At 67.9% G+C, this 56,733-nt stretch carries 52 protein-coding genes (2 of these 52 only partly in view); 31 read left to right on the forward strand and 21 right to left on the reverse strand.

The genetic code is table 11. The features are described from left to right. From ABL843_RS12695 to ABL843_RS12710, 4 genes are all read left to right on the forward strand, one after another. A protein-coding gene (locus ABL843_RS12695) for an acyclic terpene utilization AtuA family protein (protein WP_184641975.1) crosses the window boundary here: on the forward strand, positions 1-413 show its final stretch. It extends 979 nt beyond the left edge of the window; only the last 413 of its 1,392 coding nucleotides appear in the window; the start codon falls outside the window, past its left edge; the stop codon is at positions 411-413. Further along, entirely contained in the window at positions 410-775 is a 366-nt protein-coding gene (locus tag ABL843_RS12700) for a hypothetical protein (RefSeq protein WP_184641976.1), read from the forward strand. The genes ABL843_RS12695 and ABL843_RS12700 overlap by 4 nt, the downstream gene beginning before the upstream one ends. A gap of 50 nt (positions 776-825) precedes the next feature. Further along, a complete protein-coding gene (locus ABL843_RS12705) occupies positions 826-1,791 on the forward strand; it encodes a Bug family tripartite tricarboxylate transporter substrate binding protein (protein WP_126018648.1) in 966 nt (321 codons plus the stop codon). Positions 1,792-1,864: 73 nt separating this feature from the next. Then, the gene (locus ABL843_RS12710) at positions 1,865-3,958 is read left to right on the forward strand and encodes an alpha/beta hydrolase domain-containing protein (RefSeq protein ID WP_418120105.1); all 2,094 of its coding nucleotides are present in this window, start codon (positions 1,865-1,867) and stop codon (positions 3,956-3,958) included. A 7-nt stretch (positions 3,959-3,965) separates the two neighbouring features. Here ABL843_RS12710 and ABL843_RS12715 read toward each other — a convergent pair whose 3' ends face one another. Continuing rightward, complete coding sequence (locus ABL843_RS12715) at positions 3,966-4,745, reverse strand: NAD(P)H-dependent oxidoreductase (RefSeq protein ID WP_418120106.1); 780 nt, start codon at positions 4,743-4,745, stop codon at positions 3,966-3,968. A gap of 89 nt (positions 4,746-4,834) precedes the next feature. On the opposite strand from ABL843_RS12715, the gene ABL843_RS12720 reads away from it, so the two are divergent. Next, positions 4,835-5,728, forward strand: a complete 894-nt coding sequence (locus ABL843_RS12720; protein WP_369658512.1) for a LysR family transcriptional regulator — start codon at positions 4,835-4,837, stop codon at positions 5,726-5,728. Positions 5,729-5,732: 4 nt separating this feature from the next. Here ABL843_RS12720 and ABL843_RS12725 read toward each other — a convergent pair whose 3' ends face one another. Next, positions 5,733-7,646 (reverse strand): ATP-binding protein, encoded by a 1,914-nt coding sequence (locus tag ABL843_RS12725; RefSeq protein ID WP_418120107.1) that lies wholly within the window; start codon positions 7,644-7,646, stop codon positions 5,733-5,735. 393 nt (positions 7,647-8,039) lie between these two features. On the opposite strand from ABL843_RS12725, the gene ABL843_RS12730 reads away from it, so the two are divergent. Beyond that, positions 8,040-9,056, forward strand: a complete 1,017-nt coding sequence (locus tag ABL843_RS12730) for an OmpA family protein (protein ID WP_418120108.1) — start codon at positions 8,040-8,042, stop codon at positions 9,054-9,056. Between the two features lie 21 nt (positions 9,057-9,077). Here the strand turns inward: ABL843_RS12730 and ABL843_RS12735 are convergent, their stop codons facing one another. After that, positions 9,078-9,572 (reverse strand): Lrp/AsnC family transcriptional regulator, encoded by a 495-nt coding sequence (locus ABL843_RS12735; RefSeq protein ID WP_184641982.1) that lies wholly within the window; start codon positions 9,570-9,572, stop codon positions 9,078-9,080. A 65-nt stretch (positions 9,573-9,637) separates the two neighbouring features. Between ABL843_RS12735 and ilvB the strand changes: the two genes are divergently transcribed. Further along, entirely contained in the window at positions 9,638-11,431 is a 1,794-nt protein-coding gene (gene ilvB / locus ABL843_RS12740) for a biosynthetic-type acetolactate synthase large subunit (protein ID WP_418120109.1), read from the forward strand. 131 nt (positions 11,432-11,562) lie between these two features. On the opposite strand, the gene ABL843_RS12745 is transcribed toward ilvB, so the two are convergent. From ABL843_RS12745 to ABL843_RS12760, 4 genes are all read right to left on the reverse strand, one after another. Next, positions 11,563-13,122: a cation:proton antiporter gene (locus tag ABL843_RS12745; protein ID WP_418120110.1), complete on the reverse strand. Its 1,560-nt coding sequence runs from the start codon at positions 13,120-13,122 to the stop codon at positions 11,563-11,565. A 113-nt stretch (positions 13,123-13,235) separates the two neighbouring features. After that, the gene (locus tag ABL843_RS12750) at positions 13,236-14,258 is read right to left on the reverse strand and encodes an alpha/beta fold hydrolase (RefSeq protein ID WP_418120111.1); all 1,023 of its coding nucleotides are present in this window, start codon (positions 14,256-14,258) and stop codon (positions 13,236-13,238) included. A gap of 123 nt (positions 14,259-14,381) precedes the next feature. Then, on the reverse strand, positions 14,382-14,858 hold the full coding sequence (locus tag ABL843_RS12755; RefSeq protein ID WP_418120112.1) for a MarR family winged helix-turn-helix transcriptional regulator: 477 nt from the start codon (positions 14,856-14,858) through the stop codon (positions 14,382-14,384). A 62-nt stretch (positions 14,859-14,920) separates the two neighbouring features. Continuing rightward, a complete protein-coding gene (locus ABL843_RS12760) occupies positions 14,921-15,901 on the reverse strand; it encodes a helix-turn-helix domain-containing protein (protein ID WP_418120113.1) in 981 nt (326 codons plus the stop codon). Between the two features lie 205 nt (positions 15,902-16,106). On the opposite strand from ABL843_RS12760, the gene ABL843_RS12765 reads away from it, so the two are divergent. Both ABL843_RS12765 and ABL843_RS12770 read left to right on the forward strand, forming a co-directional pair. Further along, positions 16,107-16,865: an aldolase gene (locus ABL843_RS12765; protein ID WP_418120114.1), complete on the forward strand. Its 759-nt coding sequence runs from the start codon at positions 16,107-16,109 to the stop codon at positions 16,863-16,865. Between the two features lie 77 nt (positions 16,866-16,942). Further along, positions 16,943-18,166, forward strand: a complete 1,224-nt coding sequence (locus ABL843_RS12770; RefSeq protein ID WP_418120463.1) for an MFS transporter — start codon at positions 16,943-16,945, stop codon at positions 18,164-18,166. 10 nt (positions 18,167-18,176) lie between these two features. On the opposite strand, the gene ABL843_RS12775 is transcribed toward ABL843_RS12770, so the two are convergent. From ABL843_RS12775 to ABL843_RS12805, 7 genes are read right to left on the reverse strand one after another with little or no spacing between them, the layout of a single operon-like run. Next, positions 18,177-19,910, reverse strand: coding sequence for a hypothetical protein (locus ABL843_RS12775; protein ID WP_418120115.1), 1,734 nt, complete (start codon positions 19,908-19,910; stop codon positions 18,177-18,179). Between the two features lie 31 nt (positions 19,911-19,941). Further along, complete coding sequence (locus tag ABL843_RS12780; protein WP_418120116.1) at positions 19,942-21,609, reverse strand: ABC transporter ATP-binding protein; 1,668 nt, start codon at positions 21,607-21,609, stop codon at positions 19,942-19,944. Beyond that, on the reverse strand, positions 21,606-22,424 hold the full coding sequence (locus ABL843_RS12785; RefSeq protein WP_184641990.1) for an ABC transporter permease: 819 nt from the start codon (positions 22,422-22,424) through the stop codon (positions 21,606-21,608). Before ABL843_RS12785 ends, ABL843_RS12780 begins: the two co-directional genes overlap by 4 nt. Beyond that, complete coding sequence (locus ABL843_RS12790) at positions 22,421-23,365, reverse strand: ABC transporter permease (RefSeq protein WP_184641991.1); 945 nt, start codon at positions 23,363-23,365, stop codon at positions 22,421-22,423. The genes ABL843_RS12785 and ABL843_RS12790 overlap by 4 nt, the downstream gene beginning before the upstream one ends. A gap of 17 nt (positions 23,366-23,382) precedes the next feature. Next, a complete protein-coding gene (locus tag ABL843_RS12795) occupies positions 23,383-24,993 on the reverse strand; it encodes an ABC transporter substrate-binding protein (protein ID WP_418120117.1) in 1,611 nt (536 codons plus the stop codon). 46 nt (positions 24,994-25,039) lie between these two features. Continuing rightward, on the reverse strand, positions 25,040-26,137 hold the full coding sequence (locus ABL843_RS12800) for a C45 family autoproteolytic acyltransferase/hydolase (RefSeq protein WP_369658501.1): 1,098 nt from the start codon (positions 26,135-26,137) through the stop codon (positions 25,040-25,042). 45 nt (positions 26,138-26,182) lie between these two features. Next, positions 26,183-27,538, reverse strand: a complete 1,356-nt coding sequence (locus ABL843_RS12805) for an aspartate aminotransferase family protein (protein ID WP_418120118.1) — start codon at positions 27,536-27,538, stop codon at positions 26,183-26,185. Between the two features lie 168 nt (positions 27,539-27,706). Here ABL843_RS12805 and ABL843_RS12810 point away from each other — a divergent pair, with 168 nt between their 5' ends. Then, positions 27,707-28,651, forward strand: a complete 945-nt coding sequence (locus tag ABL843_RS12810) for a GntR family transcriptional regulator (protein WP_418120119.1) — start codon at positions 27,707-27,709, stop codon at positions 28,649-28,651. Between the two features lies 1 nt (position 28,652). Here the strand turns inward: ABL843_RS12810 and ABL843_RS12815 are convergent, their stop codons facing one another. After that, positions 28,653-29,054, reverse strand: a complete 402-nt coding sequence (locus tag ABL843_RS12815; protein ID WP_126018691.1) for a response regulator — start codon at positions 29,052-29,054, stop codon at positions 28,653-28,655. A gap of 221 nt (positions 29,055-29,275) precedes the next feature. Between ABL843_RS12815 and ABL843_RS12820 the strand changes: the two genes are divergently transcribed. The 4 genes from ABL843_RS12820 (at position 29,276) to ABL843_RS12835 (ending at position 32,934) form a co-directional block, all read left to right on the forward strand. Then, the gene (locus ABL843_RS12820; RefSeq protein WP_418120120.1) at positions 29,276-30,073 is read left to right on the forward strand and encodes an acetoacetate decarboxylase family protein; all 798 of its coding nucleotides are present in this window, start codon (positions 29,276-29,278) and stop codon (positions 30,071-30,073) included. A gap of 28 nt (positions 30,074-30,101) precedes the next feature. After that, positions 30,102-30,929 (forward strand): AraC family transcriptional regulator, encoded by an 828-nt coding sequence (locus ABL843_RS12825; protein ID WP_418120121.1) that lies wholly within the window; start codon positions 30,102-30,104, stop codon positions 30,927-30,929. 102 nt (positions 30,930-31,031) lie between these two features. Continuing rightward, positions 31,032-31,979, forward strand: coding sequence for a tRNA dihydrouridine(20/20a) synthase DusA (dusA, locus tag ABL843_RS12830; protein ID WP_418120464.1), 948 nt, complete (start codon positions 31,032-31,034; stop codon positions 31,977-31,979). Positions 31,980-32,148: 169 nt separating this feature from the next. Beyond that, complete coding sequence (locus ABL843_RS12835) at positions 32,149-32,934, forward strand: IclR family transcriptional regulator (RefSeq protein ID WP_418120122.1); 786 nt, start codon at positions 32,149-32,151, stop codon at positions 32,932-32,934. A gap of 162 nt (positions 32,935-33,096) precedes the next feature. On the opposite strand, the gene ABL843_RS12840 is transcribed toward ABL843_RS12835, so the two are convergent. Beyond that, positions 33,097-33,738, reverse strand: a complete 642-nt coding sequence (locus ABL843_RS12840; RefSeq protein ID WP_418120123.1) for a GntR family transcriptional regulator — start codon at positions 33,736-33,738, stop codon at positions 33,097-33,099. Between the two features lie 128 nt (positions 33,739-33,866). Between ABL843_RS12840 and scpA the strand changes: the two genes are divergently transcribed. The 7 genes from scpA to ABL843_RS12875 are packed head-to-tail and all read left to right on the forward strand — an operon-like array spanning position 33,867 to position 42,733. Then, positions 33,867-36,029, forward strand: a complete 2,163-nt coding sequence (scpA, locus tag ABL843_RS12845; RefSeq protein ID WP_418120124.1) for a methylmalonyl-CoA mutase — start codon at positions 33,867-33,869, stop codon at positions 36,027-36,029. An 11-nt stretch (positions 36,030-36,040) separates the two neighbouring features. After that, complete coding sequence (locus ABL843_RS12850) at positions 36,041-36,514, forward strand: GNAT family N-acetyltransferase (RefSeq protein ID WP_019653178.1); 474 nt, start codon at positions 36,041-36,043, stop codon at positions 36,512-36,514. Between the two features lie 47 nt (positions 36,515-36,561). Continuing rightward, complete coding sequence (meaB, locus tag ABL843_RS12855; RefSeq protein WP_418120465.1) at positions 36,562-37,560, forward strand: methylmalonyl Co-A mutase-associated GTPase MeaB; 999 nt, start codon at positions 36,562-36,564, stop codon at positions 37,558-37,560. A gap of 43 nt (positions 37,561-37,603) precedes the next feature. Then, a complete protein-coding gene (locus ABL843_RS12860; protein WP_019653176.1) occupies positions 37,604-39,148 on the forward strand; it encodes an acyl-CoA carboxylase subunit beta in 1,545 nt (514 codons plus the stop codon). Between the two features lie 20 nt (positions 39,149-39,168). Beyond that, a complete protein-coding gene (accC, locus tag ABL843_RS12865) occupies positions 39,169-41,217 on the forward strand; it encodes an acetyl-CoA carboxylase biotin carboxylase subunit (protein WP_418120125.1) in 2,049 nt (682 codons plus the stop codon). After that, a complete protein-coding gene (gene bioB, locus ABL843_RS12870) occupies positions 41,217-42,245 on the forward strand; it encodes a biotin synthase BioB (RefSeq protein ID WP_126018707.1) in 1,029 nt (342 codons plus the stop codon). The genes accC and bioB overlap by 1 nt, the downstream gene beginning before the upstream one ends. Next, complete coding sequence (locus tag ABL843_RS12875; protein WP_418120126.1) at positions 42,242-42,733, forward strand: VOC family protein; 492 nt, start codon at positions 42,242-42,244, stop codon at positions 42,731-42,733. Before bioB ends, ABL843_RS12875 begins: the two co-directional genes overlap by 4 nt. Here ABL843_RS12875 and ABL843_RS12880 read toward each other — a convergent pair. Continuing rightward, complete coding sequence (locus tag ABL843_RS12880; RefSeq protein WP_418120127.1) at positions 42,723-43,220, reverse strand: Lrp/AsnC family transcriptional regulator; 498 nt, start codon at positions 43,218-43,220, stop codon at positions 42,723-42,725. The genes ABL843_RS12875 and ABL843_RS12880 overlap by 11 nt on opposite strands. 116 nt (positions 43,221-43,336) lie before the next feature. Between ABL843_RS12880 and yedA the strand changes: the two genes are divergently transcribed. Continuing rightward, positions 43,337-44,248, forward strand: coding sequence for a drug/metabolite exporter YedA (gene yedA / locus ABL843_RS12885; RefSeq protein WP_184638643.1), 912 nt, complete (start codon positions 43,337-43,339; stop codon positions 44,246-44,248). Positions 44,249-44,357: 109 nt separating this feature from the next. Here yedA and ABL843_RS12890 read toward each other — a convergent pair whose 3' ends face one another. The 4 genes from ABL843_RS12890 to ABL843_RS12905 all read right to left on the reverse strand — a co-directional run bounded on the left by ABL843_RS12890 (position 44,358) and on the right by ABL843_RS12905 (position 48,417). Next, positions 44,358-44,996 (reverse strand): LysE family translocator, encoded by a 639-nt coding sequence (locus ABL843_RS12890; protein ID WP_369658488.1) that lies wholly within the window; start codon positions 44,994-44,996, stop codon positions 44,358-44,360. Next, positions 44,993-45,631, reverse strand: a complete 639-nt coding sequence (locus tag ABL843_RS12895) for an RnfABCDGE type electron transport complex subunit B (RefSeq protein WP_418120128.1) — start codon at positions 45,629-45,631, stop codon at positions 44,993-44,995. Before ABL843_RS12895 ends, ABL843_RS12890 begins: the two co-directional genes overlap by 4 nt. 25 nt (positions 45,632-45,656) lie before the next feature. Further along, positions 45,657-47,063 carry a polyhydroxyalkanoate depolymerase gene (locus tag ABL843_RS12900; RefSeq protein WP_184638637.1) on the reverse strand — a complete coding sequence of 469 codons (1,407 nt, stop codon included), beginning with the start codon at positions 47,061-47,063 and terminating at the stop codon, positions 45,657-45,659. A gap of 157 nt (positions 47,064-47,220) precedes the next feature. Then, positions 47,221-48,417, reverse strand: a complete 1,197-nt coding sequence (locus tag ABL843_RS12905) for an amino acid aminotransferase (RefSeq protein WP_126018722.1) — start codon at positions 48,415-48,417, stop codon at positions 47,221-47,223. 105 nt (positions 48,418-48,522) lie between these two features. Here ABL843_RS12905 and uvrB point away from each other — a divergent pair, with 105 nt between their 5' ends. The 9 genes from uvrB to dnaQ all read left to right on the forward strand — a co-directional run. Then, entirely contained in the window at positions 48,523-50,640 is a 2,118-nt protein-coding gene (uvrB, locus tag ABL843_RS12910; protein WP_369658486.1) for an excinuclease ABC subunit UvrB, read from the forward strand. 234 nt (positions 50,641-50,874) lie between these two features. Further along, positions 50,875-51,411: a Fe-S cluster assembly transcriptional regulator IscR gene (gene iscR / locus ABL843_RS12915; RefSeq protein ID WP_007828186.1), complete on the forward strand. Its 537-nt coding sequence runs from the start codon at positions 50,875-50,877 to the stop codon at positions 51,409-51,411. Between the two features lie 91 nt (positions 51,412-51,502). Next, a complete protein-coding gene (locus ABL843_RS12920; RefSeq protein WP_184638635.1) occupies positions 51,503-52,723 on the forward strand; it encodes an IscS subfamily cysteine desulfurase in 1,221 nt (406 codons plus the stop codon). Between the two features lie 55 nt (positions 52,724-52,778). After that, entirely contained in the window at positions 52,779-53,201 is a 423-nt protein-coding gene (gene iscU, locus ABL843_RS12925) for a Fe-S cluster assembly scaffold IscU (protein WP_126018730.1), read from the forward strand. 1 nt (position 53,202) lies between these two features. After that, complete coding sequence (gene iscA, locus ABL843_RS12930) at positions 53,203-53,526, forward strand: iron-sulfur cluster assembly protein IscA (RefSeq protein WP_026346233.1); 324 nt, start codon at positions 53,203-53,205, stop codon at positions 53,524-53,526. A 68-nt stretch (positions 53,527-53,594) separates the two neighbouring features. Further along, positions 53,595-54,113 (forward strand): Fe-S protein assembly co-chaperone HscB, encoded by a 519-nt coding sequence (hscB, locus tag ABL843_RS12935; protein ID WP_418120129.1) that lies wholly within the window; start codon positions 53,595-53,597, stop codon positions 54,111-54,113. Positions 54,114-54,117: 4 nt separating this feature from the next. Further along, positions 54,118-55,980: a Fe-S protein assembly chaperone HscA gene (gene hscA, locus ABL843_RS12940; protein WP_418120130.1), complete on the forward strand. Its 1,863-nt coding sequence runs from the start codon at positions 54,118-54,120 to the stop codon at positions 55,978-55,980. A 9-nt stretch (positions 55,981-55,989) separates the two neighbouring features. After that, a complete protein-coding gene (gene fdx, locus ABL843_RS12945; protein ID WP_019653159.1) occupies positions 55,990-56,328 on the forward strand; it encodes an ISC system 2Fe-2S type ferredoxin in 339 nt (112 codons plus the stop codon). Positions 56,329-56,344: 16 nt separating this feature from the next. Beyond that, positions 56,345-56,733 carry the 5' portion of a DNA polymerase III subunit epsilon gene (dnaQ, locus tag ABL843_RS12950; protein WP_418120131.1) on the forward strand. It continues 319 nt past the right edge of the window, so the window shows 389 of its 708 coding nt (coding positions 1-389); it begins with the start codon at positions 56,345-56,347; its stop codon lies beyond the right edge, outside the window.

The raw sequence follows: 56,733 nt of genomic DNA on the forward strand, positions 1-56,733 counted from the left end.
GCCATGAAGGCGGCTGGCTGGCCGAGGGCGAGATCTCCTATGCCGGCCCGCGTGCCGAGGCCCGTGCGCGGCTCGCGGCGGAGGTGCTGAGAAAGCGCCTCGACGGCCTCTCGCTGCGCGTGGACCTCATCGGCGCGCTGAGCATCTTCGGCGACGACGCCGGCCGCGCGCTGGCGGACACGCCCGATGCCGGCCTGCGCGACGTGCGCCTGCGCGTCGCGGCCTCGCACACCGAGCGCGCGCAAGCCGAGCGGCTGGCGCGCGAGGTGATGGCGCTCTACACCTGCGGCCCGGCGGGCGGCGGCGGCGTGCGCACCGCGCTCACGCCGCGGCTCAATACGCTGTCGTGCCTGCTGCCGCGCGAGGCGATACCGGTGCGCTTCGAGCTGCTCTCGCAGGAGGAACTGGCATGACGAACACGGCAGACACCATCGAAGTGCCGCTGTACCGCGCCGCCCACGGCCGCACTGGCGACAAGGGCGACCGCTCCAACATCAGCGTCATCGCCTGGCATGCGCAGCTGTATCCCATGCTGGTCGAGCAACTCACGCCCGAGCGCGTGGCGGCGCAGTTCCACCACCGTTCGCCCTCACAGGTGCAGCGCTTCCTGCTGCCGAAGCTCGGTGCGATGAATTTCGTGCTCGACGCGGTGCTCGATGGCGGCGTCAACGACGCGTTGAACCTCGATGCGCACGGCAAGGCGCTTTCCTTCCTGCTGCTCGACATGCCGGTGCGCGTGCCGCGCGAATTCGAGCCGCTGCTGGCGGGGCCGTAGCAAAGACCTTCCCCTTTCTTTTTTCATCTGACCCATACGGAGACAAAACAATGAAGCTGTTCCCCCTCGCCGCGCTGACGGCCGCCATGGTGGTGGCATCGCTGCCTGGCCACGCACAGACTTTCCCCGAGAAGCCCATCACTTTCGTCGTGCCCTTCGCGGCGGGCACCGCCACCGACCAGATCGCGCGCGCGCTCGGCACGCAGATCACCGCCGAAACGAAGCAGGCCGTGGTCATCGACAACAAGGCGGGCGCCAGCGGCTTCATCGCCTCGCAGAGCGTGGCGAAGGCGCCGGCCGACGGCTACACGGTGCTCATCACCACCAACACCACGCACGCCGCCAACGAGCACCTGTTCAAGAAGCTGCCCTATGACCCGGTGAAGGATTTCGCGCCTGTCGCCGCGCTCGGCAAGGGCGGCCAGATCATGGTGGTGAACCCCAGCTTCCCCGCGAAGAGCGTGGCCGAGTTCATCGCGCTCGCCAAGAAGGAGCCGGGCAAGTACAGCTTCGGCAGCGGCAGTTCATCGAGCCGCATGGCGGGCGAGCTGCTGCAGCAGATGGCCGACATCAGGCTGCTGCATGTGCCTTACAAGAGCAACACGCTCGCCGTGACCGACCTGCTGGGCGGGCAGATCAACATGATGATCACCGACACCGCCACCGGCCTGCCGCAGGTCAAGGCCGGCAAGCTGCGCGCGCTGGGCTTCTCCAGCTCCACGCGCTCGGCGCTCGCGCCCGACGTGCCCACCATCGCCGAGGCGGGAGTGAAGGGCTACGAGATGGGCTACTGGTTCGCCGCCTACGCGCCCGCGAAGACGCCGCCGGCCGTGGTCAAGCGGCTCAACGAGCTGCTGGTGAAGGCCGCGAAGAGCGAAGCCGCGAAGACCGCGTTCTACGAGCCGACCGGCACGGAGGTGTTCACCAGCTCGCCCGAGGAACTGGCGAAGTTCCAGGCCGGCGAGTCGCAGAAATGGGGCCGCATCGTGAAGGCGGCCGGCATCGAGGCCGAGTGATCTGACGGCCCGCACGCCGTAGCGGGGATCGGCGCCGCACGCAGACAAAGACCCACAACGAAGGAGACAAACCATGAAACGCTGGAGCCTCGGGGCTGCCACGGTGGCTTCGGCCGCCCTTTTTCTTCTGAGCGCCTGCGGCGGAAGCGGAGGAGGAGGGGGCGGCCTGCTGCTGCCGCCGTCCACCGGCACGCCGCCTGCCACCACGCCGCCCGCGGCCGCCACGGCGCCGAAATACAAGCTCGCCATCACCGCGACGGAAGACGTGGCGGGCACCTTCGGCAGCGTCGGTGCCTACGAGAAGATCACCGGCACCTTCACCGGCGAGGTCGACCCCAAGGACGCGCGCAACGCGATCATCCAGGACCTGCAGCTCGCGCCGCTCAATGCCAACGGCAAGGTCGAGTACACCTCCGACTTCGTGCTCTTCAAGCCCAAGGACATGAGCAAGGCCAGCGGCGTGCTGCGCTACGACGCGCCGAATCGCGGCAACATCGTGAACCTCGATCCGTACTTCGCCTCGCGCGGCTACGTGTTCCTCACGGCCGCATGGCAGGGCGACGTGCCGGCGGCAGCCGGCAAGCTCACGCTGAAGGTGCCCGTCGCGAAGAATGCCGACGGCAGCAGCATCACCGGCACCTACCGCGCCGAACTGCTGCCCACCGCGGCCACCAACGATTCGCTGCCGCTTCCGGGCGGTCCGTTCAACGCGGCGATGCAGGCCTACCCGACCGCCAGCCTGGACAACACGAAGCCCGGCTACGTGCTCACGCGCCGCATCAACGAAGGCGATGCGCGCCAGCTCATTCCCGCGAGCGACTGGAAGTTCGCCAAGTGCAGCGCCGCCACGCCATTCCCGGGCACGCCCGACGAGACGAACGTGTGCCTGAAGGACAAGTGGGACCCGGCCTACCTGTACGAGCTGGTCTACGTCGCGAAGGACCCGAAGGTCATGGGCCTGGGCCTCGCGGCGCTGCGCGACATGATCAGCTTCTTCCACCGCGACGCGAGCGACTCATCCGGCACGGCGAACCCGGTGGCCGCGGCGATCAAGAACACGATCGCCTCCGGCGTCTCGCAGTGCGGCAACTTCATGAAGACCTTCGTGCACCTGGGCTTCAACGAGGACCGCGCGGGCCGGAAGGTGTTCGACGGCGTGTTCGCGCAGATCGCGGCGCGGCAGACCAACATCAACATGCGCTTCTCGATCCCGGGCGGCGGCGGCGGCGTGCGTGCCGACCACACGGCCTTCGGGCAGGCCGGCACGCGCGGGCTCTCGAAGGACTACGTGGACGACGTGGCCCAGCGCCGTGGCGGCATCCTGTCGCGCTGCGAGGCCAGCGGCACCTGCCCGAAGCTCTTCATCGGCTTCAGCGGCACCGAGTTCTACGTGCTGCAGGGCTCGCCGCTGCTGACCGACGCCTGGGGCACCACCGACCTCGTGCAGCCCGCGAACGCCCGCGTCTACTACTACGCGAGCACGCACCATCTGCTGGGCCTGGCCTCGCTGCCGGGCTCGAGCGCCGGCGCGCTCTACGCGACCAACGGCAATGCCGGCGTGATCCCGGTGGTGCGCGCGCTGTACCAGAACCTGGAAGACTGGGTCGTCAAGGGCACGACGCCGCCCGACAGCCAGGTGCCGAAGATCGCCGACGCCACACTCGTGCGGCCGCAGCAGGTCAAGTTCCCGGCCATTCCTGGCGTGAGCTACACGGGCCTGGTCAACAACTACTCGCTGCTCGACTGGGGCCCCAGCTACCGCCCGCAGGACGAGAGCGGCATCGCAACCCAGGTGCCGCCGGCCTACCTGGGCCGCGACTACGCGATCCTGGTGCCGCAGGTGGACACCGACGGCAACGACCTCGCCGGCATCCGCAGCCTCGACGTGGCCGTGCCGCTGGGCACGAACACCGGCTGGAACTACACGGGCGTGCCGGGCCGCATCGACCAGGCGGGCCTGTTCGGCTCGTACTTCCCGTTCGCCAAGACGGCCGCCCTGCGCGGCGCCGATCCGCGCCCCTCGCTGCAGGAGCGCTACACCGACCAGGCCGGCTACGTGGCCGCGGTGACGGCGGCCGCCAACGACCTGGTGGCGAAGCGCTTCATGCTGCGCGTGGATGCCGATGCGGCCATCGCGAACGCGGTGGCGAATCCGGTGCTGCCCTGAGGCTGGCTCAGCCGGCGGTGTGCGCCGCGAAGCCCGTCTTGCCCGGCGCGATGTGCTCGCGCAGGGTGAGCGCGGGGATCTCGTAGTCGCCGGCATTCTGGCGACGGAACGGAATCGGCTCGGCGGTGAAGAGCGTGTCGAGCCGCTCGCCCAGTTCCTGCGTGATGCGCGCATACGCGGCCTGGTCGACCTTGTGGGTACGGTGCACCACGTAGGGCGGCAGCACGTCGAAGCCGGGGTAGTAGAGGATGCCGTGGTGGATCGGGAAGAGCAGGTCGTCCATCGGCCCGTTGATGCCGCGCGGCGCGTAGTGCGAGGCCCAGCCGCCGGTGGTTACGACCAGCATGGCGCGCTTGCCGGCCATGACGCCTTCGCCGAAGCGGTCGCCCCAGTGGGTGTCGGAGTGCTCGCCGACGCCGTATGCGAAGCCGTAGGCGTAGATGCGCTCGATCCAGCCCTTGAGGATGGCGGGCATCGAGTACCACCAAAGCGGGAACTGCAGCACCACCGCGTCGGCCCAGAGCAGCTTTTCCTGCTCGGCGGTGATGTCGGCGGTCTGCGTGCCGGCCTGGAAGGCCTGCTGCGAATCGAGGGCGGGGTCGAAGCGCGCGGCGGTGTCGCGCGCGGGAAAGTCGTCGGCGTCGAGCGCGGGTTTCCAGCGCATGGCATAGAGGTCGGACACGCGCACCGTGTGGCCGGCGGCCGTGAGGCGGTCGACCATGAAGCGGTGCAGTGCGCCGTTGAGCGAGGCGCTTTCCGGATGGGCGAGTACGAGCAGGACGTTCATGATTTCTGGAAGGTTCGAGTGGAGATGCCCTCAGGTTAGGTGTCGTGGCGATATATTGGAAATGAATAGTCTGAATTCCAGGAATTGCCATGAACAATTTCAGCCGCCTCGACCTGAACCTGCTGGTCACGCTCGACACCCTGCTGGCCGAACGCAACGTCACCCGCGCGGCCGAGCGGCTGAACCTGTCGCAGCCCTCGGTGAGCGTGCAGCTCGCCAAGCTGCGGGAGGTATTCGGCGATCCGCTGCTGCTGCCCGCGCAGCGCGGCATGCGGCCCACCGCGCGGGCCGACGAACTGCGCGAGCCGCTGCGCGAAGCGCTGGAGGCGTTGGGCCGCGCGGTGGCGCCGACGCGGCCCTTCGAGCCGGCCGAGGCCAGCACCACCTGGCGCGTCGCCGCGGCCGACTATGCCGAGTCGGCCATCCTGCTGCCGTCGCTGGCCGGGCTGCGCGCCGCGGCGCCGAACACGCGGCTGGCGGTGGTGGAGGCCGTGCCTTCGCGCATGGCGCGGCAGCTGGAGAGCGGCGAGATCGACCTGTTCTTCCACACCAGCGTGGGCGCGCCGCCGGGCCTGCACGCGCGGGTGCTCTTCAACGAGCGCTATGTGCTCGTCGGTCGAGCCGGCCATCCGCGCCTGAAGCGCCGGCCGACGCTGGCCCAGTTCTGCGCGCTGGAGCACGTGGTGGTGTCGCTGGCCGGCGGAGGCTTCGCGGGGCCCACCGACGAGGCGCTGGCCGAGAGGGGCCTGGCGCGCCGCGTGGTGCTGTCGGTGCCGCACTTTCTCTTCATGATGTCGGCGGTGGCCGGCACCGACATGGTCGCGATGCTGCCCGAGCGGCTGGCGCGCAGCGCACCCGGGCTGAGCGTGGTCGAGGCGCCGCTGGAGGTGCCGGGCTACGAAATGGCGATGCTCTGGCACGAGCGCCGGCATCGCGATCCTGCGCACCGGTGGCTGCGCGAGCAGATCGCGTCGAGTCTCTGAGCCGTCAGGCCACGCCCAGGACCCTGCCGGCCCCGGCCGTGCGCTCCAGCGGGAGCCAGAGCACGAAGCGAGTTCCTGCGGCGCCGGCCTCCCAGCTCACGGTGCCCCCGATTTCCTGCGCGCGACGCTGCTGGTTGCGCAGGCCGCGGCCGCCGCGCCGCAGGGCTTCGCTCACGTCGAAGCCGCCGCCGTTGTCTTCGACGATCACGCACACGCCTTCGTCCACAACGGTGGTGCTCACGCAGATGGTGGTCGCGCGCGTGTGGCGCAGCACGTTGGCCACGCACTCCTGCACGATGCGCAGGATGTGCAGCGCGCCATCCGGGTCCAGCCAGTCGAGGGCGGGCACGGGCTGCACTTCCCACTGGAGCGTGATGCCGGCGCTCTCGATGCGCGGCGCGAGGCGGAAACGCATGGTCGCCAGCAGCAGCAGCAGGTCGGCGTCGACGCTTTCCATGGAGTCGATCACCAGCCGCAGGTCTTCCATGCAGCCCTTGAGCACGTGGGAGATCTCGGCCTCCGTCATGGCGCCGCGCTCCACCGAGCGGATCGCGCTGATCAGCGATGAGCCCAGCCCGTCGTGCATGTCCTGCATCAGGCGGCGGCGCTCGGCGCTGAGCATGTGCTGGTTCTCGCTCGCGCGAAGGCGCTGGTAGCTCTGCTCCAGTTCGGCCTCGCGCTCCTTCAGCCGCAGCGCCAGCCCCCGGTTGAGCCGGCCCACCTCGGCGAAGGCGCCGGTGTAGCGCTGGAACATGATGTACGAGAAGACGAAGAACAGGCTGATGATGGCGTAGGGCGACATGTACACGCTCTCCGGGCTCACCAGGTTGTTCTGCAGCAGCCCGTCGTAGGAAGTGAGCGCGAGCGCGAACACCGTCCAGACCGCCACCAGCCGCCCCTCGGTCTGCTGTGTGCCCAGCGACTTGCGCAGGTTGACGGTGAAGATCAGCACCGCCACGGGCAGTACCGCCAGGTTGAGCAGCGGCGTGAACAGGTACAGGCTGACGATCTTCGACGACAGGTGCGGCACCGTCGAGACGCTGCAGGCCACGGCCAGCGTGACCGCGATGCGGGTGAGCCACACCGAGGGCTGCTGGTGCAGGCGCTGCAGGAAGAGGTGGATGAGGATCACCAGCCAGAGCAGGCTGGAGACGGTCATCCATTCGAACCATTCGTCCGAGATCGGTATGTAGCTGCCGCCCGCGTAGTAGTGCAGCGTCCTGAAGAAGGCGAGCGCCGAGATGGCGAAGAACAGCAGGTAGAGCAGCTCGCGCCGACGGCCTACCCAGACCGCGAAAGCGAAGGCGCCGACCGCGAGGAAGGCGGCGCTGCCCATGAAAGGCAACTGCACCTGCAGCAGCTGGCGGATCTGGTAGCGCCAGCTCAGCGACTCTTCGCTGCCCACCCAGACGGTGGAGAAGCCGCTGCCGCTGTTGCGCAGGCGGTCGATGCGGATCAGCACGGTCTTCGGCGGCGGCGTGTCGGCGGTCGGGTTCAGCGGCAGCAGCAGCGGATGGTTGTAGCCGTTGTGGATGGGGCTGCCATGCGACTGGTAGAGCAGGGTGCCGTCGCCGTACACCGCGATGTGGCCCAGTGTCTTCCAGCGCGGGAGATAGAGCAGCTGAGGCTCGCGCACCGAAGCCCTTCCGGACAGGTCGATGCGGTACCAGTCGGTCACGGTGCGTGCGCCGCTGCCTTCGTCGGGCACCAGCTCGCGTCCCACCGTGTGCGGGAGGCTGACCTTCCTCCAGCCCTTTTCGGGCAGCGCCGCTTCCTGCGCGTCGCGCGGAGGCGCGGTGTAGCCGCGGCCCGGCACGGAAAGCAACTCGGCCCGGGTGATGTGGAGGGCCTCGCCGTCCTGGGGCGACTGCCGTGCTGCCGTCTCGGCGGCTTGTGCGCTAGACAGGAGTACCGGCACGGCGGCCAGCAAAAGCTTTGCGATCCGCCTGCCGATTCGCCAACAGCTCTTGCTGCCAAGCCTCATAGATCGCTCTGCCTTGGAAGTCGCTTCTTTGTGATTTGCACCGGCCCGAAATCGCTGCGTTGCGGCTTCGGGCCGTGGAGCCCGGATCCCGCCCTCGCGAGACGGGCGCGATTATGTTCCCCGTCGAATACGCGCGCGATTACGACCTCTAACACGGCCGCGACCCGGGGCGGGCCGCGAGCCGGGGCCGTGCACAACGGGTGCCCGGCGGGGTGTCCGACGGGTGGTGCGCGGCATAGGCCGTCCGTCGAATGCACAGCGACGGCGGCATTGCCTAGCATGGAAAGGACGCCGCTTTCCGCCTCCATTCATCTTCCAGGCCCGCCGATGAAACAGTCCGCCTTCATGGTTCTCGTTGCCCGCCTGGCCGCACGCGCGCTGCTGATCTCGGCTTCCGCAGGCTCCTTCGCCGCCGAGCCGGCCAAGGACAACCCCCTCGTCGGCCGCTACGAAGGCTCGGTGCTCGACGGGTACAAGGCCGCCGCCTACGACGAGGTCGGCCTGATCAAGGAGCCGTTCCAGAACTGGGGCGGCGGCAAGCCCGACCTGCTCAAGGTGGAGGGCAAGGTCACGCTCTATCTATACAGGCTGCCCAAGGAGCGCTCGCTGCTGGAAGTGCAGCGCAACTACGAGTCCAGCCTCAAGGCCAAGGGCTTCGAGATCGTGTTCAGCTGCGGCACCGCCAATGGCTCGTGCTACAAGCCGCGCGACGGCAGCGTGGACACCACCACGCCCTACGACTTCGCGCTGGCCTTCGACCAGCCCGAATGGCCGCGCCTGGGCAGCCGGGGCGACTATGCGCGCAACTATTTCGCAGTGAGCGGGCGCTATCTGCTCGCGCGGAAGACCGGCCCCTCGGGCACCGTCTACGCCAGCATCGCGCTGGCCGAGCACAACGCCGAGGTCGGCAACCATGCCTTCGTGCGCGTGGTGGAGAGCAAGCCGATGGAGGAGAACAAGATCGTGTTCCTCGACGCCACGGCCATGCAGAAGAGCCTGGCGGAGACGGGGCGTGTCAATCTCTACGGCATCCTGTTCGACCTCGACAAGGACGTGATCCGCCCCGAGTCGCAGCCCACCCTCGACGAGATGACCAAGCTGATGCGCAACAACCCGCCGCTGAAGCTCTCGGTGGTCGGCCACACCGACGCGCAGGGCGAGGCGAAGCACAACGACGATCTTTCGAAGCGCCGCGCGCTGGCGGTGATCTCGGTACTCGTGAAGGCCGGCGTCGATCCGCGCCGCTTCACCACCCGCGGCGCGGGCGCCTCGGAGCCGGTGGCGCCCAACGACAGCGAGGCGGGGCGGGCGAAGAACCGCCGGGTGGAACTGATCCGGCTCTGAGCCCGGCCACGGCGGCGTGCCTCAGATGATGGGCACGCTCGCTTCCTTCAGCACCCGCAGCACGAAGTGCGACTTGCTGTGGCGGATGCCCGGGATCTTGTAGAGCTTCTCTCGCAGCAGCCGCTCGTAGTCGCGCGTGTCGCGCACCGCGATGCGGATGTAGTAGTCGTAGTCGCCCGAGACCAGGTAGGCCTCCTGGATCTCCGGAATGGTGGCGAGCGTACGGCCGAAGTCGTAGAGCGTCTCGTCGGTGTGGCTCTCGAGCGTCACCTGCACGATCACCGAGTCGTGATAGCCCAGCTTGGCCGGGTCGACGTCCACCGTGTAGCGCTTGATGACGCCCGTGGCCTCCAGTTTCTTGATGCGTGTCCAGCAGCTGGTGGGCGAGAGGCCGACCTCGTTGCCGATCTCCTGCAGGGTCTTGCGCGAGTCGAGCAGGAGCACCCGCAGGATCGCCAGGTCGGTCTTGTCGAAAGATCCTTCGCTGTCGCTCGGTGTTTGCCGATTGGTTTTCATGAATCGAGCTTAAAGGGCCAAAAGAAAGATGCATATTCTGCGCCCGAAACGGAAGAATTGACGGCATGCGACTGCTCGACCTACCCCCCACGTCCTCCCCGTCCCTTCACCCCGACACGACGCCGGTTCGCATCCGCAACGGCGCCGAAGCACTGCTCGACACCCTGGTCGAGTGCGGCGTGGACACCATCTTCGGCTACCCCGGCGGGGCGGCGCTGCCGCTGTACGACGCGCTGCACGGCGAGCCCCGGCTGCGCCACGTGCTGGTGCGCCACGAGCAGGCGGCCGTGCACGCGGCCGAGGGCTATGCGCGCAGCACCGGCCGCGTGGGCGTGGTGCTGGTCACCTCGGGGCCGGGCGTGGGCAACACCATCACCGGGCTGCTGGACGCGATGAGCGATTCGGTGCCGGTGCTGTGCATCAGCGGGCAGGTCGCCACCGCCGTCATCGGTACGCAGGCGTTCCAGGAAAGCGATGCGCTGGGCATGTCGCGCCCGGTGACGAAGTGGAACCGCCAGGTCCGTGCCGCCGACGACGTGCCCGCGCTGGTGCGCCGCGCGCTGGAGATCGCTTCCACCGGCCGCCCCGGACCCGTGCTGCTGGACGTGCCGAAGGACATCCAGCTCCAACGCCTGGGCCGTGCCCCCGAGCCCGCCCCGCTGCGCGCCCTGCGCACCAGCCGTACCGCCTTGCCGCCGAAGGCCATGGTGCAGCGCGCGGCCGACCTGCTTTCCACCGCGCGCCGACCCGTCATCTATGGCGGCGGCGGGCTGGTCAATTCGGGGCCGGCGGCCTGCGAGGCCTTCACGAAGCTGGTGAACCTGATGCATGCGCCGTGCACGCTCACGCTGATGGGGCTGGGCGCGTTCCCGGCGTCGGACCCGAAGTTCATCGGCATGCTGGGCATGCACGGCATGCTCGAAGCCAACCTCGCGATGCACGAGGCCGACCTGGTGGTGTGCGTCGGCGCGCGCTTCGACGACCGCGTGACCGGCAAGCTCGACGAGTTCTGCCCGCACGCCCGCAAGATCCACATCGACATCGACCCCGGCAGCATCAACAAGGTGGTGCGCGTGGACGTGCCGATGGTGGGCGACTGCGCCGCGATCCTGGAAAGCCTGCTCGCGCTGCTGCCCGCCGAGGGCTTTGCGCCCGAGCGCCTGGCGCCGTGGTGGGAGCGCATCGAACGCTGGCGCGCCGTCGACTGCCTGGCCTTCGAGCCGAAGGCCGGCTCGATCCTGCCGCAGCAGCTGATGTCTTCGCTGCAGCGCGCCATCGCCGGGCTCGCCGGGCGCGACGCCATCGTGTCGACCGACGTGGGCCAGCACCAGATGTGGGCCGCGCAATACCTGCGCTTCGACAGCCCGCGCCGCTGGCTCACCTCGGGCGGTGTCGGCACCATGGGCTACGGGCTGCCCGCCGCCATCGGCGCGCAGATCGGCCACCCCGGCGCGCTGACCGTGTGCGTGAGCGGCGACGCCTCGGTGCTGATGAACATCCAGGAGCTTTCGACGGCGGTGCAGCACCGCGTGCCGGTGAAGCTGGTGCTGAGCAACAACGGCTACATGGGCATGGTGCGCCAGTGGCAGGAGCTGAACCACGGCAACCGCCTGAGCCACAGCTGGAACGAGGCGCTGCCCGACTTCGTGGCGCTGGCCAAGGCCTTCGGCTGGGGTGCGCGGCGGGTGAGCGACCCGGCGGAGCTGGAGGATGCTTTGGCCAAATGCCTCGCGAGCGAGGGCCCGTTCTTCCTCGACGTGCAGGTCGAAGCGCAGGAAAACTGCTTTCCGATGATGCCCTCGGGGCATGGGCACCACCGGGTGATGCTGGCGAAGGACCGGTGGTACGAGGAGGTCTGAAAGTCTTGTCCCCTCTCCCTCTGGGAGAGGGCCAGGGTGAGGGCGCTGTGCCATCGATGAGGCGCGGCCTTGGCGTCGAGGCCGATGCCTCACCCCAACCCCCTCCCCGAGGGGAGAGGGAGCAGTGCGCGTCAGACGCTCTGCAGCCGCACGTCGTTCGCCGGAATGGCGCTGAGTTCGGCCCAGTCCATCTCCTCCTCGAGCTGGTGGTAGGCGTCGTCCTCGATCTCGCCGGCGCGGCGCAGCGAGTCGAGCGCCTCCCGCTGCGCGCGGATGGCCACGGCGCGCAGCCGGTCGTGCGCGGTCTTGGCCTGCGGCTGGCGCTGGTCCTGCGCGAGGGCGCGCGCGGCGCGGTATTCGTCGCGCACGGCGTCGGCCTCGCGCCCGTCCTCGGCTTCGATGGCGGCGAGCGCCGCATCCATCATCGCGGTGCGGGCGAGCGAGAGTTCCCTGTCCAGCGAGTCGTCGGGCTCGATCTTCAGCGCGCGGATCAGCGGCCCGATGGTGAAGCCCTGGATCACCAGCGTGCCCAGCACCACCAAGAACGCGCTGAGCACGATGAGATCGCGCCCCGGAAAGTTCGCCGGCAGCGCGAAGGCGGTGGCCAGCGTGACCAGCCCGCGCATGCCCGACCAGCCGACCAGCAGGCTGATGCGCTTGGAGGGCAGCGCAACCTTGCGTCCGCGCGCGATCAGCCGCAGCTTGTACCGGCGCATCGCCGCGCCATAGATCAGCACCCACGCCACCCGCACCGCGATGACCAGCACCAGCACGAGGACCGCGAACTCCAGCGCATGCGCCAGCTGCGGCCCCGACAGGCGCGTGATGATGCCGCGCGCCTGCAGTCCCATGAGGAAGAAGGCCAGCACGTTGAGCGTGAACACCACCGCGCCCCACACCGCGTAGGAATGCACGCGGTCGCGGGGTGCATGGCGCTTCGGCGCGAACTGGCCCAGCGTCATGCCGAAGGCCACCACCGAGATGATGGGCGACAGGTGCAGCCGCTCGGCCACGATCCACGCGCCGAAAGTCATCACGAACTGGAAGATGATGGCCGAGCGCGTGCCCGCGAAGAGCGGCGCGCCGAAATGGAGATTGAGCTTGGCGAAGGCGAAACCCACGAGCGCGCCGCCCGGCACCGCCACCAGCAGCATCGGCAGCGAGCTCGTCATCGGCACGTGAGCGGCGCCGGCTGCCGACACCGCCACGCCGAACACCAGCAGCGCCACCGCGTCGTTGAGCAGGCTCTCGCCGTTGATGAGCGACAGCGTGCGCCGCGGAATGCGGAACTGCTGCATCACCGCTGCCGCGGCCACCGCGTCGGGCGGCGCGACGATGGCGCCGAGCGTGATCGCCGCAGCCAGCGGCAGCCCCGCGAAAGCCCAACCGGCCCACGCGACCACGGCGGTGGTCAGCAGCACCGCCACCAGCACCAGCGAGACCAGCGACATCCAGTTGCGCCGCAGCTCGCGCGGCGAGGTGTCGAAGGCCGAGTCGAGCAGGGCGGGCGCGATGAAGAGCGCGAGCGCCAGGTGCGGATCGAGGTTCACGTGCGGCACCCAGGGCATGGCGCCCAGGCACACGCCGGCCAGCGCCAGCATCGACGGGTAGGGCAGTGCAAGACGCCGAGAGAGCTGCAGCAGCAGGCAGGCGGCGATCAGCATGACGAGCACGTTCTCGAAGACGTCCATCGGGGCCTCGGTCTTGGTGTTGTTTGCCCCGAATACTAAGAGGTCGGGTTGTCGCGCCCGGCAAAAGAGAAAGGGGCCCGCGCGGGCCCCTTCCTCGTCAACGTATCAGCGCATCAGGACTTGACGAACGCCAGCAGGTCGGCGTTGAACTTGTCCTTGTGCGTGTCGGTCAGGCCGTGCGGCGCGCCGGGGTAGACGATCAGCTTGTTGTTCTTCACCAGCTTGGCCGAGGCCAGGCCGGCGGCGCCGATCGGCACGATCTGGTCGTCGTCGCCGTGCACGATGAGCGTGGGCACGTCGAACTTCTTCAGGTCTTCGGTGAAGTCGGTTTCCGAGAAGGCCTTGATCGAGTCGTAGGTGTTCTTGTGGCCGCCCATCATGCCCTGTGCCCACCACGAGTCGATGAGGCCCTGCGACACCTTCGCGCCGGGGCGGTTGAAGCCGAAGAAGGGGCCCGAGGGCACGTCCTTGTAGAACTGCGAGCGGTTCGCCAGCTGCGCGGCGCGCAGGCCGTCGAACACTTCGATCGGCAGGCCGCCGGGGTTGGCGGCGGTCTTCAGCATCTGCGGCGGCACGGCGGAGATCAGGGCCGCCTTGGCCACGCGCTTCGTGCCGTGGCGGCCGATGTAGCGAGCCACCTCGCCGCCGCCGGTCGAGAAGCCGACCAGGATCGCGTTCTTCAGGTCCAGCGTCTCGATGACGGTGGCGAGGTCGTCGGCGTAGGTGTCCATGTCGTTGCCGTTCCACGGCTGGCTGGAGCGGCCGTGGCCGCGGCGGTCGTGCGCCACGGTGCGGAAGCCCTGCGATGCGAGGAAGAGCATCTGCGATTCCCAGCTGTCGGAGTTCAGCGGCCAGCCGTGGCTGAACACGACGGGCTGGCCGGTGCTGGGGCCCCAGTCCTTGTAATAGAGCTCGGTGCCGTCCTTGGTGACGATGATGTTCTTGCTCATGGTTTGCTTTCCTTTCGAAGAGGCGTTGGCCGCGCCCGATGCGGGCGCGGCGGCGGATGCGGCGGATGCCGCGCTGGAGAAGCCGGTGCCCACGAGGGCGCCGGCTGCGACGGAGGCTCCGCCCAGCAGCAGGCTGCGGCGGGTGGGAGCGGTGGAGTCGATGGTGTGGGTGCATTGTTCGGTCATGGTGCTTTCCTTTTGCTGGCAGGTCGAGTGGTGAAGTGGTGCGGCGCGGTAAATATCGTATGAATTAATATCGCATGCGATGTATTTGTCTTGAAAAAGCAGGAACGGCGAAGCTGCTGTGCATCACGCGTTCCTGTCGAGGCTTGTGCGCAGGCCCAGCAACTGGGTGCGCAGTTCGCCGATCTGTTCGGGGGAGAGCTCCATGGCCTGCGCCACGCAGCCCGGCAGCCCCTGTGCCTTGGCGCGCAATGCGCGCCCATCGGCCGTGAGCGACACGATGACCTGCCGCTCGTCCTTGGGCGAACGCACGCGCTGGATGAGTCCACGCGCTTCGAGCCGCTTGAGCAGGGGGGTGAGGGTGGTGGTTTCGAGCGCCAGGCGCGTGCAGATCTCGGAGACGTTGATCTCGTCCTTCTCCCACAGCACGAGCATGACGAGGTACTGCAGGTAAGTGAGATCGAGATCGCGCAGCAGGCCGCGGTACACCTTGTTGAGGCTCAGCATCGTCGAGTAGACGGCGAAGCAGAGCTGCTCGTCCAGCGCCAGCGCATTGCTCGCCGGGGCTTCGGTGGATGGGGCGGTGATGCGCTTGGCAGGCATGGCGCGAATATTAGATCGCATGCGATCTAATGGCAAGCAATATTTATCGGCCGGACGATTTCTCAGGCTGGCGACTTGCGCAGGCCTCCAGGAGGCACGCCGAACCGGTCCCTGAAGCTTCGGCTGAAATGGCTCGCGTCGCCGAAGCCGTTGCGATAGGCGATCTGGGCCACGCTCAAATGGTCGAGCCGCCTGTTCCGCAGATCGTCTTTCGCGCGCTCCAGGCGGCGCATGCGCAGGTACGCGCCATATTGCGTGCGCTGCGTCTCGAAGAGCCGATGCGTGAGCCGCCTCGAGATGCCGAGCTCCCTCGATACCGCATCGACCGAGAGTTCCGGATCGCCCAGGTGCGCCTCGATGAAGGCCACCAGCCGCTGCCAGCGGTCGCGCTCGCGGTGCTTGCCGTCGGCCGCGTCTTCGTCCACCGATTCGCAATAGGCCGCAGCCAGCAGCGAGACGAAGGACTGCTCGGAGAAGTACGCCAGTGCCGGCAACGCCTGCGCATTGCCCGGAAACACATGCCCCATGTGCACACGGGCCGCCTCGGCCAGGCGCGAATCCGCCCGCGAGATCGAAGGCACGAAGCGGTCGTGCAGATCGGCGTAGATGCCGAAGAACCGGTCCGATGGCACCCGCAGCACCACCAGCCTGCCGGGCGTGGTCAGTGTGCAGGCCGAAGGAAGCCGCGTGGTGCGGAAGGTGATGTCGCCCTTGCGGAAAGGCATGCAGCGCCCGCCCTGCTCGATGTTGCCTTCGCCCTCGACCGCGATCATCGCGAGCACATCGCCCGCGCCGCCGATGGAAGCCAGCGCCGTGTCATGGCGAACCGCCAGCGGCGTGGAGGCGAAGCTGATCGCCAGCCCGCCGCCCACGAGCCGGCAGGCCTCCAGGCTCATGCGCGGGTTGCTGTCCCGCACGCTGAGCTCGCCGGGGTACACCAGCGAGTCGAGCGCATTCGAGTAGCCCTGCACGTCGCCCATGTAGAACGGACGGAAGCATGGCGCGAAGCTCAGGTCGGAGGCTGCTGCTGTGTCGTGGTGCATGGCTGTGTTTCCTGCCGCCGATGCGCATGCTTCGTGCCAGGCAGCATCGGCAGGGGCAGTCTAGGCGGCCGACATCCGATCCGGGGCTGAGGCTTTCCACTAGTTGGCACGCCGGATCAATGCGCGTGCACCCACGCGCAAGAGCAAAGCGGGGGCTGCTTCATACATTGGCCGCACCCCCACGAATGCACACAGGAGCCAACGCGTGAGCGACGACACCCGCACCACAACCCATGAAAGCCCCGCGCCGTCCCTCGACGGCCTCAGCTACGGCAATTGGACCGAGGCCGAGAAGCTCGCGCTGAGCTGCCGCATCCTCGCGAAGGAAGGTCATTGCGAAACCCTGGCCGGCCAGATCACCGTGCGGCAGCCCGACGGCAGCTTCCTGACCACGCCGCTCGCACATGCCTTCAGCGAGATCCGCGCCGACTCGGTCATGCGCATCGACGACTCGCTGCGCGTTCTCGAAGGCCGCGGCGTGCCCAACCCGGCCGTGCGCTTCCACCTGTGGGTCTACAGGCGCAGGCCGGACGTGAACTGCGTGATCCACACGCATCCGCCATACGTCTCCGCACTGTCGATGACCGGCGAGCCGCTGCAGGTCGCGCACATGGACGCCACCCCGTTCTTCGACGACTGCGCCTTCCTGCCCGAATGGCCCGGCCTGCCGATTGCCGACGTAGAGGGCGAGATCATCTCCGCCGCGCTGGGCGGCAAGCGCTGCGTGCTGCTGGCCAACCACGGCTTCCTGGCCGCCACGCCGACCATCGAGGAGTCGCTGTACATGTCGGTGCTCATCGAGCGCGCGGCGCGCAACCAGCTGATCGCGCAGTCTGCCTACGGTCGCCTCAAGCTGGTGGACCCGGCGCTGGCCAGGGAGTCGCACGACTTCCTGCTGCAGCGGAGCATCGTCAACGCCAGCTTCGCGATGTTCGCGCGGCAGATCACCGGGGAGCGGCCATGAACAGCATCGCCACCCCGCTGCAAGGCACCGTGGAGAAGAAAAAGCACCAGAGCGTGTGGAAGATCGGCGCCGCCACCATGGTCGGCACGGCCATCGAGGCCTTCGACTTCCTCGCCTACGGCACCGCCGCGGCGCTGGTGTTCAACAAGCTCTTCTTTCCAAACTTCGACCCCACCGTCGGCACGTTGGCGGCCTTCGGCACCTTCGCGAGCGGCATGCTCGCCCGGCCGTTGGGCGGCATCATCTTCGGGCACTACGGCGACCGGCTGGGCCGCAAGTCGATGCTCACGCTGAGCCTGCTGATGATGGGCATCTGCACGGTGCTGATCGGCCTGCTGCCCACCTACGAGTCGATCGGGCTGTGGGCGGCGGTGCTGCTGGTGCTGCTGCGCATCGGGCAGGGCCTGTCGTTCGGCGGCGAGCTCGGCGGGGCGATGCTCATGGCCGTGGAGCACGCGCCGCCGCGCTGGCGCTCGCTGGTCGGCAGCATGCCGCAGATGGGCGCTCCCATCGGCGTGCTGCTGTCCTCGGGCGCCTTCGCGCTGGTGACGCAGCTGCCCGAGTCCAGCTTCCTGAGCTGGGGCTGGCGGCTGCCCTTCCTCGCGAGCGCGGTGCTGATCGTGCTGGGCGTCTTCATCCGCATGAAGGTGGACGAGTCGCCCGAGTTCATGCAGGTCAAGGTCCATCAGAAGACGGCGACGCTGCCGGCGCGCGAGGTGGTGGTGGCGCACCTCAGGCCCTTGCTGCTGACCATCGGCGGCAAGCTGGCCGAGGTCACGCTGATCTACACCGTGCTGGTGTTCTCGATCTCCTACGCGACCAGCCGGCTCGGCTTCTCGCGCTCCGATGCGCTGCACGCGCTGATCGCCGGTTCGGCGGCGATGGTCCTCACCATCCCGGCCAGCGGCTGGCTCGCGGACAAGGTGGGCGCGCGGCGGCTCTACGCGTTCGGCGGGCTGCTGCTGGCGCTCATGGCGGTGCCGCTCTTTCAGGCCATCGGCAGCGGCTCGCTCACGGCCTACACCGTGGCCATGGTGTTGGCGCTCTCGCTCAACTACCCGCTGATGTTCGCGCCGCAGTCCAGCCTCTATGCGGCGCAGTTCCCGGCCGAGCTGCGCTACTCGGGCATCTCCATCGGCATCCAGTTCGCGGCGGCCATCGGCGGCGGGCTGGCGCCGATCATCGCGGCGACGCTGGTGGCGAACTATTCGAGCATCGTGCCGGTGGGCGTCTACGTCGCGGTGCTGGGCGTGGTGGCTGCGGGGTCGGCCTGGCTGATGCGCCCTGTCGCGAACGAATGACCGGCCGCCCTCAGGAGTGCCCGTCCACCCGCATCTGGAACAGGAAGTAGGGCGGAATGCAGGCGCCTTGCCCCTCGGGCTTGCCGTCGGCCTGCGCGCAGATGTAGTCGTCTCGGCAGGCCTGCTGCGCCGAGCAGCTGCGCAGGTTGCCGGGGCGCGTGTGCTTCGCCAGGCATTCGCCGAAAGGCTTCTTCGCGGCGAGGCAGCTGTTGAAGTCGCTGAGGATCGCGATGCCGCCGCAGGTGCCGTTCGGGTCCCTGGGGTCGCAGGGGCCGGAGCACATGCCGCCCGGAAAGCCGACTGATGTCTTCTCGCACACCGAGGCCGCGCCTTCGCAGGCAACGGGCGGCAGCTTCTCGGCGCGATCGGTCCACGCGTTGGCCGACTGCGTGATGCGCGTGGGCTCGCAGCGCGCGCCGACCGTCGCGCGTCCGGCGGCGGCATCCGCTTCCATCGGCTCGGCCAGGGGCCGGAACGGATCGGGCCGCGGCGTGGAGAGCGCGGCCCGCACGTAGCTTTCGCGCCGCGCGAGCTCGTCCTGCACGTGCGGCGAGTGCGGCACCGCCAGCGCGTTGCCGGTGGTGAAGGTCCGCGAGGCGCCGCGCCGGTCGACACCCAGCAGGTGGAAGCCCGCGACCGCGCGGCTCTGGTGGCAGCCCATGCAGCTCAGGTCGTCGAGGCGGCGCAGCACCGCCTGCGGCGATTGAAGCGTGCGGCTGCCGGGTACGGCCTGCCATTCGCCGGGCGTGAAGATCTGCGCGAAGGGACGGTTGGCCTGCCGTTCGAGTCCGCGCGGCGCGACCGAAATGGCTTCGGTCGCGAGGAACCTGTCGGGAATCTGCAGCGTGGCCTCGTCCAGCGCGCGCAGATTGGCGGGTTGCCGAAGCCACTGCTGCAGTTCCTTGCGCAGCGGGGCATTGGCCTTGAGCCTGGCGACGTCGGGCGTGTTCTCCAGCGGCGCGACCTCGAAGCGCCTGGCGCCCGCGTTCCAGCGGAAGGCGCGCAGCATGTATTCGGCATGGCCGCCCAGGTCGGGCCGCACCGCCGAGGGCCAGCGCACGCTCTGCAGGTTGGTGGTGAGCTGCGCGATGCGCGCGTGCTCCAGCTGTTTCGGCGCGAGCGGGCCATCGGCCGAGGTCAACCAGCGGCCCAGCGCCTCGTCGGCCATCGTGGCCTGCGGCGGCTGCCATCGCTTCGCGACGGCGGCGCAGCTTCCGTCTGCATCGGGCGCGTCGCCGCGCAGTTCGACGTTGATCGTCATCGGCAGGCGCGACTGCATCGCCGCCGTTCGATAGGCCAGCCGGTACACCAGCCGCGTTTCGCCGCAGGCGCCGCTCTGGAAGGGCCGGCGGTCCATGCGGTTGGCGACGCCGACCAGCTCGAAGAAGGCATCGGGGCTCGCGAGCCAGCGCGCGTCGAACAGCCGGTGCGGATAGCGCGAGATGCCCACGCCCGCCTGCCTGTCGCGCCGCTGGATGCCGGAAAGGCTGGCGCCCAGCGGTTCGGTGATGGAGCGCCAGGCCGGAGTGCGCATCAGCGCCTCGTTGGCGGTGACGCCATCGGTGGACGGCGCCGATTCGCCGTTCATCCAGCGCGCGAAGCCGGCGCCGGATTTCTCGGCCGCCTGCAGCGCGGCGGGCGAGGTGACGAGCAGCACCGGCTCCGCCGCTTGCGCCATGGGCACAGCGGAAGCGAGCGTCAGTGCGAGGAGGGCGGCGGGCAGGTGATGTCGGATGAGCGGCACGCGGCCGATTGTGCCGCTGTGCCGCCCGTCATCACGCGAAGGCTCGACCCGCTTCGGGCATTGCCTGTGCCGTGTCCAGCGCATCCAGCGCCGCCAGCGGCCGCGGCGTGGCTGCGAGCAGCGCCTGCGTGTACGCATGGCGCGGATCGTCGAACACCGCGTCGCGTGGGCCTTGCTCCACGATGCGCCCGCGCTCCATCACGATCACGCGGTCGGCGATCTGCTCCACGGCCGCGAGGTCGTGGCTGATGAACAGGCATGCGAAGCCGTGGTGCTGCTGCAGGCTCTGGAACAGCTTGAGCACCTGCGCCTGGATCGTCATGTCGAGCGCCGACACCGGCTCGTCGGCCACCACGAAAGCGGGGCGCCGTACCAGCGCGCGGGCGATCGCCACGCGCTGGCGCTGGCCGCCCGAAAGCTCGTGCGGGTAGCGCGCGCCGAGGCCGTCGAGGCCGACCTCGTCCAGCGTTTCCTTCACGCGCCGCGTGCGGGCCGTCGCGTCGAGCTCGGGCAGGTGGCGCAGCGGCTCGGCCACGATCTCCTGCACGCGCATGCGCGGGTCCAGCGAGGAGAACGGGTCCTGGAACACGAGCTGGCAGGCCAGCCTGAAGCGATGCAGCGCGGCACGGCCGGCGCTGCGAACGTCCTCGCCGCGAAACAGGATCTGCCCGGCCTGCGAGGGCGCGAGCCGCAGGATGGCGCGGCCCAGCGTGGTCTTGCCCGAGCCGCTGCCGCCCACCAGCGCGACCATCTCGCCCGGATGGATGTCGAGGTCGAGCGAGTCGATCACGCGAACCGGCGCGTGGCGTTTGAAGAAGCCGGCGCGTGCGCCGGCGTAGCTCACGCACAGGCCGCGCACCTGTACCAGCGGCTGCCGCTGCTCGGCGGGTTCGGCCTTGGCCGCCTGCCGGCGCGGCAGCGCGTCGACCAGCTTGCGGGTGTAGGGCTGCCTCGGTGCCAGCAGGATGCCCGGCACCTCGCCGGTCTCGACCAGCCGGCCCTTCTCCAGCACGATGGCGCGCTGCGCATAGCGCCCCACCAGCCCGAGGTTGTGCGTGATCAGCAACACGGCCGTGCCGTTGTCGCGCGCCAGGCCCACCATCAGGTCGAGCACCTCGCGCTGGCTCAGCGTGTCCAGCGCGGTGGTCGGCTCGTCGGCGATCAGCAGGCGCGGCTTCAGCAGCATCACGCTGGCCAGCATGATGCGCTGGCGCATGCCGCCGGAGAACTCGTGCGGATAGGCGTGCATGCAGCGCTCTGGGTCGGCGATCTGCACGCGGCGCAGCATGTCGATGATGCGCGCGCGGATCTCTGCGGCCGGCAGCTGCGTGTGCATGCGCAGGCCCTCGGCCATCTGCTCGCCGATGCGGTGCACTGGGTTGAGCGAGACCATCGGCTCCTGGAACACCATGCCGATGCCCGGCCCGCGGATGGGGCGCATGGCCTTCGCGTCGCGCGCGGCGAGGTCTTCGCCGTCGAACACGATGCGCCCGCCGGTCTGCGAGATGCCCGGCGGCAGCAGCTGCAGGATGGCGCGCGCGGCCATGGTCTTGCCGCTGCCCGATTCACCCACCACAGCGAGGAATTCGCCGGCCTTCACGTCGAACGACAGGTCGTGCACCAGCGGCTGGGCGCCGTTGCGCAGCTCGATCCTCAGGTGCTCGACGGAAAGCACGGTCTGACTCGATTGAACGCTCATGACTTCTCCGTCCGCGGATCGAGCCGGTCGCGCAGCGATTCGCCCAGCAGGTTGATCCCCAGCAGCGTGAGCGCGATGCACAGCCCCGGCACCACGCACAGCCACACGGCCGAGGCCATGTAGGGCCGCGCACTCGCGAGCATGTTGCCCCAGGTCGGCGCGGGCGGCGGCACGCCCAGGCCCAGGAAGCTCAGCGCGCTTTCCGACAGCAGCACCCAGCCGAACATGCTGGTGGCCAGCACCGCCACCGGCGCCATGCAGTTGGGCAGCACGTGGCGCCACATGGTGTAGAGCTCGCCGTTGCCGATCATGCGCGAGGCCTCCACGTACTCGCGCTCGCGCAGCGACAGCACCGTGCCGCGCACCACGCGCACCACCGAAGGGGCATAGGCCATGCTCAGCGCCAGCACGATGCCCCACTTGTTGGCGCCGACGATCACCATCACGCCCAGCGCCAGCAGCAGGCCGGGAAAGGCCAGCAGCGTGTCGTTGAAGGCCATCAGCACGCGGTCTGTCCAGCCGCGCACGAAACCCGCGACCACGCCGACCACCAGCCCCATGGCGGTGGCCAGCGTCACGGTGAGCAGCGCCACCAGGCAGCTGGTGGCCGCGCCCTGCATCGCGCGGCTGGCCACGTCGCGGCCGAATTCGTCGGTGCCCAGCCAGTGCGCCATCGAGGGCGGCTGCAGCTTGGAGCGCAGGTCGATGCCCAGCGGGTTGTAGGGCGTCCACAGCGCGGCGACCACGGCGACGGCCAGCAGCACCGCGACCAGCGCGCCGCCGATGAGGGTATGGGTCTTGAACTTCGTCTTCACTGCACAGTGACCCGCGGGTCGAATAGGGGGTAGCACATGTCGACGATCAGGTTGATCACGACGTAGATGCAGGCGGTGAACAGCAGGCAGCCCTGCAGCACCGGGTAGTCGCGCGCGAAGATCGAGTCGATCATCAGGCGCCCCAGGCCCGGCAGGGTGAACACCGTCTCCAGCACCGCGATGCCGCTGAGCAGGTGCCCGAGGATCAGCCCGATCATGGTGAGGGTCGGGTTGAAGGCGTTGGGCAGCACATGGCGGCGCAGCACCTGCGACTCGGGCACGCCCTTGGCGCGCGCATGCGTCACGTATTCGAGCCGCAGGATCTCGATGGTGCTGGCGCGCGACATGCGCGTGAGCACGCCGGTCTCCACCAGCAGCAGCGTGGCGATCGGAAGAATCACGTAGAGCACGCCCTGCGAGAAGTTCTCCGACATCGGCACGTAGCCCACCACCGGCAGCCAGCCCAGGTACTGACCGAAGAACATCAGCAGCAGCAGGCCCAGCCAGAAGCTCGGCACCGAGAGCATCAGCGTCGCGGCGCCGATGATGGCGAGGTCGGTGGGCTTGTCCTTGCGCCAGGCGGCGACCAGGCCGGCGGGCACGGCGATCAGCGAGGCCAGCGCCACCGCGACGAGCACGATGACCGCGCTGACGTGAAAGCGCTCCCAGATCAACGGCAGCACCGGCAGGCCGTTGGTGGTCGATACGCCCAGGTCGCCGGCCAGCGCGTGCCTCAGCCACACGAGGTACTGCACGGGCAGGGGCTGGTCCAGCCCCATCTGGTGGCGCATGAGCGCCAGCTGCGCGGGGTCGGCGCCTTCGCCCAGCATGAGCAGCACCGGGTCGCCCGGAATCAGCCGCATCAGGGTGAACACCGCGATGGAGACCAGCAGCAGCGTCGGGATCGTCATCGCGATCCGGCGCAGGAGATAGGCGGGCATTGCTCGCGCTGCTCCGTTCAGCCGGCGGCGGCCAGCCGCACGTTCCAGAACCTGGGCTTGGCCGGCGCCCAGCCCTTGAAGCCGGTCACGCTCTTGCGCATGGCGGTGGCGTCGCTGGCGTTGAAGAGCACGATCATCGGCACGTCCTGCAGCATCTGCTTGTGCATCTCGTCGAACAGCACCTGGCGGCGCGCCTTGTCGCGCGTGACCATCGACTCCGCCAGCCGCGTCTGGCCGTAGGCGCTGTCCCAGACCTTGCGCGGCTGGGTGGCCTTGTCGCCCGACACCATCTCGAAGTTGAGCGAGGGATCGATGCGCGCCGAGTAGATGAAGGCCATGCTCTGGTACTGGCCCTTGGTGTAGCGGTCGAGCTGGGTGGCCCAGTCGAGCACTTCCAGCTCGATGTTGATGCCCGCCTCGGAGGCCATGGCCTGCACCAGCACGGCGGCCGAGTACAGGGCCTCGTAGCGCTTGTTGGCGATCATGCGGATCGGCTGGTTGCGGTAGCCCGCTTCGGCCAGCAGCTTCTTCGCGGCGGCGATGTCGCGCCTGAAGCCGCCGGCCTGCACTGCGTCGTAGTAGGGGCTGGAAGATGGCACCACCGAGTTGTTGACGGGAGAGAGGCCCTCGGTGACGGAGCGCGCGATCTCGGGCGTGTCGAGCGACAGCGCCAGCGCGCGGCGGATGCGCACGTCCTTCAGCACCGGGTCGTTGGTCTGCAGCAGCAGCGCGACCATCGACATCACCGGCGTGGTGTCGACCAGCACGTCGGTGCGCTTGCGCATCTCGACCACGTCGGCCGGGCTGGGGTTGACGAAGGCGTCGATGCCGCCGCTGTAGAGCGCGGCCTTGGCCGCGGCCGAGTCGGGGATGACGACGAAGCGCAGGTTCTCGATCTCGGCCTTCTTGCCGCCCGCGAGGCCGTCGCGCGGCTCGGCGCGCGAGGTGTAGCCGTCGAAGCGCGTGAGCTCCACGTACTGGCCGCGCTTCCATTCCTTGAGCTTGTAGGGGCCCGTGCCCACGGGCTCCTTCCACTGGCCGTCGGGGCCGACCGAACTGCGGTGCAGGATGGCTGCGCCGCCGCAGTCGGGCCGGGCCATCATCGTGAGGAAGAGGGCGCTCGCGCGCTCCAGCTTGAACACCACCGTCTTCGGGTTCGGCGCCTCCACCGACAGCACCTTGGTCATGCCCTTGCCGTCGAATTCGGGCAGGCAGCGCCAGCCGCTCGTGGGCTTGAGGTAGCGCTGCCAGTTCCAGACCACGTCGTCGGCCGTGAGCGTGGCGCCGTTCTGGAACTTCACGCCGTCGCGCAGCGTGAAGGTGTAGGTCAGGCCGTCGGCCGAGGTGTCGACCTTGCTCGCGAGCATCGGGCCCACCGAGGTGTCCTCGCGCAGCGCGACCAGCCCTTCGGCCACGTGCAGCAGCACGTTGTCGGTGTTGTCGTCGCGGTTGCCGCCGGGGTCGGTGCTGCGGATGTCGGAGTTGATCTGGATGCGCAGCGTCTGGCTCGCGCCCACCGTCGGCTGGGCGACGGCGGGAGCCGCGGCTGCCAGGCCGAGCGCCAGGGCGGCAATCAGCGATGCAGGCGATGCGGAGGGCGGGCGGGAAGGGGGAACTGGGGCTTTCATGGCAACACTCCTGGCGTGGGCTGGGCGGTCGATAGAGCGGTCGGACTCAGAGGGAATATTCGGTGAAGCGGTGCTCCTTGAAGGGCGCCGGTGCAATGCGCATCTTCCGTGCCGCCGGGTCCATCACGATGGTCGCCACCGTGGCCGACGAGGCGCCGCCGGGGCCCGCGCTGGGGCTGCGGCACACGGCGCGCGGCGCGCCGAATCGGTCCTGCAGCGCGTCGATCACGTCCTGCTCGCCGAGCAGGCCGGCGGCGCGCCGGTTGTGCAGCGCCTCGGTCACGCGGCGGTCGCGGTAGAGCGAGTCGGGCGTGGTCTCCAGGCTGCGGTCCACCACGCGCGCGAGCGCGGCCGGCGTCTTGAAGTGGTTGGCGTGCACCAGGATGCCGCCTTCGGGCTGCTGCCAGAACACCTGCTCGGGGCAGGTCTCCAGGCTCACGGCCTCGCCCTCGGCGTGCGTGACGATCATGTTGTTCGAGATCGAGCGCGCGGTGCGGCACACCACGCCCAGCGCGTTGGCATACAGCTCCGACTGCAGGATGCCGCGGCGGATCAGCGCCAGCGGCACGCCCTGCTGCCTGCCGTCGCTGTCGGCCTTGATGAAGTTGCCGGTGACGGCGATGCCCGCGCTGTTGAGGCCGGCGCGCGCGAGTGTGCCCGCCTCCGCGAAGGTCAGCATCGACGGACCCTTGGCGGGCTGGATGCGCAGCACGATGCCCAGCTCCAGGCTTTCCACGCGCCAGTCCCAGTTCTGCGCGTGGATGAGCCGGCCTTCGCGCGAGGCCGACGGCATCACCACCACGCCGGTGCAGCCGTCGGGCGGCTCGGTGGCTTCGAGCTGCTGGAAGGCGTAGAGCATCTCGCTGCGCGCGTTCAGCGCCACGATGTCCTCGGCCGGCACGCCCGCGCCTTCGGCCACGCCCTCGATCTCGCGCAGCATGCCGGCGTCGAAGGCCTCGATCACCGGCATGAAGCGGCGCGCCAGCGCGCGGGTGCGGTCCCAGCTGAGGCCCACGCGTTCGAAGGCGGCGCGGTAGGTGCGCAGGCTCAGGTCGATGCGCTCGCCTGCCGCGCGGCCGTACTGCTGGCCGCACTGGCGGGCGTCGCCTTCGATGTCGTAGAGGGGGAACGATTCGATGTCCATGTCGGTCCGGTGCTTTCCTTGTTCGGTGTGTGATGCGTGTGTGCTTCAGGCTGCGGCGTCGGTCGGCCGGGCGGTCTGCGCGATGGCGGCGCGCAGGCTGTCGACGATCTGGTCGACGTGCCGGCGCTCCAGCGTGAAGGGCGGCGACAGCGCGATGGTGTCGCCCACGGAGCGCACCAGCACGCCGCCCTGGTCCACGCAGTGCCGGGCCACCGCCTGTGCGTGCGTGCCCGCGCCCTCGGCCCAGGGCTGCAGCTCGATGCCGGCGAGCAGGCCGACGTTGCGCACGTCGATCACGCCCGGCAGGCCGCGCAGCGTGTGCAGGCATTCCTCGAAGTAGGGCGCGGTGGCCGCCGCCTGGGCGATCAGCCCGTCCTGCGTGTAGGCGTCGAGCGTGGCCATCGCCGCCGCGCAGGCCAGCGGGTGGCCCGAGTAGGTGTAGCCGTGCGAGAGCTCGATGCCGCTCACGCTGCCCTGCATGAAGGCGTCGTGCACCTCGTCGCGCATCAGCACCGCGCCCATGGGCACCGCGCCGTTGGTGAGGCCCTTTGCGGTGGTGATGAGGTCGGGCGTCACGCCGAACAGGTCGGCCGCGAAGTTGGTGCCCAGGCGGCCGAAGCCGGTGATGACCTCGTCGAATATCAGCAGCACGCCGTGCTTGTCGCAGATTTCGCGCAGGCGCCTGAGGTAGCCGCGCGGCGGCGGCAGCACGCCGGTGGAGCCGGCCACGGGCTCGACGATGACGGCCGCCACTGTCGACGGGTCGTGCAGCGCGAGCAGCGCCTCCAGCGCGTCGGCCTTCTCGATGCCGTGCGCCGGCTCGCCGCGCGAGAAGGCGTTGCGCGCCAGGTCGAGCGTGTGCGGCAGGTGGTCAACGCCGTTGAGCAGCGGGCCGAAGGTGCTGCGCTGGCGGCCGATGCCGCCCACCGAGATGCCGCCGAAGCCCACGCCGTGATAGGCGCGCTCGCGGCCGATGAGCCGGTAGCGGGCGGCGTCGCCCCGCGCGCGGTGGCAGGCCAGCGCGATCTTCAGCGCGGTGTCGACCGACTCGGAGCCCGAGTTGGTGAAGAACACGTGGTTCATGCCCGCGGGCGCCATTTCGGCCAGCCGCTGCGCGAGCACGAAGGCAGCCGGGTGGCCGATCTGGAAGCTGGAGGCGTAGTCGAGCACGTCGATCTGCGCCTTCATCGCGGCGCTGATGCGCGGGTGGCGGTGCCCCGCGTTCACGCACCACAGGCCGGCGATGGCGTCGAGCACGCGGCGGCCGTCGGCCAGGTCGTAATAAAGGCCTTCGCTGCCGACGATGAGGCGCGGCGACTGCTTGAACTTGCGGTTGGGGGTGAAGGGCATCCAGAACGCGTCGAGCGACGCGGGGGAGGCGGGGGTGTCGGCAAGGGCCACGAGATGGTTCTCCGTTGGGAAGCGACCCGGCTCTCGGGTCGTCGTGGGGCCGATCTTGAAACTCGAATTGTATTTTTGGCGCGAGATGTACATGGTTTTTTCGGGCCAAAAATACAAAACCCGGGCGATGATCTGCGCCCAAGCCCCGCGATTCCGGAGAACCCCTGGATGGCCGCATCCCAGACGGACGACAAACCCCTTGCATCGCCTCTTGCGCCGGTCGCTCCGCTCGTCCAGCGCGTGAGCCGCTACGTGCTCGACCAGGCGCTGGCCGGCGGCTACGAGAACGGCAGCCACCTCACCGAAGCCGAGCTCGCGAGCCGGCTCGGCATCTCGCGCACGCCGGTGCGCGCGGCGCTGCGCTTCCTGCACGAGCGGGCATTGCTGGCGCACACGCCGAACCGCGGCTACACGCTGGTGGCCGACCGCCAGGCACTCGCCAAGGCCCGGCGCGAGATGCCCGAAGACGAGGAGAAGACGCTCTACTACCGCCTGCTGCGCGACCGCCTGGCCGGCAAGCTGCCCACGCGCGTCAACGAACTGGAACTGGCGCAGGCCTACGCCGTGTCGCGCCCGCTGCTGCGCACCGTGCTCACCACGCTGCTGCAGGACGGCGTGCTGCGCGGGCGCCACTACCAGCGCTGGGAGTTCACCGAGACGCTGGATTCGGTGGAAAGCGAGCGCGAGAGCTACCGGTTTCGCCTGACCGTCGAATGCGCCGGGCTGCGCGAGCCCGGCTTCAAGGTCGACCTGCAACGGCTGCGCGCCTGCCGCGAGCGCCAGCAGGGGCTGCTCGCGCAGGCTTCACGCTATTCGTGGATGGATTTCTTCGAGGCCAACGCGCAGTTCCACGAACTGCTGGCCAGCGCCTCGGGCAACCGCTTCTTTCTCGATGCGGTGCAGCAGCAGAACCGGCTGCGGCGCATGTCCGACCTCTCGGACTACCCGCTGGTGAACATCGACCTGCTGCACAAGTCCTGCCACGAGCACCTGGAAATCCTCGACGCGGTGGAGCGCGGCGACCTCGAAGCCGCCGCCGGGCACATGCGCCGGCACCTCAGCCGCGCCAGCGACCTGGTCGAGCAGCGGGTGACGGGCGTGCTGGGAGACTGACTTACCCTGCGGCGTTCAGCTTGCGGCGCGGCGAGATGTTCAGCGTCCTGCAGAAGTCGTAGAAGGCTTCGAGCTGCAGCGACTTGTCGAACACCGCGTCCACCCCTGCGGAAAGCGCACCTTCGCGCACTTCGGAGGTGGCATGGTTCATGAGCACCACCGTGCGCTGCGCCGGCGACTTGTGCTCCTGCAGATACTGCGCAACGGTGAGGCCGTTGCCTTCGGCCAGGAAGATGTCGATGACCGCCGCGTCCCATTCCTGCGGGTTCTTCCTGAGCCAGTCGATGGCATCGACCGATGTGGTGGCGGTGCCGATCACGTCGCAATCGGAAAACTCCTGCAGGCCGTCGGTCAGCGTGGTGGCGATCAGGGGGTTGTCTTCTATCAGGTAGATGCGGGTCATTGTTCGCAGTCGGGGCTTCTCGTTCTGAGCGGTCTTCGTTCGTTCTCGTCGGCTTGTCTCGGGCCGATGCGGGCATTGTCCCTGCCGGGGCGGCGTGTCGAGTCGGACAACGCCTTCATCTGCCGTAGAACCCTGCGCTGGAGGATCACTGGCGTACAAGACGCGTCGGCATGCGCAGCCATATCGTGGGGTCTTCATCAACAACCGCCCGCACGGTACGCATGGCTACGCCTCAATCTTTTACGCCTCCTTTCACATCCTCCGGCCGCAGCGCGCTGGTGCAGGCGCCGCCCTGGCACTACGCGGGCTGGCTCGTCAACGTGGCCTTCGAGTTCGATGCCGCGAACGGCGCCGTGCTGGTGCCGGCCGGATTGGGCGCGGCCACCGGCAAGGGCTGCGTCCATTTCGCGGACTGGCAGTTCTGCGGCGACGACGGCCGCGAGCTGCTCGACCCGGTGTATGCGCAATACCGCGAGACCATCGTGGTGCTCGAAATCGAGCAGAAGAAGCGCGGTGACGGCGATGTGCCGCGCTCCTTCTATTGCCCGCTGATCTACGTCGACCAGGACGTCTCGCTTCTGCGCGGCTGGCTGCAGGGCTGGCCCAAGAAGATCGGGCAGACCTGGCTCACGCGCAGCATGCCGTTGATCCACCCGGCGGCCGCGCCGCTCGCGGCGGGAAGCCGGCTCGGTGCGAGTCTCAGCGTGAAGGAGCGGCGCCTGGTGGACGCGACAGTCACACTGTCGGGCGAGCAGACCGGGCGGCTGGGTTTTCTGTCCGCGCCGACCGTGGGTGCCATCGGCTGGCCCGACCTGACACAGCCAGGCATCGCGGCGGTGCCGCGCTACCTGCGCGCTGACATCATCGACCGCGTCGAGCCCGGCTGGACCGCCGGCAGCGCGACGCTGAAGTTCCACGAACATCCGGTCGAGGAACTGGCATCTCTCGGCCCTGTGGAGGCGACTGCCGCCAGCGCCGGCTGGATGGGCATCACCGTGCGCGGTGCGATCGCCGTGTGACGCGGCCGGCCGCGCTACCCTTCGCGGGATGACCCGCAACCCGCCCTCGAACCCGCCGGCTTCGCACGTGATCGGCCTGCCGATGGAAGGCGGCGCGCAGATCGAGGCCATGTTCGCGGCCGACCCCAAGGCGCGCTTCGAGCTGCACTGGCACGCGGAGTGGAGCATGGGCGCCATCCTCGAAGGCCGCTGCGAATTCACCTGCGCCGGCGAGCGGCAGGTGGCGCAGGCGGGCGACATCGTGCTGATGGCGCCCTTCATGCTGCATACGGCCGGCGTCAGTGCGCAGGGCTTTCGCATGGTGATGCTCTACGTGCCACACGCCTGGGCGAGCAGGCGCCTCGCGTGGCCGCCGGGCCTGCGAGGCACGCTGAGGCAGGGCGTGTGGCGCGACGAGGTCATGGCAGGCGAGCTGGCATCCGCTGCGCAGGCGCAAGACGGTGCGCAGGTCGGCCGCTTGCTGGAAGAGATTCTTCGCGCGCAGGCCGATGGCGAACTCGTGCCGGTCGAGCGCCACATGGGCGATGCGCGCGTGGAAGCCGTCTGCGAGGCGCTGGCGACGGAAGATGCCTGCCGCATCGATCCGGCCGGGCTGGCGCAGCGACTGGGCGTGTCGCGAGAGCATTTCCATCGTCTGTTCCGCCTGGCCGTGGGCATGACGCCGGCCCACTACGCTCGGCTCGCGCGCATCGGCCGAGCCAGGGCGCTGCTGCGCGAGGGCCACGCGGCGGCCGAGGTTGCTGCGCAATGCGGCTTCACCGACCAGGCGCACTTCTCGCGCTGGTTCCGCCGCTGCTTCGGCGTGACGCCGGGCAACTACATGGCCGGGCGGGAGCGGACGGAAAGGCGCGCGTGAGAAACTAGCGGGCTTGCCAGCCCGGCCCGATCGAGGTCAGGGCACCGCTGCCAACCACAGGAATCCCGCGTTTTGGAAGAGAAGGTCGTCTCCGTTGCACCCATGATGGACTGGACCGACAGACACTGTCGTTACCTCCATCGCCTGCTCTCGCGCCACGCGCTGCTCTACACCGAGATGGTGACGACCGGCGCGCTGATGCATGGCGACGTGCCGCGCCATCTGCGCTTCAACGCCGAGGAACACCCCGTTGCGCTGCAACTCGGCGGCAGCGAGCCGGCCGACCTCGCGCACTGCGCGAAGCTCGGGGAGGAGTGGGGCTACGACGAGATCAACCTGAACTGCGGCTGCCCCAGCGAGCGGGTGCAGCGCGGCGCCTTCGGCGCCTGCCTCATGAACGAGCCGCAGCTGGTGGCCGATTGCGTGAAGGCGATGGTCGACGTGGTCGGCATTCCGGTGACTGTCAAGCATCGCATCGGCATCGACAGGATCGAAAGCTACGAGTTCGTGCGCGACTTCGTCGGCAAGGTGAGCGAGGCCGGTTGCAACACCTTCATCGTGCATGCGCGCAACGCCTGGCTGCAGGGGCTGAGCCCGAAGCAGAACCGCGAGATCCCGCCGCTGCGCTACGAGCTGGTGCATCGGCTGAAGCACGAGTTTCCCGACCTTCACATCGCCATCAACGGCGGCATCACGGTCAATGCGCAGGTGCACGAGCATCTGCGGCTACTCGACGGCGTGATGGTGGGGCGCGAGGCGTACCACAACCCTTGGTGGCTCGCCGAATGGGACGCCGAGTTCTTCGGCGCCTCCGAGCAGACGCTGACGCGCGAAGAGGTCGAGTCGCTGATGTGCGACTACATGGCCCGCGAGGCGGCCGAGCACGGCACGCACTGGTGGCCGATCGCCCGCCACATGCTGGGTTTGCGCAACGGCCTGCCGGGCGCGCGCCGCTGGCGGCAGGTCTGGAGCGATCACCGGCTCAAAACGCTGCCCGCGCATGAAGTGATGGCGCTCGCGCGCGAGCCTGCCGCCGCGCACGCAGCCTGAATCCGGCGCGCCGCGCGCGCCTCTTCCGATCCGGCGCCAGGGGCCGCGATCGGTCGCCAAGCCTTTCCTGAAACGATGTTCCGAAAAACGCTACTTCACGATAAGTGGCGCGTCAACCGTTTTTTGCTGAAAAATGAGGACATCAGGGACATAAAAAAGGTTTGGATACATGAGTGACGCGATTGGCGGCAAAGAAGAAGTAAGTGCGCTCGCCAGAGGACTGGCTCTCCTGAGAGTCATCGGCATGGCCTCGGCACCGATAGGCAATCGCGAACTGGCAGACACCACCGGCATCCCCAAGGCTACGGTGTCGAGGCTCACCGCAACCCTGGTGAGTGCGGGGTATTTGCGACAGTCACAGGACAGCGAGCGATTCAGCCTCGGTCCTGCGCTGCTCGACATGAGCAGCCGCTACCTGCGCCATTTCGACCTGCGCACCGTGGCGCGGCCGCATCTGGCGGCGCTTTCGGAAGCTGCTGGGGTGAGCGTGCACCTGGGCGTTCGCGACGAGCTCGACATGCTCGTCATCGATTCGCTGCGGCCGCGCTCCATGGTCATCAGCTCCCGCATCGAGGTGGGCACGCGCATGAACATCGCCACCTCGGCCGGCGGCCGCGCCTACCTGGCCGCATTGCCCCCGGCCGAGCAGGCCGAACTGCTCGACCAGATCCGCGCTGAGAGCGGAGAGAACTGGAAGGCCATCGAGTCGAGCCTGATGGCCGGCCTCGACGAATACGCCCGCCTCGGCTACTGCGGCTCCTTCGGCGAATGGAACCCCCACCTCCACGCCATCGGCTTCGCCCTGGAAGGCCCGCGCGGCGAACGCTACTCCGTGAGCTGCGGCGGCCCCGCCTACCTGCTGCCGAAGGACACCATGGTCACCCGCATCGCCCCCATGCTGCTGGAAACCGCCCAGCAGCTGGCCAACGAAACCGGCACCCTCAACATAGATTGACCTGAGCTGAGCCCAGCGGACTTGTTTGAATCATGAAGAGGGGGGAAGCGAAGCGACCCCCAATTCGCGGGATACCGCGGAACCGGCTTTGCCGGGCCGCCGGTATCGCCCCCGTGAGAGGGTGGCGAAGCGACAAGAAGTGCGCGAAGCCTGGGGGCGGTCTCAGTTCGCCGCTTCCAACCCGTTGTGGAAGTGCTCTCGCATGCGCGCCATGGCGGCTTCCGCATCGCGCGCCTCGATGGCGGCCATCACCGAGCGGTGCTCGGCCAGTGATTCACCGATGCGGCCCGCCTTCAGCAGAGAGTTGTGCCGGTTGAGCTTCATCACCTTGCGCAGGTCGGCCACCATCTGGTCGCGCCACTTGTTGTTCGCGATGGACAGCAGGCGCATGTGGAAGCGCTCGTTCACGGCAAAGAAATGTTCCCGGTCTTCCGGGGATGCAGCGGCCTCGAGTTCGGCGTGCAATGCCTTCAGTTCGGCACGCTGGGCGTCGGTGGCACGCTCGGCCACCACGCCGGCGGCATCGCTCTCCAGCAGCGACAGCAGGTGGTAGACGTCGGCCAGGTCCTGCTCCGACACCTCGGTCACGTAGGCGCCGCGGCGCACCTTCATCGTCACCAGGCCCTCGGCGGCCAGCACCTTGAGCGCCTCGCGCAGGGGCGTGCGGCTGATGCCGTATTCCTCGGCCAGCTTGAGTTCGTCGATCCAGCTGCCGGGCTCCAGCTCGCGGCGAAAGATCCGCTGGCGCAGCAGTTCGGCGACCTCTTCGTAGAGGGCGCGGGGGGTGAGGGTGACGGCGGACATGGGCCGGACTGTACTTCAAAAAAGGCGTTTGAATTAATAATTATGGATCGGTTAGACTCGCGGCCGGCTTGCAGATCCCTGCAGGCGAATTTGCGAACACCCTGCAAGACTCTGCGAACGGCCCCTTCATGAGCAGCAAACCCGAACCCTCTTTCAAGCAAGCCGACCTCGAAGCCTGGGCCAAGGCAGCAGCCAAGTCCGCACCCGGCGGCGACGTGAGCGCGCTGAACTGGATCACGCCCGACGGCATTGCCGTGAAGCCGCTGTACACCGCCGCCGACCTGCAGGGGCTGAAGTACACCGACACGCTGCCCGGCTTCGAACCCTACCTGCGCGGCCCGCAGGCCACCATGTACGCGGTGCGCCCCTGGACCATCCGCCAGTACGCCGGCTTTTCCACCGCGGAGGAATCGAACGCTTTCTACCGCAAGGCGCTGGCCGCGGGCGGGCAGGGCGTGAGCGTGGCCTTCGACCTCGCCACCCACCGCGGCTACGACAGCGACCATCCGCGCGTGACCGGCGACGTCGGCAAGGCCGGCGTGGCCATCGACTCGGTCGAGGACATGAAGATCCTGTTCGACCAGATCCCGCTCGACAAGGTGAGCGTGTCCATGACGATGAACGGCGCCGTGCTGCCGGTGCTGGCGGGCTATGTTGTTGCGGCGGAAGAGCAGGGCGTGGCGCAGGACCAGCTCAGCGGAACCATCCAGAACGACATCCTCAAGGAGTTCATGGTCCGCAACACCTACATCTTCCCGCCCGCGCCGAGCATGCGGATCATCGGCGACATCATCGAGTACACGGCGCAGAAGATGCCCAAGTTCAACTCGATCTCGATCAGCGGCTACCACATGCAGGAAGCCGGCGCCAACCAGGCGCTGGAGCTCGCCTTCACGCTGGCCGATGGCAAGGAATACGTGAAGACCGCGCTGGCCAAGGGCCTGGACGTCGACGGCTTCGCCGGCCGCCTGAGCTTCTTCTGGGCCATCGGCATGAACTTCTATCTCGAAGTCGCCAAGATGCGCGCGGCGCGCCTGCTGTGGTGCCGCATCATGAAGGAGTTCGAGCCCAAGAACCCCAAGAGCCTGATGCTGCGCACCCACTGCCAGACCTCTGGCTGGAGCCTTACCGAGCAGGACCCGTACAACAACGTGGTGCGCACCACCATCGAGGCGATGGCCGCGGTGTTTGGCGGCACGCAGAGCCTGCACACCAACGCGCTCGACGAGGCCATCGCACTGCCCACCGAGTTCAGCGCGCGCATCGCGCGCAACACGCAGCTCATCATCCAGGAAGAGACCCATATCACCAACGTGATCGACCCCTGGGCCGGCAGCTACATGATGGAGAAGCTCACCCAGGACATGGCCGATGCGGCCTGGGCCATCATCGAAGAGGTCGAGGCCATGGGCGGCATGACCAAGGCGGTCGACAGCGGCTGGGCCAAGCTCAAGATCGAGGCGGCCGCCGCCGAGAAGCAGGCGCGCATCGATTCCGGCAAGGACGTGATCGTCGGCGTCAACAAGTACAAGCTCAAGAACGAAGACCCGGTGGAAATTCTTTCCATCGACAACATGAAGGTGCGCGAGCAGCAGGTCGCGCGCCTGCAGAAGATCCGCGCCTCGCGCGACGGCGCCAAGGTGCAGGCCGCGCTTGACGCGCTCACCGAAGCCGCCGAGAACAACACCGGCAACCTGCTGGCGCTGAGCATCGACGCGGTGCGCCTGCGCGCCACGGTGGGCGAAATTTCCGACGCGCTCGAGAAGGCCTTCGGCCGCCACCGTGCCGACACGCAGAAGGTCACCGGCGTGTATGCCGCCGCCTACGACTCCGCCGAGGGCTGGGAAACGCTCAAGACCGAGATCAACGCCTTCGCCGAGGAGCAGGGCCGCCGCCCGCGCGTGATGATCTCCAAGCTGGGCCAGGACGGCCACGACCGCGGCGCGAAGGTTGTCGCCACCGCCTTCGCCGACCTGGGCTTCGACGTGGACATGGGGCCGCTCTTCCAGACGCCGGAAGAATGCGCGCGCCAGGCCATCGAGAACGACGTGCATGCCGTCGGCGTGAGCACGCTCGCGGCCGGCCACAAGACGCTCGTGCCCGCCATCATCGACGAACTGCGCAAACAGGGCGCGGACGACATCATCGTGTTCGTCGGCGGCGTCATTCCACGGCAGGACTACGAGTTCCTCTACGACGCCGGCGTCAAGGGCATCTACGGGCCGGGCACGCCCATTCCCGCCAGCGCCAAGGACGTGCTGGAGCAGATTCGCGCGGCGGTCACGGCCTGAGGCGCGCCGTCGTGAGCGATCTCTTGTCGCGGCTGTCGCTGCAGCCGGTGGATTCCAGCGATTTCGAGGCCATGCTGGCCCTGCGCATCGACGCGATGCGCCCGAGCCTGGAGCGCGTGGGCCGCTTCGACGTGGCGCGTTCGCGCGAACGCCTGAGCGCAGGCTTCGTGGTGCCGTACATGCACCACATCGTGCTCGACGGCGACCAGCGCATCGGCTTCGTCACGCTCAAGCCCGAGGACAGCGACGCGCTGCGCCTCGACCATCTCTACCTGCGCACCGGCTTCCAGGGCCTGGGCATCGGCGAATGGGTGCTCGAATGGGCCAAGTCGCAGGCGCGCGAGCAGCGGCTGGACATCAAGCTCACCGCGCTCGTGAAGAGCGACGCCAACCGCTTCTACCTGCGCCACGGCTTCGTGCTCGAAGGCGGCGAGGGCGTCGACCTGCACTACCGCTGGCGCGTGGCGTCGGAGGCTGCGTGCTGAGCGACAAGGCGAAGGCTTTGGAGAACGCGATCGCCGGCACCGAAGGCATGCCGCAGCGGCGCGCCATCGCCAAGGCCATCACGCTGCTCGAATCGACGCGCGACGACCACCGCGCGCAGGCGGACGAGCTGCTCACGGCGCTGCTGCCACGCACGGGCAATTCGTTCCGCCTCGGCATCTCGGGCGTGCCGGGCGTCGGCAAGTCGACCTTCATCGAGACGCTGGGCCTGCTGCTGATCGGCAAGGGGCATCGCGTGGCGGTGCTCACCATCGACCCGTCATCTACCGTTTCGGGCGGCTCCATCCTCGGCGACAAGACGCGCATGGAGCGCCTCTCGGTCAACGAGCGCGCCTACATCCGCCCGAGCCCGTCTAGCGGCACGCTCGGCGGCGTGGCCGAGAAGACGCGCGAGGCCATGCTGGTGTGCGAGGCCGCCGGCTACGACATCGTGATCGTCGAGACCGTCGGCGTGGGCCAGAGCGAAACGGCCGTGGCCGGCATGACCGACATGTTCGTGCTGCTGCAACTGCCCAACGCGGGCGACGACCTGCAGGCCATCAAGAAGGGCGTGATGGAGCTGGCCGACCTCGTCGTCATCAACAAGGCCGACATCGACAAGGACGCCGCCACACGAGCGCAGGCGCAGATCACATCGGCGCTGCGGCTCTTCGGCCACCAGGGCAATCCCGAGCACGCGCATGCCGCGCACGACGCCCACAGCGGCGCCGAAGTGCGCTTCTGGCTGCCCAAGGTGCTGCAGCTCAGCGCGCTGGCCAACACCGGCGTCGACGCCTTCTGGGACGCAGTCACCCAGTTCAGGCAGCTGCAGACCGCCAACGGCCGCCTCGCGAAACGCCGCGAGAAGCAGGCCACCGCGTGGATGTGGGAGCGCATCGACGCCGGCCTCAAGCAGGCCTTCAGGCATCACCCCCAGGTGCGCGAACTGCTGCCGCAGCTCACGCAGCAGGTGACGCAGGGCACCCTGCCGGCCTCCACGGCCGCGCGCAACCTGCTCGCCGCGGCCGCCATCACAGCCAGGCCATGAAGAAAAGACACGGAATCCAGGACCACAGCTTCGAAAGCACACCATGCAAGAACTGATCGAACAACTCGAAAAGCGCCGCGCCCAGGCGCGTCTCGGCGGCGGGCAGAAGCGCATCGACGCGCAGCACGCCAAGGGCAAGCTCACGGCGCGCGAGCGCATCGAGCTGCTGCTCGATGACAACACCTTCGAAGAGTGGGACATGTTCGTCGAGCACCGCTCGGTCGATTTCGGCATGGCCGAGCAGAAGGTGCCGGGCGACGGCGTGGTCACCGGCTACGGCATGATCAACGGCCGCCTGGTGTTCGTGTTCAGCCAGGACTTCACCGTCTTCGGCGGCGCGCTCAGCGAGGCGCATGCCGAGAAGATCTGCAAGGTGATGGACCAGGCCATGAAGGTCGGCGCACCGGTCATCGGCCTGAACGACTCCGGCGGCGCGCGCATCCAGGAAGGCGTGGCCTCGCTCGGCGGCTATGCCGACGTGTTCCAGCGCAACGTGATGGCTTCGGGCGTGGTGCCGCAGATCAGCATGATCATGGGCCCCTGCGCCGGCGGCGCCGTGTACTCGCCCGCCATGACCGACTTCATCTTCATGGTGAAGGACTCCAGCTACATGTTCGTCACCGGCCCCGAGGTGGTGAAGACCGTTACGCACGAAAGCGTCACGGCCGAGGAGCTCGGCGGCGCCATCACTCACACCACCCGCAGCGGCGTGGCCGACATGGCCTTCGAGAACGACGTGGAGGCCTTGATGATGCTGCGCCGCCTCTACAACTACCTGCCGCTGAACAACCGCGAGAAGCCGCCCGTGCGCCTGGGCAACAACGGCCTGGGCGACCCGGCCGACCGGCTCGACTACTCGCTCGACACGCTGGTGCCCGACAACCCGAACAAGCCCTACGACATCAAGGAACTGATCCTGAAGGTGGTGGACGACGGCGACTTCTTCGAGTTGCAGCCCGACTACGCGAAGAACATCGTGATCGGCTTCGCCCGCATGGAAGGCCAGACCATCGGCATCGTCGCCAACCAGCCGCTGGTGCTGGCTGGCTGCCTCGACATCAAGAGCAGCATCAAGGCCGCGCGCTTCGTGCGCTTCTGCGATGCCTTCAACATCCCGGTCGTCACCTTCGTCGACGTGCCCGGCTTCATGCCCGGCACCGGCCAGGAGTACGGCGGCATCATCAAGCACGGCGCCAAGCTGCTGTACGCGTACGCCGAGTGCACGGTGCCGAAGATCACCGTCATCACGCGCAAGGCCTACGGCGGCGCCTACGACGTGATGGCCTCCAAGCACCTGCGCGGCGACGTCAACCTCGCCTGGCCGCGCGCCGAGATCGCGGTGATGGGCGCCAAGGGCGCGGTGGAAATCATCTTCCGCGAGGACAAGAACGACCCCGAGAAGCTCGCCGCCCGCGAGGCCGAGTACAAGGCCCGCTTCGCCAACCCGTACGTGGCGGGCGCGCGCGGCTACATCGACGACGTGATCCTCCCGCACGAGACCCGCAAGCGCATCTGCCGCTCGCTGGTGATGCTGCGCGAGAAGAAGCTCGAGAACCCGTGGCGCAAGCACGGCAACATTCCGCTGTGAGCGAAACGGAGAAGAAGAACATGTTCAAGAAGATCCTGATCGCAAACCGTGGCGAGATCGCGTGCCGCGTGATCCAGACCGCGAAGAAGATGGGCATCCTCACCGTCGCCGTCTATTCCGACGCCGACAAGGAAGCCCGCCATGTCGAACTCGCCGACGAGGCCGTGCACATCGGTGCCGCGCCCAGCCGCGAGAGCTATCTGCAGGCCGACCGCATCATCGCGGCCTGCAAGAAGACCGGGGCCGAAGCGGTGCACCCGGGCTATGGCTTCCTGTCGGAGAACGAGGCCTTCGCCCGGCAGGTCGAGGAAGAGGGCATCGCCTTCATCGGGCCCAAGCACTATTCGATCGCGGCGATGGGCGACAAGATCGCCTCGAAGAAGCTCGCGAACGAAGCCAAGGTCAACACCATTCCGGGCTGGAACGACGCCATCGAGACGGCGGAGCGCGCGGTGGAGATCGCCAAGGACATCGGCTATCCGGTGATGATCAAGGCCTCGGCCGGCGGCGGGGGCAAGGGCCTGCGCGTGGCCTTCAACGACAAGGAGGCCTTCGAGGGCTTCACCTCCTGCCGCAACGAAGCGCGCAACAGCTTCGGCGACGACCGCGTGTTCATCGAGAAGTTCGTCGAGGAGCCCCGCCACATCGAGATCCAGGTGCTGGGCGACTCGCACGGCAACGTCATCTACCTGAACGAGCGCGAGTGCTCCATCCAGCGCCGCCACCAGAAGGTGATCGAGGAGGCGCCGTCGCCCTTCATCAGCGACGCCACGCGCAAGGCGATGGGCGAGCAGGCCGTGGCCCTGGCCAAGGCGGTGAAGTACCAGAGCGCGGGCACGGTGGAGTTCGTGGTCGGCAAGGACCAGAGCTTCTACTTCCTCGAGATGAACACCCGCCTCCAGGTGGAGCACCCGGTGACGGAGTGCATCACCGGCCTCGACCTGGTCGAGCTGATGATCCGCGTGGCCGCCGGCGAGAAGCTGCCGCTGACGCAGGAGCAGGTGAAGCGCGAGGGCTGGGCCATCGAGTGCCGCATCAACGCCGAAGACCCGTTCCGCAACTTCCTGCCTTCCACCGGCCGGCTGGTGAAGTTCCAGCCGCCGGGCGAGACCATGTTCGCGAGCGACACGCAGCGCCTGAACGGCGTGCGCGTGGACACCGGCGTGTACGAGGGCGGCGAGATCCCGATGTACTACGACTCGATGATCGCCAAGCTCATCGTGCACGGAAAGGATCGCCAGCACGCGATCGCCCGCATGCGCGAGGCGCTCAACGGCTTCGTGATCCGCGGCATCAGCAGCAACATCCCGTTCCAGGCGGCGCTGCTGGCCCATCCGAAGTTCGTGGCGGGCGACTTCAACACCGGCTTCATCGCCGAGCACTACGGCAAGGGCTTCCACGCGGAAGACGTGCCGCACGCCGATCCCTCGTTCCTGGTCGCGCTGGCGGCGTACGTGCATCGCCGCTACCGTGCACGGGCTTCCGGCATCAGCGGGCAGCTCGAAGGGCATGGCGTGAAGGTGGGCGAGCAGTTCGTCGTGGTCGAGCTGGGGCACGAGGGCAAGCATGTGCACCACCCGGTGTCCGTCACCGACTTCCACGGCAAGACTGGCGCGAGCTCGGTGACCGTGAACGGCAAGACCTACAAGATCGACAGCAGCCTGGCGCTGGGTTCGATCCGGGTGCAGGGCATCGTCAACGACAGGCCCTTCACCGCGCAGGTGGAGCGTGGCGCGGGCAAGAACCCGCTGGCGCTTCGCGTGTCGCACGACGGCACGCAGATCGAGGCGATGGTGCTCTCGCCGCTGGGCGCGCGCCTGCTCGAACTCATGCCCTACAAGGCGCCGCCGGACCTCAGCAAGTTCCTGATGTCGCCGATGCCCGGGCTGCTGGTGGAGGTGTCGGTGCAGCCGGGGCAGCAGGTGCGCGCCGGCGAGAAGCTGGCCGTCATCGAGGCGATGAAGATGGAAAACGTGCTGTTCGCCGCGCAGGACGGCGTGGTGGGCAAGATTTCGGCGAACAAGGGCGAGTCGCTCGCCGTCGATCAGATCATTCTGGAGTTCAACTGATGGGTGCCAACGACTTTCAACAGGCCGTCACGCTGCATCGCCCGGCCAAGATCGCGACGCCGCAGGGCCCGTGGTCCGTCGAGGCGATCCAGGCGCTGCTCGACAAGCCGCTGATGGACCTGCTGTTCGAGGCGCAGACCGTGCACCGCCAGCATTTCCCCGAAGGCGACATCGAGCTGGCGACGCTGCTGTCGGTGAAGACCGGCGGCTGTCCCGAGAACTGCGGCTACTGCCCGCAGTCGGCCGAGTTCGACACCGGCGTGAAGGCGCAGAAGCTCATGGAGGTCGACGAGGTGGTCCGCGCCGCGCAGGCCGCGAAGGACGCCGGCGCCACGCGCTTTTGCATGGGCGCCGCATGGCGCGCGCCCAAGGACCGCGACGTCGAGAAGGTGGCGGTGCTGGTCGAAGCCGTGAAGGGGCTGGGCATGCAGACCTGCGCCACGCTCGGCATGCTGGAGCCGCATCACGCGCACCAGCTGAAGGCCGCCGGCCTCGACTACTACAACCACAACCTCGACACCGCGCCCGAGTACTACACCGACGTGGTCGACACGCGCACCTATCAAGACCGGCTCGACACGCTGGCCAACGTGCGCAGCGCCGGCATCAGCGTGTGCTGCGGCGGCATCGTCGGCATGGGCGAGCAGCCGGTGCACCGCGCGGGGCTGATCGCGCAGCTGGCCAACCTGAATCCGTATCCGGAATCGGTGCCCATCAACAGCCTGGTGCGCGTGCCCGGCACGCCGCTGGCCGACTCGGAGCCGGTCGATCCCTTCGACTTCGTGCGCATGATCGCGGTGGCCCGCATCACCATGCCTACCGCGCGCGTGCGGCTGTCGGCCGGCCGCCAGCAGATGGGCGACGCGGTACAGGCGCTGTGCTTCATGGCGGGCGCGAACTCGATCTTCTATGGCGACAAGCTGCTGGTCACCGGCAACCCCGACGTCGAGGCCGACACGGTGCTGCTGCGCAAGCTCGGCCTGAATTCGCGCCAGGTGCAGGAGCAGGCGGAAGGGTGCGCAGCATGACCGCCGCTACCGAGCGCCCCTTCAAGGTGCTGGGCATCCAGCAGATCGCCATCGGCGGGCCCGACAAGCTGCGGCTGCAGAAGCTGTGGGTCGACATGCTGGGGCTCGAAGTCACCGGCACCTTCAGGAGCGAGCGCGAGAACGTCGACGAAGACATCTGCGCGATGGGCGTGGGGCCCTTCAAGGTCGAGGTCGACCTGATGCAGCCGCTGGACCCCGAGAAGAAGCCGGCCGTTCACACCACGCCCCTGAACCACGTCGGCCTGTGGATCGACGACCTGCCCAAGGCCGTCGGATGGCTCACCGCGCAGGGCGTGCGCTTCGCGCCGGGCGGCATCCGCAAGGGCGCGGCTGGCTTCGACATCTGCTTCCTGCACCCGAAGGCGAACGACGAATTCCCGATCGCGGGTGAGGGCGTGCTCATCGAGATGGTGCAGGCGCCGCCCGAGGTGGTGGCCGCCTTCGGAGCGCTGGCCGCTACGCGTTGACGATCTTCTTGATGGGCGGCTTCACGTCCGAACTGCGCGGCGGCAGCATCGGCTGGTGCTCGCGCGCCGGGTTCAGGATGATCGAGGTCGCCGTCTCGGTGAGGATGCAGAACTTGGTGACCACCGCGTCGAGGTGGCTCACGTCGATCACCGCGATCTCGAGGATCCAGCTGTCCTCCCCCGTCACGTTGTAGGCATTGACGCATTCCGGCGTGTCCTGCACGAGCTTCACGACCAGGTCGTAGTCGGCGCGGCCGACGCGGATGATGGCGCGGATGCCGTAGCCCAGCTTGCCGAGGTTGACGGTGGCGCGGTAGCCGCTGATGACGCCGGCCGCCTCCAGCTTCTTCACGCGCTCGGTCACCGCCGGCTGGCTCAGGTGCACGCGGCGGCCCAGTTCGGCCATGGTGAGGCGCGCGTCGGCCTGCAGTTCGGCGAGGATGCGGGTGTCGTGGGCGTCCAGGGCGGGGTTCAAGGAAAAGTCCATGCAAGTCCTTCAAATCGACGGTGAAGCGGCGGCAGAACCATGAAAACTGCATGGCTGCGGGAGGATGGCTTTCATACCATGACCGGCACTCGATACCAACAAGAGACGCCATCGACATGCCGACCCTCGCTTCTCCCGCCCAAGCCGCATCCGGCACCGCCCGTCACGGGCTGCCGCCGCTGCTGTGGCTCTGCCTCGCCGCCACATGGGTGGTGTGGGGCTCCACCTATCTCGCGATCAAGTACGCGCTGATCAGCTTTCCGCCTTTCCTGCAGATGGGCTCGCGCTTCCTGGTCGCAGGTGTGCTGCTCGCGGCCTGGATGCGCTGGCGCGGGGCGCCGTGGCCCTCGCTCGTGCAGTGGCGCAATGCGCTGATCGTCGGCGCGCTGATGCTGGGCGGCGGCATGGGCGGCACGGCCTACGCGGAGGTGTCGATCGGCTCCGGTCTGGTGGTGGCGTTCATCGCGGTGATCCCGCTGCTGATCGCGTTGCTCAACCTGATCTGGGGCGTGAAGCCATCGAAGCTGGAGGCCGCCGGCATCGCGCTCGGCCTCGTCGGCGTGCTGATGCTCACGCAGGGCAGCGGATTCCGCTCGTCGCCAGAAGGCCTTGTGGCCATCTGCATCGCCACGGCCTGCTGGTCTCTGGGCAGCGTGCTGAGCCAGCGCAGCCTGCCGCTGGCGCCCGGCGCGATGGGCTTCGCGAGCGAGATGCTCTGCGGCGGCGTGGTGCTGATGGGGCTCGCGGCCGTGTCCGGCGAAACCATGAGCTGGCCGCCTCAGCCCGAAGCGCTCGCCGCCTGGGTCTACCTGGTGGTGTTCGGCTCGCTGATCGCCTTCAACGCCTACATGGTGCTGCTGGCCAGGGCTCCGGCCGCGCTCGCCGCGAGCTACACCTTCGTCAACCCGGTGATCGCGATGCTGCTGGGCGTGTGGATCGCCAACGAGGCCGTAACCCGCTTCGAGTGGTACGCCGTGGCCGTGGTGCTGGCCGGCGTGCTGCTGATGCTCTTCAAGCGCAGAGGTTGAACCGGGCTGGTCAGGAACACCGCGGAACCGGCTCCGCCGGGCCGCAGGTGTTGCCCCCGGAAGGGGGGGCGCAGCGACACGAAGTGCGCGAAGCCTGGGGGGAGCCTTGCTATGCGCCGGGGCGGCGCCACACGGCCAAAGTAGCCGCGAGCAGCCACATGCCGGCTGCGCAGCCGCGGTTCATCAGCCTGATGCCCCGCTGCGAGAGGAAGCGCACGGCCTGCGTGCCGGCGCCCGCGTAGGCCAGCATCACGCAGGTGTCGAGCACGACGAACACGGCGCCGAGCAGCAGGTATTGCGGGCCCTGCGGCTTCGTGATGTCGACGAACTGCGGCAGGAAGGCCGCGAAGAACAGCACCGTTTTCGGGTTCGACAGCGCCACCGCGAGGCTGCGCACGAGGGCGATGCGCCCCTGCGGCCGCATCTCGAGCGGCGACTTGGCCAGTGCGGTGCGCAGGTCGGTCGCCTCGCTGCGCCAGAGCTTGATGCCCAGCCACACGAGGTAGGCGACACCGGCTACGCGGATGGCATTGAAGAGCCATTCGGAAGCCGCCAGCAGCGAACCCAGTCCGAGCGCCACGACCGCGATCAGCGTGATGCTGCCAAGCGATGCCCCGGCAATGCCCCAGCTCGCGCGGCGCATGCCGCCTTCGATGCCGTTGGACAGCGCCAGCAGCATCGTCGGCCCCGGAATCAGGGCCAGCGCGAGCGAAGCGATCACGTAGATGAGCAGGGTGTCGAGCGTCATGGTTTGGCAGCCGGTGGTCGTCGTTGTTGGGAGGCGGCGCGGGCGCGCGCCAGGGCGGCTTCGACGACGGAGCGCTTGCGGGCGTCGGCGTCTTGCGGCGCATTCTCGGGCTCGGGGGCGGTTTCGGCCAGCCGGGCGTCGGTGTTGCGGTGCCTGCCGTGCACCTCGTAGCGGCTGCGCGCGCTGCAGGCCTGCTCGGCCGACCAGGCCTGCCAGCCGCTGAGGCCCGGCGTTTCCACTTCGAGCGAGATGCAGTCGACAGGACAGACCGGAATGCACAGCTCGCAGCCCGTGCAGTGGGCTTCGATCACCGTGTGCATGCGTTTGTTGATGCCGACGATGGCGTCGGTGGGGCAGGCGTCGAGGCACAGCGTGCAGCCGATGCACCAGGCCTCGTCGATGACGGCCATGGCGCGCGGGCCTTCGGTGCCGAACTGGGGATCGAGGGGGAGAGGCGTGCGGCCCGTGATGCGGGCGAGCCGCTCTATGCCTTCCGCGCCGCCGGGCGGGCACTGGTTGATGCCGGCCTCGCCATCGGCCACGGCCTGTGCGTAGCCTGCGCAATCCGGGTAGCCGCAACGTGTGCACTGCGTCTGAGGCAGTGCGTCGTTGATCCGTGCGGCGAGCCCGTTCACTTTGCGTTGTCGATGCGCTGCCGCTTCAGCGGGCGGTGCGCTTCTTCGCCGCCACGGTCGCGGCCTTCTTCACCGGCGCCTTCTTGGCGGCCACGGAGGCGGGGATCCTGCGGCCGGGTTTGACGGTGTCTTCGGCGCCCAGGCCGCCGCGGCTGCTGGCACGGCTTTGCGGCTGGTCGTTGGCCGCGATGAACTTCAGCACCTTCGGATAGACCAGTTCGCGCCAGCGGCGGCCGCTGAAGATGCCGTAGTGGCCGGCGCCCTTGACCTCGTAGTGCTCGCGCTTGTCGTCGGCGATGCCGGTGCACAGGCTGTGCGCGGCCTCGGTCTGGCCCGAGCCGGAGATGTCGTCGAGCTCGCCTTCGACCGTCAGCAAGGCGGTGGCGTGGATGTCCTGCGGACGCACGCGCTCCACCTGGCCCTTGGGGTTGCGGACGTCCCAGGTGCCGTTGACCAGGTCGAACTCCTGGAACACCGTGCGGATGGTCTCGAGGTAGTAATCGGCGTCCATGTCGAGCACGGCGTTGTACTCGTCGTAGAACTTGCGGTGGGCCTCGGCACTGGCGTCGTCGCCCTTGATGAGGTCCTTGAAGTAGTCGTAGTGGCTGCTGGCGTGGCGGTCGGGGTTCATCGCCACGAAGCCGGTGTGCTGCAGGAAGCCGGGGTAGACCTTGCGGCCCGCGCCGGGGAAGCCCTGTGGCACGCGATAGATCACGTTGTTCTCGAACCACTCGAAGCTCTTGTTCATCGCGAGGTTGTTCACCGCCGTGGGCGACTTGCGAGCGTCGATGGGGCCGCCCATCATGGTCATGGTGAGCGGCAGCGGTTCGCCGCGGCTGGCCATGAGCGACACGGCAGCGAGCACCGGCACCGTCGGCTGGCACACGCTCACCACGTGGCAGTTGCCGTACTCGGCCTGCAGCCGGCGGATGAATTCCTGCACGTAGTTGATGTAGTCGTCGAGGTGGAACTCGCCCTCGGCCAGCGGCACCATGCGCGCGTTCTTCCAGTCGGTGATGTAGACCTTGTGGTCCTGCAGCATGGTGCGCACCGTATCGCGCAGCAGCGTGGCGTAGTGGCCCGACAGGGGCGCCACGATCAGCACCACGGGCTGGCTCTTGAGCGTCTTGAGGATGTGCGGCTCGTCGGTGAAACGCTTGAAGCGGCGCAGTTCGCAGAAGGGCTTGTCGAGCTCGACGGCTTCCTGGATCACGACCTCCGCGCCGTCGACCTTGACGGACTTGATGTTGAACTCGGGCTTCTCGTAGTCCTTGCCCAGCCGGTAGAGCAGGTCGTAGCTCGCGGCCATGCGCTGGGAGATCGGAAGCTGGCCCCACACGGCACCGGGGCTGTAGAGCTTGGAGGCCGCCTGTGCGAAGTCCGCGAAGGGCTCCATCAGGGAACGCTGGGCTTCGTAGAGTTGATAGAGCATCGGAGTCTTGGAGTGGAATGTTGCGGCGCAATATATCAGCGCATCCGCTGCATTGCAGGAGGCCTAACCCCTACATTCACCCGCCGCCGGGGCTCTTCTCGGAGGGAGTGTGAAGGAATCGTCGCCCCGGGCGGATTCCCTCACACATTGCTGTCACCTAGATGACTTTGGCGATCGAAGCGCAGACGTGCCCGATGTTCTTGCTGTTGAGCGCGGCCACGCACATGCGGCCGGTGTCGGTGCCGTACACGCCGAACTCGTTGCGCAGGCGGACCATCTGGTCCTTGGTGAGGCCCGAGTAGCTGAACATGCCGATCTGGGTGGTGATGAAGCTCATGTCTTCCTTCACGCCGGCGGCCTTCAGGCCGTCGACCAGCGCCTGGCGCATGGCCTTGATGCGCACGCGCATCTCGCCCAGTTCCTTCTCCCACAGGGCGCGCAACTCGGGGTTGCCGAGCACCGCGGCCACCACGGCGCCGCCGTGCGTGGGCGGGTTGCTGTAGTTGGTGCGGATGGCGATCTTGAGCTGCGACAGCACGCGGCCGGCTTCTTCCTTGTTCTCGCACAGCACCGACAGGGCGCCTACGCGCTCGCCGTACAGGCTGAAGCTCTTGGAGAAGGAGGTCGAGACGAAGAAGGTCAGGCCGGCTTCGACGAACTTGGCGACGGCGGCGCCGTCTTCCTTCAGGCCGTAGCCGAAGCCCTGGTAGGCCATGTCGAGGAAGGGCACCAGGCCCTTGGCCTTGACGGCGGCGACCACCTGGTCCCACTGGGCCGGGGTGATGTCGTAGCCGGTCGGGTTGTGGCAGCAGGCGTGCAGCACGACGATGGTGCCGGCGGGGGCTGCGTTGAGGGCGGCCAGCATGCCGTCGAAGTTGATGCCGCGCTTTGCGGCGTCGTAGTAGGGGTAGCTCTCGACTTCGAAGCCGGCGTTGGTGAAGAGCGCGCGGTGGTTTTCCCAGCTCGGGTCGCTGATCAGCACCTTGGCGTTGGGGTTGAGCTTCTTCAGGAAGTCGGCGCCGACCTTCAGGCCGCCAGTGCCGCCGATGGCCTGGATGGTGGCCACGCGGCCGGAGGTGACGGGTTCGCTGTCGGCACCGAAGACCAGCGCCTTGACGGCGTTGTCGTAGGCGGCGATGCCGTCGATGGGGAGGTAGCCGCGCGCGGTGGGCGCTTTCATCATGTTCTGCTCGGCCGCCTGCACGCACTGCAGCAGGGGCAGCTTGCCGTTGTCGTCGTAATAGACGCCGACGCCGAGATTGACCTTGTTGGGGTTGGTGTCGGCTGCGAATTGTTCGTTGAGGCCGAGGATCGGGTCGCGCGGTGCCATTTCGACCGCGGTGAACATAGACATGGAAAGGTCCTTTGGGATGAAAGCTGCGCTGCAACCGGATGTGGCTTTATGCTTTCCGGTTGCCTTGAATTTTACCGGCGCGAGCGCCACCTGTCGGGAACAGCCATGCCAGACAACAACGAAGCCATAGCAGACCTGAAGAAACTCGACCCGATCGGGCCGGCGAAGCAGGGCGAGTTCGTCAAGTTCCCGGGCTCCCCCTTCGAGCTCTACCAGCCCTATCCGCCGGCTGGCGACCAGCCCACGGCCATCGAGGGGCTGGTGGAAGGCGTGAAGGACGGCGAGTCGTTCCAGACCCTGCTGGGCGTCACCGGCTCGGGCAAGACCTTCACCATGGCCAACGTGATCGCCCGCCTGGGCCGCCCGGCCATCGTGTTCGCCCCCAACAAGACGCTGGCGGCGCAGCTCTACAGCGAGTTCCGCGAGTTCTTCCCCAAGAACGCCGTCGAATACTTCGTCAGCTACTACGACTACTACCAGCCAGAGGCCTACGTGCCCCAGCGCGACCTGTTCATCGAGAAGGATTCGTCGATCAACGAGCACATCGAGCAGATGCGCCTGTCGGCCACCAAGAGCGTGCTGGAGCGGCGCGACACGGTCATCGTGGCCACGGTGAGCGCCATCTACGGCATCGGCACGCCCGAGGACTACATGGAGATGCGGCTGATTGCCCGCGTCGGCGACAAGGTCGGCCAGCGCGACCTGATTTCGCAGCTGATCCGCATGCAGTACACGCGCAACGAGCAGGACTTCGCCCGCGGCACGTTCCGGGTGCGCGGCGACACCATCGACGTGTTCCCGGCCGAGCACAGCGAGCTGGCGATCCGCTTCGAGCTGTTCGACGACGAGATCGAGTCGCTGCAGCTCTTCGACCCGCTGACCGGGCGCGTCCGGCAGAAGGTGCCGCGCTTCACGGTGTACCCGTCGAGCCATTACGTGACGCCGCGCGACAAGGTGCTGGCGGCGGTGGAAACCATCAAGCTCGAGCTGGCCGACCGGCTCAAGGAACTCGTCGGCGCCGGCAAGCTGGTGGAGGCGCAGCGGCTGGAGCAGCGCACGCGCTTCGACCTCGAGATGCTTTCGGAAATCGGCCACTGCAAGGGCATCGAGAACTACACGCGCCACCTCTCGGGCGCCGCCCCCGGCGATCCGCCGCCCACGCTGACCGATTACCTGCCGAAGGACGCGCTGATGTTCCTCGACGAGAGCCACCAGATGGTCGGCCAGCTCGGCGGCATGTACAACGGCGACAGGGCGCGCAAGGTCACGCTCGTCGAGTACGGCTTTCGCCTGCCGAGCGCGCTGGACAACCGGCCGCTCAAGCTGGAGGAGTTCGAGGCCCGGGTGCGCCAGTGCATCTTCGTCTCGGCCACGCCGGCGCAGTACGAGAAGGACCATGCCGGCAACGTCGTCGAGCAGCTGGTGCGGCCCACCGGGCTGATCGACCCCGAGGTCGAGGTGCGCCCCGCCACGCACCAGGTGGACGATGTGCTGGGCGAAATCCGCACCCGCGTCGAGAAGAACGAGCGCGTGCTGATCACCACGCTGACCAAGCGCATGGCCGAGCAGCTGACCGACTACCTGGGCGACAACGGCGTGAAGGTGCGCTACCTGCACAGCGACGTCGACACGGTGGAGCGGGTGGAGATCCTGCGCGACCTGCGCCTGGGCACTTTCGACGTGCTGGTGGGCATCAACCTGCTGCGCGAGGGGCTGGACATTCCGGAGGTGTCGCTGGTGGCGATCCTCGACGCCGACAAGGAAGGCTTCCTGCGCGCGGAGCGCTCGCTGATCCAGACCATCGGCCGCGCCGCGCGGAACCTGAACGGCAAGGCCATCCTGTACGCCGACAGGATGACCGACTCGATGAAGAAGGCCATCGGCGAAACCGAGCGCCGCCGCGCCCGGCAGATCGCCTACAACGAAGCCAACGGCATCACGCCGCGCAGCATCGTCAAGCAGGTGCGCGACCTGATCGACGGCGTCTACAGCGAAAAGAGCGGCAAGGAAGCGGCCAAGCTCGACCTGGAGCGCGCCAAGGTCGAGGACATGAGCGAGAAGGACATCGCCCGCGAAATCAAGCGGCTCGAGAAGCAGATGCTGGAGCACGCACGCAACCTCGAATTCGAGAAGGCAGCCAGGGTTCGCGACCAGCTGGCGCTGCTGCGGGAACAGGCGTTCGGGGCCTCGGGCGGCGACAACATCGCAGGTCTGGCGCAGTAAGCCGGACGTTCGCATCTCCCCGCAAACCCGCGCTGGGGTTTACCCGAGCAGACCTCGGGGGCTTCTGTTATACTTGAGCGAAATACTCAACAACAAAGAGAAGAACTTCGCGATGAAGGACCGACTCCTACCGGCTGGTTCACCAGCGTCAGGGGTCGGGCAGGGCGGAGACGAGGTCACCGCGGTCCTGGACCAAGGTGTCATTTCAACGGTAAGCACTTGAAGGAGCTTGCGATGCGTCTCACTACCAAAGGCCGTTTTGCGGTCACAGCCATGATCGATCTGGCGTTGCGTCAGAACACCGGTCCGGTCACGCTGGCCGCGATCAGCCAGCGGCAGCAGATCTCGCTGTCGTACCTCGAACAGCTGTTCGGCAAGCTGCGCCGCCACGAGCTGGTCGAGTCGACCCGCGGCCCCGGGGGCGGCTACAGCCTCGGGCGCAAGGCAGCGGACATCACCGTGGCCGACATCATCGTCTCCGTCGATGAGCCCATCGACGCCACCCAGTGCGGCGGCAAGGAAAACTGCCTCGGCGAAGCCGGCCGCTGCATGACTCACGAGCTCTGGGCCTCTCTGAACCAGCGCATGGTCGAGTTCCTCGACTCCGTCACCCTGCAGAAGCTGGTCGACGACCAGATCGCCAAGGGCGTGCAAATCGAGAACAAGCCGGTCGTCAAGCGCGCCATCTCCGCGCAGCCGGTGGTCAAGCCTATTCGCGTGAACGCGCCGAATTCGGTGTTCGCGCTCGGGAACGCATTCGCGAAGTCCTGAAAGCGCTGAGTCAGAGTCCCGGCGGCGCCTTCGGGCGCCGGCCTGAGCAGCCCAGATCAAAGAACAACCCCCACGCCAGCACGAGCCAGCCATGGACGTAACTCCTCATTTTCCGATCTATCTCGATTACGGCGCCACCACGCCGGTCGACCCGCGCGTGGTCGATGCCATGATTCCCTGGTTGCGCGAGCACTTCGGCAACCCGGCATCGCGCAGCCACGCATGGGGCTGGGAGGCTGAGGAGGCGGTCGAGAAGGCACGCGGCCAGGTGGCCGAACTGATCAACGCCGACCCGCGCGAGATCGTCTGGACCTCGGGCGCCACGGAGTCGATCAACCTCGCGCTCAAGGGCGCGGCCAATTTCTACAAGGGCAAGGGCAAGCACCTCATCACCCTGAAGACCGAGCACAAGGCCGTGCTCGACACCATGCGCGAACTGGAGCGCCAGGGCTTCGAGGTCACCTACCTCGACGTCGAGGAAAACGGCCTCGTCGACCTCGAAAAGTTCAAGGCAGCGATCCGCCCCGACACCATCCTGGTCAGCGTGCTCTTCGTGAACAACGAGATCGGCGTGATCCAGGACGTGGTCTCCATCGGCAACATCTGCCGCGAGAAGGGCATCGTCTTCCACGTCGATTCGGCCCAGGCCACCGGCAAGATCGATATCGACATCACGAAGCTGCCCATCGACCTGATGAGCCTGGCCTCGCACAAGACCTACGGCCCCAAGGGCATCGGCGCCCTGTACGTGCGCCGCAAGCCGCGCGTGCGCCTCGAGGCGCAGATGCACGGTGGCGGCCATGAGCGCGGCATGCGTTCGGGCACGCTGCCCACGCACCAGATCGTCGGCATGGGCGAGGCCTACCGCATCGCCAAGCTGGAGATGCACAAGGACATCGAACACGCGCGCCGTCTGCAGAAGCGTCTGCTCGACGGCCTGAAGGATGTCGAGCAGGTGTTCATCAACGGCGACCTCGAACACCGCGTGCCGCACAACCTGAACATGAGCTTCAACTACGTCGAGGGCGAGTCGCTGATCATGGGCATCAAGGGCCTGGCGGTGTCGTCGGGTTCGGCCTGCACCTCGGCCAGCCTGGAGCCCAGCTACGTGCTGCGCGCCCTGGGCCGCAGCGACGAACTGGCCCACAGCAGCCTTCGCATGACCATCGGCCGCTTCACGACCGAAGAAGAGATCGACTACGCCATTTCGACCATCAAGCACAACGTTGCCAAGCTGCGCGAGCTGAGCCCCCTGTGGGAGATGTTCCAGGACGGCGTGGACATCAGCACGATCCAGTGGTCGGCCCACTGACGCAGGTCAGACCCGCACCAGGCACCACGATTGAACAAAGTTTGAGAGGTACACCATGGCATATTCTTCCAAGGTCATCGACCACTACGAAAACCCGCGCAACGTCGGCTCCTTCGAAAAGGGCGACGACTCCGTCGGCACCGGCATGGTCGGCGCACCGGCCTGCGGCGACGTGATGAAGCTGCAGATCAAGGTCAACCCCGAAACCGGCGTGATCGAAGACGCTCGCTTCAAGACCTACGGCTGCGGCTCGGCCATCGCCTCGTCGTCGCTCGTGACCGAATGGGTCAAGGGCAAGACGCTCGACGAAGCGGCCGCGCTCAAGAACGCGCAGATCGCCGAAGAGCTGGCGCTGCCGCCGGTGAAGATCCACTGCTCCATCCTGGCCGAAGACGCCATCAAGGCAGCCGTGAACGACTACAAGGCCAAGCACGGCGTCAAGACCGAAACCGGTGCCGCTGCCGAAGCTGTCCACTGACATGGCCGTCACGCTGACAGAAGCCGCTGCCCGACATGTCACCCGCTACCTCGGCAAGAGGGGCAAGGGGGTGGGTGTGCGGCTGGGCGTGAAGACCACGGGTTGCTCTGGCCTGGCCTACAAGCTCGAGTACGTGGACGAACTGGCGCCGGAAGACGTGGTCTTCGAAGACCACGGCGTGAAGGTGCTGGTCGATCCGAAGAGCCTCGCCTACATCGACGGCACGCAGCTCGACTTCGTGCGCGAGGGCCTGAACGAGGGCTTCAAGTTCAACAACCCCAACGAGCGCGACCGCTGCGGTTGCGGGGAAAGCTTCCGCATCTGAACTGATGCGCCGTCGCTGACTGCGACCACAGCCGCCAACATGTCATGTGCTGGCGGTTTTTTCTTGCCATGAACCTGAACGACACCGACTTTCAACTGTTCGCCGTCCCGGCGACCTTCGCGCAGGACCGTGCCGTGCTCGACGCGCGCTGGAAGGAACTGCAGCGGGAGGCCCACCCGGACCGTTTCGCCGCGCAAGGCGCCGCGGCGCAGCGCGTGGCCATGCAGTGGTCGGTGCGCATCAACGAGGCCTACCAGCGGCTGAAGGACCCGATCCGCCGCGCCAGCTACATCTGCGAGCTGAACGGCGCGCCGCTCGATGCCGAGAACAACACGGCGATGCCGTCCGATTTCCTGATGCAGCAGATGGAGTGGCGCGAGGCGCTCGATGACGTCGCCGATATCGCTTCTCTCGAAAAGCTCAACGCCGAAGTCGAGGCCGGCCGCACCCGTGCGCTCTCGTCGCTCGACTGGCTGATCGACGAGAAGGGCGACTACCCGGCGGCGGCCAGGCAGGTGAGAGCCCTCATGTTCATTGAGCGCTTCGCGCAGGACGTCGAAGCCAAGTTCGATCAGTTGGGACAATAACGGCATGGCTCTTCTCCAGATTTCAGAACCCGGCCAGGCGCCCGACCCGCATCAGCGCCGCATCGCCGTGGGCATCGACCTCGGCACCACGCATTCGCTGGTGGCCTCGGTGCGCAACGGCGTGGCCGAATGCCTGCCCGACGGCCAGGGCCGCCTGCTGCTGCCTTCGGCCGTGCGCTACCTCGAGGGCGACCGCCGCCAGATCGGCTTCGACGCGCTGGCCGCTCGCGCGCAGGACCCGGCCAACACCATCACTTCGGTGAAGCGCCTCATGGGCCGCGGCCTGGCCGACATCGCGAACCGCGAATCGATGTCGTACCGCATCGGCAGCGGCGACGGCGGCATGGTCAAGGTGCAGACGCTGGCGGGCGAGAAATCGCCCGTCGAGATCAGCGCCGAGATCCTTGCCACCCTGCGTTTCCGCGCTGAAGACACCTTCGACGACGAACTCTACGGCGCCGTCATCACCGTGCCCGCGTATTTCGACGAAGGCCAGCGCCAGGCGACCAAGGACGCCGCGCAGCTCGCGGGCCTCAACGTGCTGCGCCTGATCAGCGAGCCCACGGCCGCGGCCATCGCCTATGGCCTCGACAACGCGAGCGAAGGCGTCTACGCGGTCTACGACCTGGGCGGCGGCACCTTCGACATCTCGATCCTGCGGCTCACGCAGGGCGTTTTCGAAGTCATTGCGACCGGCGGCGACTCGGCCCTCGGCGGCGACGACTACGACCATGCGCTGGCCGACTTCGTGCTCGCGCAGGCAGGCCTGCAGGCCGGCAGCGATGCCGACAAGGCCGCGTTGCTCGTGGCCGCCCGTGCGGCGAAGGAAGCCCTGACCGATTCGGCGACGGTCGTGTTCAAGGCAGAGGTCGCAGGCAAGACCGTTTCGCTCGACCTGACGCGTGAGCAGTTCTATGCCGCCACCCAGCCGCTGACCGACCGCACCATCGCCGCCGTGCGCAAGGCACTGCGCGACGCGAAGCTCAAGGCCGAAGAGCTCAAGGGCATCGTTCTGGTGGGTGGCTCCACGCGCATGCCGCAGGTCCGCCGCGCGGTGGCCGATTTCTTCGGCCGCGAGCCGCTGGTCAACCTGAATCCCGACGAAGTCGTGGCGCTGGGCGCCGCCATCCAGGCCAATCAACTGGCCGGCAACAATGGTGCGGGCGAGTTGCTGCTGCTCGACGTGATCCCGCTGTCGCTTGGCATCGAGACCATGGGTGGGCTCGTCGAGCGCATCGTGCCGCGCAACCAGACCATCCCGACGGCGATGGCGCAGGACTTCACGACCTACCAGGACGGCCAGACCGCACTGGCGCTGCACGTGGTGCAGGGCGAGCGCGACCTCGTCTCCGACTGCCGCAGCCTCGCGCGCTTCACGCTGCGCGGCATTCCGCCAATGGCGGCCGGCGCGGCACGCATCCGCGTGACCTTCACGGTCGACGCAGACGGCCTGCTGAGCGTGAGCGCGAAGGAGCAGGGCAGCGGCGTCGAGGCCAGCGTGGCGGTCAAGCCCTCGTATGGCCTGTCGGACGACCAGATCGCGACCATGCTGCAGGAAAGCTTCTCCACCGCGCAGCAGGACATGCAGGCCCGCGCGCTGGTCGAGGCGCGCGTCGATGCCGATCGCATGCTGCTGGCCACGCAGAGCGCGCTCGATGCCGATGGCGACCTGCTGAACGACGAAGAGCGCGCGGCCATCGACGCATCGATGGCGCAGCTGCGCGAAGCCGCCAAAGGCAGCAACGAAGCCGCGGCCATCGAGGCCGCCACCAAGAAGCTGGCCGACGACACCGAAGCCTTCGCCGCACAGCGCATGAACGCGGGCATCGCGCGCGCGCTTGCCGGGCGCAAGGTCGAATCCCTCTAGAACAACAGCATGCCCACGATCAAGATCTACCCGCATCCAGAGTACTGCCCCGAAGGCGCAGAAATCACCGCGCCCGCCGGCACCTCGATCTGCGAGGCGCTGCTCGACAACCACATCGACATCGAGCACGCCTGCGAGATGAGCTGCGCCTGCACCACCTGCCACGTGATCGTGCGCGAGGGCTTCAACTCGCTGAACGAGGCGGAAGAGGGCGAGGAAGACCTGCTCGACCGCGCCTGGGGCCTGGAGCCGCAGTCGCGCCTGAGTTGCCAAGCGATCCTGGCGCAGGAGAATGTGACGATCGAGATTCCAAAGTACTCGATCAACCACGCCAAGGAAAACCACTGATGAGCAGGGAGTGCGCATGACCCGCCAGATCGTCCTCGACACCGAAACCACCGGTCTCTCGGCCGAGAACGGCGACCGCATCATCGAGCTCGGCTGCGTGGAGCTGTTCAACCGCAAGCTCACCGGCAACGACCTGCACATCTACTTCAACCCCGAGCGCGAGAGCCATGAGGACGCGCTCAAGGTCCACGGCCTGACGACCGACTTCCTGCGCGACAAGCCCAAGTTCGGCACGCTGGCCAACGACATCGTCGAGTACCTGCGCGACGCCGAGATCATCATTCACAACGCGGCCTTCGACGTCGGCTTCCTCAACAAGGAGTTCGAGCGCGCGGGCCTGCCGCCGCTGCGCACCTTCGTCGGCGAAGTGACCGACACGCTGGCCATGGCCAAGCAGGTGTATCC

This window comes from Variovorax sp. 350MFTsu5.1, from assembly GCF_048302515.1.
Taxonomy (GTDB): Bacteria; Pseudomonadota; Gammaproteobacteria; order Burkholderiales; family Burkholderiaceae_C; genus Variovorax; species Variovorax guangxiensis.

Bases quoted from the DNA above. Each gene is read 5' to 3' on its own strand.
- ABL843_RS12755 (WP_418120112.1), bottom strand. From the start codon at position 14,858: ATGCCTGCCAAGCGCATCACCGCCCCATCCACCGAAGCCCCGGCGAGC.
- ABL843_RS12800 (WP_369658501.1), bottom strand. From the start codon at position 26,137: ATGGACATCGAATCGTTCCCCCTCTACGACATCGAAGGCGACGCCCGC.
- uvrB (WP_369658486.1), top strand. From the start codon at position 48,523: ATGCCAGACAACAACGAAGCCATAGCAGACCTGAAGAAACTCGACCCG.
- iscR (WP_007828186.1), top strand. From the start codon at position 50,875: ATGCGTCTCACTACCAAAGGCCGTTTTGCGGTCACAGCCATGATCGAT.
- ilvB (WP_418120109.1), top strand. From the start codon at position 9,638: ATGCGACTGCTCGACCTACCCCCCACGTCCTCCCCGTCCCTTCACCCC.
- scpA (WP_418120124.1), top strand. From the start codon at position 33,867: ATGAGCAGCAAACCCGAACCCTCTTTCAAGCAAGCCGACCTCGAAGCC.
- hscA (WP_418120130.1), top strand. From the start codon at position 54,118: ATGGCTCTTCTCCAGATTTCAGAACCCGGCCAGGCGCCCGACCCGCAT.
- ABL843_RS12780 (WP_418120116.1), bottom strand. From the start codon at position 21,609: ATGAGCGTTCAATCGAGTCAGACCGTGCTTTCCGTCGAGCACCTGAGG.
- ABL843_RS12770 (WP_418120463.1), top strand. From the start codon at position 16,943: ATGGTCGGCACGGCCATCGAGGCCTTCGACTTCCTCGCCTACGGCACC.
- ABL843_RS12900 (WP_184638637.1), bottom strand. From the start codon at position 47,063: ATGCTCTATCAACTCTACGAAGCCCAGCGTTCCCTGATGGAGCCCTTC.
- ABL843_RS12810 (WP_418120119.1), top strand. From the start codon at position 27,707: ATGGCCGCATCCCAGACGGACGACAAACCCCTTGCATCGCCTCTTGCG.
- ABL843_RS12875 (WP_418120126.1), top strand. From the start codon at position 42,242: ATGACCGCCGCTACCGAGCGCCCCTTCAAGGTGCTGGGCATCCAGCAG.
- bioB (WP_126018707.1), top strand. From the start codon at position 41,217: ATGGGTGCCAACGACTTTCAACAGGCCGTCACGCTGCATCGCCCGGCC.
- ABL843_RS12825 (WP_418120121.1), top strand. From the start codon at position 30,102: ATGACCCGCAACCCGCCCTCGAACCCGCCGGCTTCGCACGTGATCGGC.
- accC (WP_418120125.1), top strand. From the start codon at position 39,169: ATGTTCAAGAAGATCCTGATCGCAAACCGTGGCGAGATCGCGTGCCGC.
- ABL843_RS12715 (WP_418120106.1), bottom strand. From the start codon at position 4,745: ATGAACGTCCTGCTCGTACTCGCCCATCCGGAAAGCGCCTCGCTCAAC.
- ABL843_RS12790 (WP_184641991.1), bottom strand. From the start codon at position 23,365: ATGCCCGCCTATCTCCTGCGCCGGATCGCGATGACGATCCCGACGCTG.
- iscU (WP_126018730.1), top strand. From the start codon at position 52,779: ATGGCATATTCTTCCAAGGTCATCGACCACTACGAAAACCCGCGCAAC.
- ABL843_RS12795 (WP_418120117.1), bottom strand. From the start codon at position 24,993: ATGAAAGCCCCAGTTCCCCCTTCCCGCCCGCCCTCCGCATCGCCTGCA.
- ABL843_RS12750 (WP_418120111.1), bottom strand. From the start codon at position 14,258: ATGACCGAACAATGCACCCACACCATCGACTCCACCGCTCCCACCCGC.
- ABL843_RS12760 (WP_418120113.1), bottom strand. From the start codon at position 15,901: ATGCACCACGACACAGCAGCAGCCTCCGACCTGAGCTTCGCGCCATGC.
- fdx (WP_019653159.1), top strand. From the start codon at position 55,990: ATGCCCACGATCAAGATCTACCCGCATCCAGAGTACTGCCCCGAAGGC.
- ABL843_RS12730 (WP_418120108.1), top strand. From the start codon at position 8,040: ATGAAACAGTCCGCCTTCATGGTTCTCGTTGCCCGCCTGGCCGCACGC.
- ABL843_RS12880 (WP_418120127.1), bottom strand. From the start codon at position 43,220: ATGGACTTTTCCTTGAACCCCGCCCTGGACGCCCACGACACCCGCATC.
- ABL843_RS12840 (WP_418120123.1), bottom strand. From the start codon at position 33,738: ATGTCCGCCGTCACCCTCACCCCCCGCGCCCTCTACGAAGAGGTCGCC.
- ABL843_RS12815 (WP_126018691.1), bottom strand. From the start codon at position 29,054: ATGACCCGCATCTACCTGATAGAAGACAACCCCCTGATCGCCACCACG.
- ABL843_RS12745 (WP_418120110.1), bottom strand. From the start codon at position 13,122: ATGGACGTCTTCGAGAACGTGCTCGTCATGCTGATCGCCGCCTGCCTG.
- ABL843_RS12820 (WP_418120120.1), top strand. From the start codon at position 29,276: ATGGCTACGCCTCAATCTTTTACGCCTCCTTTCACATCCTCCGGCCGC.
- hscB (WP_418120129.1), top strand. From the start codon at position 53,595: ATGAACCTGAACGACACCGACTTTCAACTGTTCGCCGTCCCGGCGACC.
- ABL843_RS12860 (WP_019653176.1), top strand. From the start codon at position 37,604: ATGCAAGAACTGATCGAACAACTCGAAAAGCGCCGCGCCCAGGCGCGT.
- ABL843_RS12920 (WP_184638635.1), top strand. From the start codon at position 51,503: ATGGACGTAACTCCTCATTTTCCGATCTATCTCGATTACGGCGCCACC.
- ABL843_RS12710 (WP_418120105.1), top strand. From the start codon at position 1,865: ATGAAACGCTGGAGCCTCGGGGCTGCCACGGTGGCTTCGGCCGCCCTT.
- meaB (WP_418120465.1), top strand. From the start codon at position 36,562: ATGCCGCAGCGGCGCGCCATCGCCAAGGCCATCACGCTGCTCGAATCG.
- dusA (WP_418120464.1), top strand. From the start codon at position 31,032: ATGATGGACTGGACCGACAGACACTGTCGTTACCTCCATCGCCTGCTC.
- yedA (WP_184638643.1), top strand. From the start codon at position 43,337: ATGCCGACCCTCGCTTCTCCCGCCCAAGCCGCATCCGGCACCGCCCGT.
- ABL843_RS12835 (WP_418120122.1), top strand. From the start codon at position 32,149: ATGAGTGACGCGATTGGCGGCAAAGAAGAAGTAAGTGCGCTCGCCAGA.
- ABL843_RS12890 (WP_369658488.1), bottom strand. From the start codon at position 44,996: ATGACGCTCGACACCCTGCTCATCTACGTGATCGCTTCGCTCGCGCTG.
- ABL843_RS12720 (WP_369658512.1), top strand. From the start codon at position 4,835: ATGAACAATTTCAGCCGCCTCGACCTGAACCTGCTGGTCACGCTCGAC.
- iscA (WP_026346233.1), top strand. From the start codon at position 53,203: ATGGCCGTCACGCTGACAGAAGCCGCTGCCCGACATGTCACCCGCTAC.
- ABL843_RS12700 (WP_184641976.1), top strand. From the start codon at position 410: ATGACGAACACGGCAGACACCATCGAAGTGCCGCTGTACCGCGCCGCC.
- ABL843_RS12735 (WP_184641982.1), bottom strand. From the start codon at position 9,572: ATGAAAACCAATCGGCAAACACCGAGCGACAGCGAAGGATCTTTCGAC.
- ABL843_RS12905 (WP_126018722.1), bottom strand. From the start codon at position 48,417: ATGTCTATGTTCACCGCGGTCGAAATGGCACCGCGCGACCCGATCCTC.
- ABL843_RS12705 (WP_126018648.1), top strand. From the start codon at position 826: ATGAAGCTGTTCCCCCTCGCCGCGCTGACGGCCGCCATGGTGGTGGCA.